47 protein-coding genes and 1 tRNA gene (2 of these 48 only partly in view) are annotated in these 57,671 nt (G+C 67.9%); 29 read left to right on the top strand and 19 right to left on the bottom strand.

Annotated elements, in window-relative coordinates; all coding sequences use genetic code 11:
- Both QE360_RS08455 and QE360_RS08450 read left to right on the top strand, forming a co-directional pair.
- On the top strand, positions 1-37 hold the 3' end of the coding sequence (locus QE360_RS08455) for an SDR family oxidoreductase (RefSeq protein WP_309700765.1). 737 nt of this gene lie to the left of the window's left edge; 37 of the gene's 774 nt are visible here — the last part of the coding sequence; its start codon lies beyond the left edge, outside the window; its stop codon occupies positions 35-37.
- 68 nt (positions 38-105) lie between these two features.
- On the top strand, positions 106-1,092 hold the full coding sequence (locus QE360_RS08450) for an amidohydrolase family protein (protein ID WP_309700763.1): 987 nt from the start codon (positions 106-108) through the stop codon (positions 1,090-1,092).
- A 48-nt stretch (positions 1,093-1,140) separates the two neighbouring features.
- On the opposite strand, the gene QE360_RS08445 is transcribed toward QE360_RS08450, so the two are convergent.
- Complete coding sequence (locus QE360_RS08445; protein WP_309700761.1) at positions 1,141-3,510, bottom strand: membrane-bound PQQ-dependent dehydrogenase, glucose/quinate/shikimate family; 2,370 nt, start codon at positions 3,508-3,510, stop codon at positions 1,141-1,143.
- A gap of 182 nt (positions 3,511-3,692) precedes the next feature.
- Here QE360_RS08445 and QE360_RS08440 point away from each other — a divergent pair, with 182 nt between their 5' ends.
- Positions 3,693-3,938, top strand: a complete 246-nt coding sequence (locus QE360_RS08440; RefSeq protein ID WP_309700758.1) for a hypothetical protein — start codon at positions 3,693-3,695, stop codon at positions 3,936-3,938.
- A gap of 117 nt (positions 3,939-4,055) precedes the next feature.
- The gene (locus QE360_RS08435) at positions 4,056-6,017 is read left to right on the top strand and encodes an EAL domain-containing protein (protein ID WP_309700756.1); all 1,962 of its coding nucleotides are present in this window, start codon (positions 4,056-4,058) and stop codon (positions 6,015-6,017) included.
- Here the strand turns inward: QE360_RS08435 and QE360_RS08430 are convergent, their stop codons facing one another.
- A complete protein-coding gene (locus tag QE360_RS08430; protein ID WP_309700754.1) occupies positions 6,018-6,929 on the bottom strand; it encodes a crotonase/enoyl-CoA hydratase family protein in 912 nt (303 codons plus the stop codon).
- A gap of 192 nt (positions 6,930-7,121) precedes the next feature.
- Here QE360_RS08430 and QE360_RS08425 point away from each other — a divergent pair, with 192 nt between their 5' ends.
- Positions 7,122-7,493, top strand: coding sequence for a hypothetical protein (locus QE360_RS08425; RefSeq protein WP_309700752.1), 372 nt, complete (start codon positions 7,122-7,124; stop codon positions 7,491-7,493).
- 21 nt (positions 7,494-7,514) lie between these two features.
- Here the strand turns inward: QE360_RS08425 and QE360_RS08420 are convergent, their stop codons facing one another.
- The 5 genes from QE360_RS08420 to QE360_RS08400 are packed head-to-tail and all read right to left on the bottom strand — an operon-like array spanning position 7,515 to position 11,942.
- Positions 7,515-7,835, bottom strand: a complete 321-nt coding sequence (locus tag QE360_RS08420; protein ID WP_307100931.1) for a hypothetical protein — start codon at positions 7,833-7,835, stop codon at positions 7,515-7,517.
- A gap of 10 nt (positions 7,836-7,845) precedes the next feature.
- Positions 7,846-9,351, bottom strand: coding sequence for a DUF2779 domain-containing protein (locus QE360_RS08415; protein ID WP_309700750.1), 1,506 nt, complete (start codon positions 9,349-9,351; stop codon positions 7,846-7,848).
- A 4-nt stretch (positions 9,352-9,355) separates the two neighbouring features.
- Positions 9,356-9,724: a hypothetical protein gene (locus tag QE360_RS08410; RefSeq protein ID WP_309700748.1), complete on the bottom strand. Its 369-nt coding sequence runs from the start codon at positions 9,722-9,724 to the stop codon at positions 9,356-9,358.
- Positions 9,725-9,753: 29 nt separating this feature from the next.
- Positions 9,754-10,350 carry a response regulator gene (locus tag QE360_RS08405; RefSeq protein ID WP_309700746.1) on the bottom strand — a complete coding sequence of 199 codons (597 nt, stop codon included), beginning with the start codon at positions 10,348-10,350 and terminating at the stop codon, positions 9,754-9,756.
- Positions 10,347-11,942, bottom strand: a complete 1,596-nt coding sequence (locus tag QE360_RS08400) for a sensor histidine kinase (RefSeq protein ID WP_309700744.1) — start codon at positions 11,940-11,942, stop codon at positions 10,347-10,349. The genes QE360_RS08405 and QE360_RS08400 overlap by 4 nt, the downstream gene beginning before the upstream one ends.
- A 110-nt stretch (positions 11,943-12,052) precedes the next feature.
- On the opposite strand from QE360_RS08400, the gene QE360_RS08395 reads away from it, so the two are divergent.
- The 5 genes from QE360_RS08395 (at position 12,053) to QE360_RS08375 (ending at position 20,402) form a co-directional block, all read left to right on the top strand.
- The gene (locus QE360_RS08395) at positions 12,053-13,249 is read left to right on the top strand and encodes a hypothetical protein (RefSeq protein WP_309700741.1); all 1,197 of its coding nucleotides are present in this window, start codon (positions 12,053-12,055) and stop codon (positions 13,247-13,249) included.
- Positions 13,246-13,557: a hypothetical protein gene (locus QE360_RS08390; RefSeq protein WP_309700739.1), complete on the top strand. Its 312-nt coding sequence runs from the start codon at positions 13,246-13,248 to the stop codon at positions 13,555-13,557. The genes QE360_RS08395 and QE360_RS08390 overlap by 4 nt, the downstream gene beginning before the upstream one ends.
- 576 nt (positions 13,558-14,133) lie before the next feature.
- Positions 14,134-16,917, top strand: a complete 2,784-nt coding sequence (locus QE360_RS08385) for a TonB-dependent receptor (RefSeq protein ID WP_309700737.1) — start codon at positions 14,134-14,136, stop codon at positions 16,915-16,917.
- Positions 16,918-16,998: 81 nt separating this feature from the next.
- Complete coding sequence (locus QE360_RS08380; protein WP_309704110.1) at positions 16,999-19,284, top strand: alpha-N-acetylglucosaminidase; 2,286 nt, start codon at positions 16,999-17,001, stop codon at positions 19,282-19,284.
- A gap of 5 nt (positions 19,285-19,289) precedes the next feature.
- Positions 19,290-20,402: a heparan-alpha-glucosaminide N-acetyltransferase domain-containing protein gene (locus QE360_RS08375; RefSeq protein ID WP_309704108.1), complete on the top strand. Its 1,113-nt coding sequence runs from the start codon at positions 19,290-19,292 to the stop codon at positions 20,400-20,402.
- A 91-nt stretch (positions 20,403-20,493) separates the two neighbouring features.
- On the opposite strand, the gene galA is transcribed toward QE360_RS08375, so the two are convergent.
- The 4 genes from galA to QE360_RS08355 form a co-directional block, all read right to left on the bottom strand.
- Positions 20,494-23,469, bottom strand: a complete 2,976-nt coding sequence (gene galA / locus QE360_RS08370) for a beta-galactosidase GalA (protein WP_309700735.1) — start codon at positions 23,467-23,469, stop codon at positions 20,494-20,496.
- Entirely contained in the window at positions 23,456-23,656 is a 201-nt protein-coding gene (locus tag QE360_RS08365; RefSeq protein WP_309700733.1) for a hypothetical protein, read from the bottom strand. The genes galA and QE360_RS08365 overlap by 14 nt, the downstream gene beginning before the upstream one ends.
- Positions 23,657-23,763: 107 nt before the next feature.
- A complete protein-coding gene (locus QE360_RS08360; RefSeq protein ID WP_309700731.1) occupies positions 23,764-24,357 on the bottom strand; it encodes a hypothetical protein in 594 nt (197 codons plus the stop codon).
- Positions 24,358-24,368: 11 nt separating this feature from the next.
- On the bottom strand, positions 24,369-25,544 hold the full coding sequence (locus QE360_RS08355) for a zinc-dependent alcohol dehydrogenase (protein ID WP_307100948.1): 1,176 nt from the start codon (positions 25,542-25,544) through the stop codon (positions 24,369-24,371).
- A 135-nt stretch (positions 25,545-25,679) separates the two neighbouring features.
- Between QE360_RS08355 and QE360_RS08350 the strand changes: the two genes are divergently transcribed.
- On the top strand, positions 25,680-27,167 hold the full coding sequence (locus QE360_RS08350) for a PAS domain-containing protein (RefSeq protein ID WP_309700730.1): 1,488 nt from the start codon (positions 25,680-25,682) through the stop codon (positions 27,165-27,167).
- Here QE360_RS08350 and QE360_RS08345 read toward each other — a convergent pair.
- Together QE360_RS08345 and QE360_RS08340 are read right to left on the bottom strand one after the other, a co-directional pair.
- Positions 27,164-29,590, bottom strand: a complete 2,427-nt coding sequence (locus QE360_RS08345; RefSeq protein WP_309700728.1) for an ABC transporter permease — start codon at positions 29,588-29,590, stop codon at positions 27,164-27,166. The genes QE360_RS08350 and QE360_RS08345 overlap by 4 nt on opposite strands.
- Positions 29,591-29,605: 15 nt before the next feature.
- A complete protein-coding gene (locus QE360_RS08340; RefSeq protein WP_309700725.1) occupies positions 29,606-30,283 on the bottom strand; it encodes an ABC transporter ATP-binding protein in 678 nt (225 codons plus the stop codon).
- A gap of 416 nt (positions 30,284-30,699) precedes the next feature.
- Here QE360_RS08340 and nhaA point away from each other — a divergent pair, with 416 nt between their 5' ends.
- Both nhaA and QE360_RS08330 read left to right on the top strand, forming a co-directional pair.
- Positions 30,700-31,890: a Na+/H+ antiporter NhaA gene (gene nhaA, locus QE360_RS08335; protein ID WP_309700724.1), complete on the top strand. Its 1,191-nt coding sequence runs from the start codon at positions 30,700-30,702 to the stop codon at positions 31,888-31,890.
- A 56-nt stretch (positions 31,891-31,946) separates the two neighbouring features.
- Positions 31,947-32,147, top strand: coding sequence for a DUF3606 domain-containing protein (locus QE360_RS08330; RefSeq protein WP_307100957.1), 201 nt, complete (start codon positions 31,947-31,949; stop codon positions 32,145-32,147).
- Positions 32,148-32,173: 26 nt separating this feature from the next.
- Here QE360_RS08330 and QE360_RS08325 read toward each other — a convergent pair whose 3' ends face one another.
- The 3 genes from QE360_RS08325 to QE360_RS08315 form a co-directional block, all read right to left on the bottom strand.
- The gene (locus QE360_RS08325; protein WP_309700721.1) at positions 32,174-33,919 is read right to left on the bottom strand and encodes a methyl-accepting chemotaxis protein; all 1,746 of its coding nucleotides are present in this window, start codon (positions 33,917-33,919) and stop codon (positions 32,174-32,176) included.
- 441 nt (positions 33,920-34,360) lie between these two features.
- Positions 34,361-36,991 (bottom strand): TonB-dependent receptor, encoded by a 2,631-nt coding sequence (locus QE360_RS08320; RefSeq protein ID WP_309700719.1) that lies wholly within the window; start codon positions 36,989-36,991, stop codon positions 34,361-34,363.
- A gap of 770 nt (positions 36,992-37,761) precedes the next feature.
- A tRNA-Ser gene (locus QE360_RS08315) sits at positions 37,762-37,852 on the bottom strand.
- A 96-nt stretch (positions 37,853-37,948) separates the two neighbouring features.
- Between QE360_RS08315 and QE360_RS08310 the strand changes: the two genes are divergently transcribed.
- A complete protein-coding gene (locus QE360_RS08310; protein ID WP_309700716.1) occupies positions 37,949-38,818 on the top strand; it encodes a peptidylprolyl isomerase in 870 nt (289 codons plus the stop codon).
- 216 nt (positions 38,819-39,034) lie between these two features.
- On the opposite strand, the gene acs is transcribed toward QE360_RS08310, so the two are convergent.
- On the bottom strand, positions 39,035-40,987 hold the full coding sequence (gene acs, locus QE360_RS08305; RefSeq protein ID WP_309700714.1) for an acetate--CoA ligase: 1,953 nt from the start codon (positions 40,985-40,987) through the stop codon (positions 39,035-39,037).
- Between the two features lie 290 nt (positions 40,988-41,277).
- Between acs and QE360_RS08300 the strand changes: the two genes are divergently transcribed.
- Complete coding sequence (locus QE360_RS08300; protein WP_309700712.1) at positions 41,278-43,806, top strand: PAS domain-containing protein; 2,529 nt, start codon at positions 41,278-41,280, stop codon at positions 43,804-43,806.
- A gap of 58 nt (positions 43,807-43,864) precedes the next feature.
- On the opposite strand, the gene QE360_RS08295 is transcribed toward QE360_RS08300, so the two are convergent.
- A complete protein-coding gene (locus QE360_RS08295) occupies positions 43,865-44,035 on the bottom strand; it encodes a metallothionein (protein ID WP_307100993.1) in 171 nt (56 codons plus the stop codon).
- Positions 44,036-44,041: 6 nt separating this feature from the next.
- Positions 44,042-44,344, bottom strand: a complete 303-nt coding sequence (locus QE360_RS08290; protein ID WP_307100995.1) for a helix-turn-helix transcriptional regulator — start codon at positions 44,342-44,344, stop codon at positions 44,042-44,044.
- 226 nt (positions 44,345-44,570) lie between these two features.
- Here QE360_RS08290 and QE360_RS08285 point away from each other — a divergent pair, with 226 nt between their 5' ends.
- The 14 genes from QE360_RS08285 to QE360_RS08220 all read left to right on the top strand — a co-directional run.
- On the top strand, positions 44,571-46,223 hold the full coding sequence (locus tag QE360_RS08285) for an MFS transporter (protein ID WP_309700709.1): 1,653 nt from the start codon (positions 44,571-44,573) through the stop codon (positions 46,221-46,223).
- On the top strand, positions 46,220-47,398 hold the full coding sequence (locus tag QE360_RS08280) for an HlyD family secretion protein (RefSeq protein WP_309700707.1): 1,179 nt from the start codon (positions 46,220-46,222) through the stop codon (positions 47,396-47,398). The genes QE360_RS08285 and QE360_RS08280 overlap by 4 nt, the downstream gene beginning before the upstream one ends.
- Positions 47,395-48,780: an efflux transporter outer membrane subunit gene (locus QE360_RS08275; protein WP_309700705.1), complete on the top strand. Its 1,386-nt coding sequence runs from the start codon at positions 47,395-47,397 to the stop codon at positions 48,778-48,780. Before QE360_RS08280 ends, QE360_RS08275 begins: the two co-directional genes overlap by 4 nt.
- 117 nt (positions 48,781-48,897) lie before the next feature.
- A complete protein-coding gene (locus QE360_RS08270; protein WP_309697684.1) occupies positions 48,898-49,323 on the top strand; it encodes an organic hydroperoxide resistance protein in 426 nt (141 codons plus the stop codon).
- Positions 49,324-49,421: 98 nt separating this feature from the next.
- Entirely contained in the window at positions 49,422-49,934 is a 513-nt protein-coding gene (gloA, locus tag QE360_RS08265) for a lactoylglutathione lyase (RefSeq protein WP_309700703.1), read from the top strand.
- 159 nt (positions 49,935-50,093) lie between these two features.
- Complete coding sequence (locus QE360_RS08260; protein ID WP_309700701.1) at positions 50,094-51,554, top strand: methyl-accepting chemotaxis protein; 1,461 nt, start codon at positions 50,094-50,096, stop codon at positions 51,552-51,554.
- An 89-nt stretch (positions 51,555-51,643) separates the two neighbouring features.
- Positions 51,644-51,913: a lipid asymmetry maintenance protein MlaB gene (locus tag QE360_RS08255; protein WP_307101010.1), complete on the top strand. Its 270-nt coding sequence runs from the start codon at positions 51,644-51,646 to the stop codon at positions 51,911-51,913.
- 13 nt (positions 51,914-51,926) lie between these two features.
- Positions 51,927-54,122, top strand: a complete 2,196-nt coding sequence (locus tag QE360_RS08250) for a chemotaxis protein CheA (RefSeq protein WP_309700699.1) — start codon at positions 51,927-51,929, stop codon at positions 54,120-54,122.
- Positions 54,119-54,976, top strand: a complete 858-nt coding sequence (locus QE360_RS08245) for a CheR family methyltransferase (protein ID WP_309700697.1) — start codon at positions 54,119-54,121, stop codon at positions 54,974-54,976. Before QE360_RS08250 ends, QE360_RS08245 begins: the two co-directional genes overlap by 4 nt.
- Positions 54,976-55,992 carry a chemotaxis response regulator protein-glutamate methylesterase gene (locus QE360_RS08240; RefSeq protein WP_307101016.1) on the top strand — a complete coding sequence of 339 codons (1,017 nt, stop codon included), beginning with the start codon at positions 54,976-54,978 and terminating at the stop codon, positions 55,990-55,992. The genes QE360_RS08245 and QE360_RS08240 overlap by 1 nt, the downstream gene beginning before the upstream one ends.
- A gap of 8 nt (positions 55,993-56,000) precedes the next feature.
- Positions 56,001-56,591, top strand: a complete 591-nt coding sequence (locus QE360_RS08235) for a chemotaxis protein CheD (RefSeq protein WP_309700695.1) — start codon at positions 56,001-56,003, stop codon at positions 56,589-56,591.
- Between the two features lie 32 nt (positions 56,592-56,623).
- Positions 56,624-57,001, top strand: coding sequence for a response regulator (locus QE360_RS08230; protein WP_056436364.1), 378 nt, complete (start codon positions 56,624-56,626; stop codon positions 56,999-57,001).
- A 25-nt stretch (positions 57,002-57,026) separates the two neighbouring features.
- On the top strand, positions 57,027-57,470 hold the full coding sequence (locus QE360_RS08225; RefSeq protein ID WP_307101021.1) for a chemotaxis protein CheW: 444 nt from the start codon (positions 57,027-57,029) through the stop codon (positions 57,468-57,470).
- Between the two features lie 50 nt (positions 57,471-57,520).
- Positions 57,521-57,671, top strand: the 5' end (the start) of a protein-coding gene (locus QE360_RS08220; RefSeq protein ID WP_309700692.1) for a chemotaxis protein CheB. The gene runs 863 nt beyond the window's last position; only the first 151 of its 1,014 coding nucleotides appear in the window; it begins with the start codon at positions 57,521-57,523; its stop codon lies beyond the right edge, outside the window.

Below are 57,671 nucleotides of genomic sequence, written 5' to 3'. Positions count from 1 at the left end.
ACGCGCCGCCGCCCAGCGCAAGGCGGGCGATGCCTGACCCGTGCCGCCGCGCTTCCCGTGCGCCGGGCGCAGGGCTATAAATGCCTTCTTCGTAAGGACCTGCCGATGCGTCTGATTGCGATCGAGGAACATATCCTGCCGCAGGAGGTGCGCGACGCGTGGCAGGCGGCCCCGCCGCCGCACGACCCCGTCTCAGCCTTTGCCGATGGCGGCGAGAATGGGCGGCGGCTGGCCGATCTGGGCGAAGCCCGGATCGCGCTGATGGACGAGCAGGGCGTCGACGTGCAGGTCCTGTCGCTCACCACGCCGGGGCTCCACAATCTGGCGCCCGGCGTTGCGGTCGACATGGCGCGGCGGGTCAACGACCGGATCGCCGAGGCGTGCACGCGGCATCCCGACCGCTTCCAGGGGCTGGCCGCGCTACCGACGCCCGACGCGGAGGCCGCGCCGCGCGAGCTGGAGCGCGCGGTGCGCGAGCTGGGGCTGAAGGGCGCGCTGTTGTGCGGGCGGACGCGCGAGCGCCATCTGGATCATCCCGACTTCCGCCCGCTGCTGGCCCGCGCGGCGGCGCTCGGCGTGCCGCTGTTCATCCATCCGCAGACGCCGCTGGCCGAGGTGCGCCGGGCCAATTATTCGGGGATCGGCGAGACGGCGGACCTCGCGCTCGCCGCCTTCGGGCTGGGCTGGCATTACGAGGCCGGGCTGCAATGGATCAGGCTGGCGGCGGCCGGCGTCTTCGATGCGCTGCCCGACCTCCAGATCATCCTGGGCCATTGGGGCGAGGTGGTGCTGTTCTATCTGGAGCGGACCGCCGCCGTCTTCGAACGCGCGCTGACCCTGCAACGCCCGTTGGCGGACTATGCCCGGCGCAATCTCTACGTCACCGGCAGCGGCATGTGGAGCGAGGCCTATCTGCAACGCTGCCTCGAGATCGTCGGGCCGGAGCGGCTGCTCTTCTCGACCGACTTCCCCTATCAATACCGGCCCGGCGGAGCCCCGCGCCGGTTCCTCGATACCGTCCCGCTCGACGAGGCGGCACGGCGGGGACTGGCGCATGGCAATTGGGAAAGGCTGACGGGCGCGGTCGGATAGAGCGGCCCGCCCGGCGGCGGCAGGCGATCCTGCCGCCGCCTCGCTTCCTCAACTCGCCTTGGGCAGCGCATAGGCCAGCGTATAGTCGCCATAGCGCGTCCCCAGCGCGCCATGGCCACCGGCGGTGATGACGACGTACTGGCGGCCGTCGCGCCCGCGATAGGTCATCGGCGTCGCCTGCGCCCCGGCGGGCAGCCGCGCCCGCCACACCACCTTGCCGGTGTTCAGGTCATAGGCGCGCAGATACTGGTCGGTCGTCGCGCCGATGAACGCCAGCCCGCCCGCGGTGATGATCGAGCCGCCCAGATTGGGCACCCCGGTCTTCAACGGCACGCCCAGATGCGATCCGAACAGCCCGGTATCCTGTGCGGTGCCCAGCACCTTCTTCCACAGGATGCGCCGGGTGCCGAGATCGACCGCAGTCAGATGACCCCAGGGCGGCGCGACGCAGGGCGCGCCGAAGATTCCCACCCACGCCTTCACCACCGCGACATAGGGGGTGTTGTACTGGGTCTGGAGCTGCGCCTGCTTGGCGTTCTCGCCGCCCTGTTTCTGCTTCATCAGCGATGCGACGCGCGGGTCGTCGCGGCGCATCAGCCACAGCTTGAACGGCATCTCCATCGTGTTGACCGTCATGATGCCCCGCACCGGATCGACGGCGGCCCCGCCCCAGTCGGTGACGCCGTCAAAGGCGGGATGGCCGATGATCGGCCGCAGGCCCATCGGCTGATAGATGCCCGTGCCCTGCGCGCGGCGGATGTCGATGCGGCAGAAGAGCTGGTCGATCGGCGTCGCGCCCCAGGTCGCGACCTCGGTCGGCGCGGGCGGGGTGAAGCTGGGCATCCCGGTCGAGAAGGGCTGGGTCGGCGACACGCGCACGCCTGGCGTCGCGCCGTCGGTGCGCACCGGCTTTTCGGTGATCGCCGCGATCGGGGCGCCGGTCAGCCGGTTGAGGAAATAGACCTGCCCCATCTTGGTCGTCTGGATCAGCGCCGGGATCACCCGGCCGTCGGGCGCGCGATAGTCGAACAGCGAGGGACCGATCGGCAGGTCCATGTCCCACATGTCGCGGTGGACCAGCTGCCGCGTCCAGCGCAGCTTGCCGGTGGCGATGTCGAGCGCGACGATCGACGAGCCGAATCGGTCGTCGAACGGACGGCGATAGCCGATCCAGTAATCGGGCGAAGCATTGCCCGTCCCCAGATAGACGATGCCGTTCGCCGCATCGGCGGTGATCGCCCCCCACACATTGGGGGTGCCGCGCGTATAGGTCTGGCCTTCGGGCAGCGGCGCGATCGCATCCTGCGACCGGCCCACGTCCCAGGCCCAGACCGGCGCGCCCGATACCGGATCATAGGCGCGCACCACGCCCGAGGGGATGTCGCGATTGACGTTGTCGATGATCCGCTCGCCGATGATCAGCCGGCCATTGACCACGACCGGCGGCGTCGTGCCGATCTGGTCGGACGGTCGCGACGTGCCCATATTGGTGCGCAGGTCGATCGCGCCGTTGTTGGCAAAGCCGGTGCAGGGCCGCCCCGTATCCGCATCGAGCGCGACGAGCCGCGCGTTGAAGGTCGGCGCGAAGATGCGATGCGGGCACGGCGTCCCCGCAGGCGCCTCGAAATAGGTGACGCCGCGGCACACCAGATAGTTGTTGCCCTGGATCGGCGCGTCCTCGTGCCAGCTCCATTTCGTCTTGCCGGTCGTCGCGTCGATCGCCTGGACGAAGGAATGCGGCGTACAGGTATAGAGCGTGTCGCCGATATGGATCGGCGTCGCTTCCGAATGATATTCGCGCTTGTGCGTCTGGCTCTCCGCCGCCATCGGCAGGTCGCCGGTCCGCTGGGTCCAGGCGAGTTCGAGCCGCCCGACATTCTGCGGCGTGATGTCCGCCAGCGCCGAGTAACGCCGCCCCGACAGGGTGCCGCCATAATCGCGCCAGTCGCCATCCGCTTCCCCGGTCGGCGCGGCGGGCAGCGCGACGCCGGTCGGGGCCTGCTGCGCCTCGACGCCCTGCCCTCGCAGCCCCCAGGCGCCGATCCCCAGCGCGACCAGCCCCGCCGCCAGCGCGGGCACCGCCCGCGCGCGCGACCGCCAGGATCGGCCATGCAGCCCCGTCAGCAACACGAGGCCGAGCAGCACGGTCGGCGCGACCAGCCGCGGGACGAGCTGGAGCCCGTCCAGCCCCACCTCCCAGAGCGACCAGATCAGCGTCCCGACCCAGATGGCGACGAACAGCCAGCGCCCCAGCGGGCTCCCCCGTCCGAGCAGCGCCCCGCTCGCGACCATCGCGACACCGACGACCAGATAATAGGGCGATCCGCCCAGCGATGCGAGCACGCCCCCGGCCACCGCAAAGAAGCCGCCCAGGATCGCCACGCACCATGCGAGGACCAGCCGGTATATCCGCGCCATCGTCTTGCCCCTTGTTTCTGTAAGCGCCTCAACGCGCCAAGGGTCTTGAAGTCCCAAGATAAATTGATTTTCATCAAAGGCGCGGCGGCGTCGATGCGATACGCGTCACGAAATGTCCGATGGCCGACCGATCATGGTACCGATCCCAATCTGCCGCATTGGGGCCTTTTCGGAGAGCCAGCATGATCGACCCCAGCACAAGCCGGATCGGCATCCGCCGCACAGGCGAGATGGCGGCGGTCTTCATGATCGGCGACGGAATGCTGGGCCTGTTGCAGCCGACACGGCATGTCGCGCTGTGGCGGTCGCGGGTCTGCGCGGTGGACGGGATGGTCCGCCCCTTCGCCGGGCACCCGATGCGGCGACGCGCCTATGGCCTGCTCCAGATCGCGGCGGGTCTGGCCCTGGCCGCCCGGCTGAAGCGATAGGGACCACGGCGTTCCGGCGAACCGGGCGCCCCGTCGCCCGCATCCGCAGATACAGGGGAGGAGCAAGCCCTATCGACACCCGGAAAAGATGCGTTAGTCACCGGTCAGGAGATTGATATGAAACGCATAATCCTCCGGATGAAGCGATTGCGGCAGGCCGATCACCAAATCTCGTCGCAGGTTCGCGCCGTGTTGGTGGACTCGCTCTATGCGTCTCCCCGCTCCTTGGTCATCGGGGCGCTGACCAGCAGCGCGATCGCGGCGGTGGTCGCCTGGTATAGCGACGATCATTGGCTGATCGCCTGTGCGATCGGCATCGGCCTGGTCGGGCTGGGCCGGATCATCGACACGCTGTCGATGCGCGGATCGATCACGGTGCGCGAGCAGGAACGCGGCTATCGCCTGGGGGCCCTGAGCTATTCCGCGCTGCTGGGTCTGTTCGGGCTGCTGACGCTGACCCGGACCGAGGACGGCGTCCTCCATCTCCTGTCCGTCACGACCGCGATCGGCTATGCGGCGGGGATTGCGGGGCGCAATGCCGGGCGGCCGCTGATCGCGCTATCACAACTCTGCTGCGCCTCGCTGCCGCTGGCGCTGGGGCTGCTGATCCCGCTGCATCCGCTCAAGGCGCTGATGGCGGCGGTCATCCTGCTCTTCGTCATCGCGATGCTGGACATCACCCAGCAGACCTATGCCGTGATCCTGCGCGCCACCGTCGCCTCCGAGGAAAAGGCCGCGCTGGCCGAACATCATGCGCGCATGGCGCGGCGCGACGATCTGACCGGCGTGGCCAACCGCACCGCCTTTCGCGAGCATTTCGAGGAGCGGCTCGGCGGGCTGTCCGCATCGGGCGGCAAGCTGGCGCTGCTCTGGCTCGACCTCGACCGGTTCAAGGAGGTGAATGATTCCTTCGGCCATCTGGCGGGCAACGAGTTGCTGGTCGCGGTCGCGCGGCGGCTGGATGCGCGGTTCGGCGACAGCGGCATCGTCGCGCGGCTGGGCGGCGACGAATTCGCGGTGCTGTGCCATATCGCCCAGACCGAGACGGCCGAGAGCATCGGCACGACGATTCTCGATCTGGTGCGACAGCCGGTGCCGTTCGGCGGGCACAGGCTGCGCAGTTCCGCCTCGATCGGCGCGGCCGTCGCGCCCGACGATGGCTGCGACGCGGACACCCTGCTGAAGAATGCCGATCTGGCGCTGTACCGCGCCAAGGAAAGCGGGCGCGGGCGCTTCCACCTCTATGAGCCGCTGATGGACGAGAAGATCGAACGCCGTCGCCAGCTCGACGCGGCGATGGAGGGCGCGCTGGAGCGGGGCGAGTTCCACCTGCTCTTCCAGCCGATCTACGGGCTGGCGCAGGGCGGCATCACCTCCTGCGAGGCGCTGTTGCGGTGGAACAGCCCGGAATTCGGCCCGATCTCGCCGGGCGAGTTCATCCCGATCGCCGAGGAGAACGGCCTGATCGTCGCGATCGGCGACCGGGTCCTGCACCAGGCCTGTCGCACCGCCAGCGCATGGCCCCCCGAGGTCACGGTCGCGGTCAACCTGTCGCCCGTGCAGCTGCGCACGCCCGACCTGACCGCCACGGTCCTGAGCGCGCTCCGCACCAGCGGCCTGCCCCCGAAGCGATTGACGCTGGAGGTGACCGAGACGGTCCTGCTCGACGATGTCGAACGCTCGCTTGCGGCGCTGACCGAACTCAACCGGATCGACGTGTGCACCACACTGGACGATTTCGGGACGGGCTATTCCTCGCTCAGCTACCTCACCCAGTTTCCGTTCCAGACGCTGAAGATCGACCGGTCCTTCGTCGTCGACCTGGAGCATAATCCCGCCTCGATCGCGATCATCCAGACGATCGTCGATCTCGCCGCCAAGCTGGGGATGCGGACCGTGGTCGAGGGGGTGGAGACGCCTGCCCAGCTCGACCAGTTGCGCCGGACGCGGTGCGATGCGGTGCAAGGTTTCCTGCTGGCCCGGCCGATGACCGCCGAGCAGATGGCCGGGCTGTTCACCGACCACGCGGTCGCCGCGCCAGACCCCGGGCAGGAGCATCCCCTGCCCGAGGCCGGTTGATCAGCGCGCCGCCTTGTCCCGCAGGCGGGTCTGCGCGGCGACCAGCCGCTCCATCCGTTTCAAATCGCCCTCGGTCAGCCGGAGTGCGGCATCCGCCCACAGGTCGACCACCGCCTCCAGCTCTTCGAGCGGCAACGGATTGACCGCGCGCGACGCCTCATAGATGGCGCAATGCGCGCTGTGCCGCCTCTGGTTCTGGCGGATATAGTCGGCGACCATCCGCCGCCCCTCGCCCGGCGCCGCCAGGCCATGGACCAGCCCCATCTCGTACAGCTCCTCGGCGCTATAGGTCCGGCCGCTGAGGATCATCTGCTCCGCCCGTGCTGCGCCCAGCCGCCGCGACAGGAAGCAATGCGCCCCCATGCCGGGGAACAGGCCGAACATGGTCTCGGGCAATCCGAAACTCGCGCCGCGCTCGGCGATGACGACGTGGAAGGACAGGAGCGCCTCGAACCCGCCGCCCAGCGCATCGCCCTCGGCCAGCGCGATGGTGACGATCGGGCGGTCCAGCCCGCGCATGTTGCGGTAGAGGATCTGCACGCAGCGATGGCCGTAGCGGACCAGCGCGGCATGGTCGCGGGTGCGGATGGCGTGCGCGAACAGGTGCAGGTCGCCGCCCAGCGAGAAGACGCCGGGGAAGCGCGAACCGAGCACCAGATAGCGGATCGGCATCGCCCCCGTATCGACGAGTTGGGTGATGTCGTCCTGCCACCGGACGAAATCCTGCAGCAGATCGGGGTTGAAGCTGGGCCGGGTCCGCGCCCGCATATCGGTCCACAGGGTCTGTGTGTCCGGGTCATAGTCGGTGTCGAGTTGCTCGAAGCGAAGCATGGCGCTGGCCGTCGGCACCGCGGCCGTGGCGGTTGGCCGATCGCGGCGGTCGGCGGCCAGTTTGATGTCGTAAGCGGTCATGGATCATACTCTCTGTCGTGCAGCCCATTGCTGCACGACGGAGATAAGCCCGGCGGGCCAGCCGCTACCCTTGGCAAAATGCCGCGACGGCAAAGACTTAACACAGCATATTTTCGCGCCGCCCGGATAGCGGCGGACCGCCCAGGGGCCGAGCCATGTTGATCCCGCCCATGGCTTGTGTCAGGCAAAGCCATGCAACCCCATATCCGCGCGATCGTCGCCGCCTCGGTCCATGCCTTCGTCACCGGCCGCAAGGTGGCCGGGCTCTACGACCAGTCCACGGCCCGGCATCTTCGGATCGCGGCGGAGGCGCGGGGGCCGCATCTCCAGGGCTATGACGGAGAGCGCAACGCGAAGTTCGGCGGCACCCTGCCCGAACTGCTCGACACCGGCGCCGACGCCGCGATCCATATGGAGGTCGAGGACGACGCGGCGCGGGGCTATGACAGGAGCAGCTCCAGCCACTTCACCGCCAAGGTGGCCGACCAGATGGTGCAGCTATACGATCACGCCGACGGGGCGTGGTTCACCTTCGAGATGCAGAGCGCCCCGCCCAGCCCGTGACGGGCTCGCCCCGCCGCCGGATCAATTGCCGTCGGAGTCGACGACGACCACCACCGGCCGACCGCGCGACGTCGGTTCCCAGCCCGCGGACAGGGCCGCGCGGACGCAGCGCGTGATTGTCGCATCGTCGAGTTGAAGGCGGCCGCGCGGCAACCCCTTCAACAGCCGCTTGGGCGGCGGGAATTCGACCAGGGCTTCGCGCTTGGCGTCGTGCTGGAGAAGCCCGATCGTCATGCCCTTCCACCCCTCGTCATCCGACTGATGGGGTTCGCTGTGCAGGTGCCAGTCATATCGGGCGCCATCGACTTCGACCGTACCGGCATTGTTTCGGGATTTCGACATGGCGCGCGCCCTAGCATGCCGACCCGGGCTTCGCCCAGACCGCCGCCCCGCCGGTCGGGATCGCGGGGTCGATCAGGCGGCGATGGATCACCCGCATCGCCTCCACATCCCGCCCGCAATAGAGCCGCAGGGCCTGGTCGAGCGCCATGCGGCGACCCGGCGAGCAGTCGGGCGCGCTGGCCTCCAGATAGGCTTCGACCGCATCGCCGCCCTGCTTCACCGCCAGCCCGGCATAGTCGAGATGCGGCGCGATCGTCGGCAGCACCGCCTTGATCGACCAGCTGCCGCGCTGGTCGCGGTGATACCAGTGATCGCGCGCGACGGGCAGCAGGTCGACGATCCGGTCCGCCAGGCTGGTCAGCGGCGCCGCCAGATCGGTAAAGCACAGCGCGAGCCGTTCGATCACCCCACGCTCGAAACTGGCATGCCACGCGATCACCGCGCCGGTGGCGGGCAGCGCGGCCAGCGCCTCGGCACAGGCACGACGAGGATCAAGGCCGTCGAGCGACAGGAATTCGCGGCGGGCGATGCGGCCATCGGCCTCCTCGATATCGGCGACGAACTGGAACGGCACCTGTTCATAGGGGCGGCTGCCCGGCCAGACCGGCAGCGCGCGCGACACGGTTTCGAAATCAAGCCAGATGCGGGGATAGGCCCAGTCGCGGGTCGCCGCCGCCGCGCCCGCCGGATCATGCTCGACGGCGCCCGTCATCGTCGCCCGCTGAATCCGGCGGTCGGTATCGGATCGGAGTTCGTCCACCGGCACGCGGGTCAGATCGTCGACGCCGCGTGCCGCGAACCGCTTTCCCGCGCCACGCGGCAGGATCGACACCGGCCATTCGGGACCGGGCGGCAGGCCGGCACCGCAATGCGCGTGGAAGCCGCACGGATGCGGCGCCCGACATTGGTCACCCGGCAATGTCTGCGGTTCGTCGCCCGCCAGTACGTCCCGCGCGCCGCTTAGGGTCGCGGATCGCTCGGCGACGACCCCGGCGATCCGATCGGTCACATCGGCTTCCGCGAAGACGCCCGAAAGGTCGCCGCCCGGCGGCAGGTCGAATTCCCGGTCGAGGTGACGGACCGCCGCCGAGGCGATCGTCAGCCCGCTCCCCTCGGCCGCCCAGCACTGGGTCGCGACGGTGCCCAGATGCTCGGGCTTGGCCTTGGTCGCGCTGCGCACGTCGATCAGGCGCCAGCGGTCGTCGCTCGCGGGCATGGCGATGGCGATCGTCGCGCAAAGCCCATCGCGCTCGAACGCGGCGTTCAGGACGGGGCGCCGCGCGGCCAGGGCGGCGCGTGTCGCGGCGACCGCGGCGGGCCAGCCCCGACCATGGTCGATCGCCGTCGCGCCGGGACATTGCCGCTGCGCCTCGGCCTTGACCACCTGCGCGGCGGCGCGGCGGGCATCGGCCTCGGCATTCTCCTCGACCGACGCCGCATCGGGGCGGAACCGCATCAGCCACAACAGGCGCGGGCAACGTTCGAAGGCGGCCAGCCGGGCGGGCGTCATCGCCATGCGATCACGAGGCAAAGTCGCAGCCCTCCACGCCCCATCCGGTCCAGCGGCGGAGCATGTCGCGGGCGTCATCCGACGCCTCGTCATCCTCCATGGCATCGAGCAGCGCGGCATGGCGATCGATCCTGGCCAGCCAGTCGGCGCGGACGGCCTTTATGTCGCGGGGCAGAAGATAACGTTGCCACAACCGGGCCACGCGCCGCTCGGCGAACAGACGCGCCAGCACCGCGCGGGTCCGCAGCAGCGGAAGGTCGCCATGATCGCGCCGCAGGACGGCGAACATCTGCGAGGGATAGAGTTCGCGCTCTCGGTCGAGCATCGCCAGGATCACGGCATCCATCCGCGCCTCCTCGGGACTGGGCAGGGTCGGCATCGTTCCTCCTGGATCTTGCGGGACAGGCATTAGCGGGCGAGCGCGATCAGCTGGGCCAGGCCGTTGGCTCCCGTCTTGGCCATGATCGCGGCGCGGTGATCCTCGACCGTCTTGATGCTGAGCCCCAGGAGGTGCGCCACCACCTTGCTGCTATGGCCCAGCACCACCAGGTCGAAGACCTGCCGTTCGCGCGCGGTCAGCGCGGCGGTGCGCGCGCGAACGGCGCGCTGATGCCGCGACCAGGCGACCCCCTCGGCCACCGCCGCGATCAGGCGACGTTCGTCGAACGGCTTTTCGAGATAGTCGAGCCCGCCATAGCGCCGCACCGAGTCGACCGCATTGGCGGTGGTCGGCCATGCCGTCATGAACACGATGGCGACCGCCGGATCGATCTCGCGCACCCGGTCGGCGAAACCGAAACCGTCGAGATCGCCCATCATGATGTCGGTCACGACACAGTGCGCGGGCGCATCGGCATAGGCCGACAAGAGGATGGCGGGGTCGAGAAACGGTTCGGCGGCATGGCCATGGCGGACCAGCAGCCGCGCAACCGCCGCCCCCAGATCGCGGTCGTCATCGACGATATAGACGATCGAGCGCGCGGTGTCCGGGCCCCCCTCGCTCATTGCCCCGCCCCCGCGAGCGGCAGGGTGAGCGTGGCGCAGACATCCCCTGCCGCATTGGCTTGCCGGGTCAGCGTCCCGCCATGCGCCTCGACGATGGCGCGCGCCACCAGCCCGCCGACCCCCATGCCCGGCCGCATCGCCTGGTCCGGTGCGCAGCGGTTGCGGATGCCGATCTGGACCATGTCCCCCTCTCGAGCCGCCGCGATCCCGACCGAACCATCGCAGGCCTGCAAGGCGTTGCGAACGAGGTTTACCATGGCCTGCGACAATTCGATCTCCTGCCCCAGCACGAACAGGTTCGAATCGATCGGATCGATGGTCAGCACGGTCCGCGCCGCCTTCGCCTCCGGCCCGACCAGCGCGGCGACCATATCGATCAGTGCCGCGACCGGCAGCGCGCTGGGTTCGTCGACCGCGCGCCCGCCAAAGCGGCGCAGGCGGCGCACCAGCTGCGACAGGGTCGCCGCCTTGCGGTCGATCAGCGCGGCGGCCTCGGCGATTTCGGGATCGGCATCTGCCGCGATCACCCGCAAATGGCTCGCCTCGATGGCGATCGTGGACAGGGGCTGGCTGATCTCGTGGATGACCGCGACCGACATGGCGCGCAACGTCTTCAGCCGCTCGGCCTGGAACAGCATCCGGTCGCGCCGGGCCAGATCGACCTGCGCCTTGGCCTGTGCGTCGGAAAAGCTGCCCGCGAGATAGCCGACCACGACCACCGACGCCAAGCTCATGTGCAGCGCGAGCCGCTCGGCCAGCGGCAGCGGGCCGGTGGTGAACGGCAGGGTGATCGCCGCGACGACGAGCACCGCGCACCAGCCCGCCGTCCGGCCGAAGCGCAGCCCGATCCAGGCCACCGCCAGCAGCCCCGGCGTCACCGGCGTGCCCAGCCCGACCGCCGCCAGCAGCACCGCCAGCGCCATGGCGGTGCCGAGCACCAGCGCCGCCTCGCCCAGCGCCAGCATCCGCCCCCGATCGATCCGCGCCACCCCTCGCCATCCGGGCGCGCCCTGCACCGCCCAGAGCAGCGGCGGCGCCACCAGCATGACGCCCAGCAGGTCGCCAACCATGAAATTGGTCAGCGACGCGACGAGGCGCGACGCGCCCTCCGCCCCGGTCAGTTCGGGATGCCACAAAGCCCAGGGCAACGACGCGAGCGACACCGCGACCGGGGCCGCGACCGATCCGATGGCGAGCGGCATCGGCGCGACGCCGAGGGTCGATCGCAGATGCGGCGCCAGTCGCCGGACCGCCCACACCACCGCGCCATAGGTCAGCGGCGGTCGCGCGACGCCGATCATCGCCATGATCCAGCCCGGCGCGCCCGGCACGATCACGCCGTTGGCCGTCTGAACGACCAGCTCGGCCATGGCGATCGCGGGGGTCAGGCGCGGCCCCCGGCTCCATAGCAACGCGATCCGAAGGCCCGCGGCCGGATAGAGCAGCGAGTAAAAGCCCTGCCCACCCCACATCGCGGCGACATGGTGCGACACCAGGAACGCGACCGCATAGCCCGCGATCCAGGGCAGGTCGGCGCGGCGGGGGCGCACCGAACGGAGCAGGGACGACAGGAAAGCGCGGACCGGAATCATCGCCGACTCCTTAGCCGGATCGGTTCGCCAGCGGCTATCGGGGTATTTCCCGGATAGGCCGTGCCCGCCACTTGCGCCGATGACCGCGCGGTCACTGGCAAGGAACCGCAATGCCCATCTATCGCGCATCACAGCTCATGAAATTGCGAACCGTCACGCCGCCGGACGGCAAGCCGGACTGGGCGAACCAGATCGCCGACGTGGCGGTCGATCGCATCCCGGACGATCTGTGCGGGCCGGGGCTCTATGCCCTGTTCCTCGACGGGGCGCTCTTCTACATCGGGCTGCACGTCGGCGAACAGGCGGGCGCGGACTATTCCGTCCTTCATCGCTGGGTGCTGCACGTCGTCGGGCAGACGATGCGATCGCCGCGCATCAGCTTCAGCCGCGCCTCGCTGCGCCGCCTGCTCGACGCGCAGGCGGGCGATCCGGTCACCGAGGCGCTGGCCGCCTGTCTGCCAGACGGGCGCGCGACCGACCTTGCCGCGCTGCCCGCGCATCCTTTGCTCAGCGGAGCCCATTGCACCGCGCAAAAGGCCGTCTTCGCCGCGCGCCACTGGGACGTGTTCGGGCCGGGCCATGAGGACGACATGCTCGACCGCATCACCTGTCTGTTCCAGCCCGTCGCAGCAGGATGGCCCGAGCGGCTGGCTGGCGCGGAGGGACGCGAGCGGGGTGCATGGGCGCGCGAACAATGGCTGCGCCCCGCCGAGACGCTGTTGGTGAACAGCTTCCAGCCGATCTGCAATGCGGCCATCGCGCTCGGCACACAGCGCGACCCTATCGGCGAGGCCGAGGTCGAAGCGGCGATGGCGGCGGCGTTGCCGCAGGAGCTTGCCGCCTTCCAGCGCGTCGAATCCGAACCGCGCAACGCACAGCATGCCCCTGCCCCCGCCGGCGTCGTCGAAGCCTATCTCGATACGTCCGATGCCGAGACGCTTGAAATCGCAGAAGAGGAAGGACTGAGTTTGAGCGAGCTTACATTCCGCAACGGGTTGAGCCCGGCGGGGAGCCAATTCATCAATACGTTGATCGATGCCTCCCCGGCCGGTCTGGAACTCTATTTCACCGAGATTCCGGATCTGCGCATGCGCATCAAGGGGCAACGGACCATCGCGGTCCGCCTGACGACCGCAGGTGAGCGTCTGCGCTGCTATACCCGCGTCGATCCCGAAAAATGCCGGAAGCTGGGCTTCGAAGACGTCGCGGTCCTTGCGAACGACCCCATGTCGACCAGCTTTTATATCGATCCCGCAAAGATCGATCCCGGCATCCTCCTCGTCCTGGTCGGGGCCAGCCTGAAGTGACCTGGGACCCGCCCGGTAATTTCGTCAGCAGCGATCCCGGGCGGGAAGTACGCGGTATCTGGCGCCAGCCCGATGGCAGCGTCATCATCTGGGAGCAGGAGGTCGAACCGCGCCGATGGTGGAACCGGGTGACGCGGCCGCTCGGCATGCTGCTGATCCTCGCGGCGATCGCATGGCCGCTGGTCCTGCTGGCGCATGGCTGGCCGCGCCTGGGCCTAGGCTTTGGGGTCGCCGACCTCTGCCTCGTCTCGACGGGGCGCGATCTGATGCGCTGGGGCGCGAAGCGATGGCGTGGGGAAGGCGACTGATCCGGTCGCCTTCCCTTCCCCATGGTCGGACAGGCCAATTGGCCAAGCCAGCAATGGCAGTACCAATCTAGACTCGATAGGCCGCCAGGCTCGCTCCGACACCCCGCGTGCTTTTCGGGACAGGCGACGAACGACGGCGACGCCGTCCACCCAGGGATCATGACGAAAAATTCATGACCCCATCCCTCTGTAATATAGCCCCAATCCCCGGTCGGCCATGCCTCATGCCGATTTTGGGGCGAAACCTGTTGTCACCATGTTGACAGGCATGACCATTCCATGTCACCGATAAGACCATAAGATTACAAGAACGTGATGCAGGAAGACATTTTCGGTCCAATGCCGCGATTCGCCGTACACGGCCCATAGGCCGGACGACGGACGCGACGATGGACACCGGACAGGCTTCGCGTCCCAGCGCAGCAGATGAGACCGTCGATCCCGGTTCGTGAACGCTTCTCGCGTTCCGGTCGATGACGCCTCCTGCCTCCCGCCGATTGCCGATGCCCTTTCCGGCACAGTCTCGGGGAAGCCCGGCACGACGAGCGCGCGTCGGGATCAGAGGAGGGAAAATGCATGATTACGTCACCGCGTAACGGCGTGTCGCGTCCGGGCCGCAAACGCCTGCTCCAGACGACGGCGTTCACCGCCGCCGGGCTGGCCTCGGCGATGATCGCCGCGCCCGCCCTGGCGCAGACGAGCGGCCCCGCCGCCGCCAATGCCAGCATCTCGACCGCCGCCGGGGCAGGACAGACCGCCGCCCAGGCCGATACCGCCGGGGATGGCGGGCAGGACGAGATCACCGTCACCGGCTATCGCCAGAGCATCGCCTCCGCGCTGGCCGCCAAGCGCAACGACATCCGCATCACCGACGGCATCTCGTCGGAGGATATCGGCAAGTTCCCCGCCCAGAACATCACCGAGGCGATCCAGCGTATCGCGGGCGTCCAGATGTCCAACATCAACGGTCGTGGCTCGACGATCAGCATCCGTGGCCTGGGTCCGCAATATGCGCGCACCACGATCAACGGCCAGACCTTCGCCAGCGCCGACTTCAAGGACGGCTTCCGCTACGACATCATCCAGACCGACCTGGCCAGCGCGATCCAGGTCATCAAGTCGCCGACCGCCGACATGGACACGGGCGGCCTGGCGGGCACGGTCAACATCGATACGGTCAAGCCGCTCGCCTATAAGGGCCCCAGCTTCATCGCAGGCGTGAAGGGCTATTATTCCGACTATCGCGGCGACGTCACGCCCAAGGTCAACGCCGCCTATATCAAGCGGTTCGCCAATGACACGATCGGCGTCATGCTGGACGTCGGCTATCAGAAGCTGAAGGATCGCGGCGACTATCTGTTCATCAAGAACTGGTATCAGCCCGGCGCCGTGGCGGGCGCGTCGGACGTGCAGGTGCCGGGCAATCTGCGCTATCGCCGGATCGAGCGCGACACCGAGCAGTTGATGGGCAGCGGCGCGATCCAGTGGAAGCCGCAGGACAATTTCGAGGTGCTGCTCCAGGGCGAATATTCGCGCGACCATACCCGTTACGACACCCGCCAGATGGTCTTCGGCCGCTGGGCCGCCTCGGCGGTGACGGTCAACAGCTCGGCCAACGGCGTCGCGAACAACATCTCGATCGGCAGTTTCAACGTCGACAACAACGACCAGCCCGAACTGCGCAAGCTCCAGACCCAGGCCTATACCGGCACGGTCAGTTGGAGCCCGACCGACACCACCCATATCCGCGCGATCGGCCATTATACCCAGGGCGATGCCAAGCTGTACGAATGGGCGACCATCGACGAGGTGCGCTTCGCGAATGGCGGCACGCTCGACATCTCCGATCCGTTCAACGTCAAGTGGAACACCGCCAGCCTGACCGACGGCTCGATCTACAACATGGGCAACCGCACCTGGTACGCCTTTGTCGACGGCGCGACGCATATCCAGTCGGCGCGCGACCGCGCGGTGCAGACCGACCTGACCCAGGATCTCGACTGGCACGGGATCAAGGCGCTGGTCGTCGGTGCGAAATATCATCACGAGAGCTTCAACACCAAGGCCTATCGCCACGACCGCGACGCCGATGTCAGCGATCCGGTGACCTATCCCGAATATGCCTGGATTCCCGACCTGTCGAAGACGGGCGTGCTGGTGAACGACTTCCTGGGCGGGTCGATGGCGATCCCGCACAGCTTCCTGTCGGTCAATGCGCCGCTGTGGCAGCAAATCCTGCGCGACAAGGGCATCACCGTGCCCGACACGCCCGACTGGCCCAACACCTACAAGGTCGACCGCTATATCCCGGCACTCTATGCCATGGCCAATATCGACGGCACGCTGTTCGACCTGCCGGTGCGCGGCAATGTCGGCGTGCGGTACGAACATACCCACCAGAACGTCACCAGCAGCCTGACCAACGGCACCGGCAGCGACGCCACGCTGCTCGGCCAGCAGCATGTCGTGCAGGATTATGGCAATGTCCTGCCCAGCGCCAGCTTCGCGCTGGACGTGACGCCGCACCTGGTCGCGCGCATCGCGGCGGCCAAGGTGCTGGTCCGCCCGCTGCTCAACAGCCAGACGCAGATGGCCGACACCATCACCCGCGTGACCACCAGCCTGCGCCCCAGCGTATCGGTGGCGCAGGGCGAGAGCCGGTTGAAACCGCTGACCGCCAACCAGCTGGACCTCAGCCTGGAATATTATCACGGCAAGGGCAATTCGATCACGCTCGCCGGCTTCTACAAGGCGGTGAAGAACGGCACCTTCACCCAATTCTACTGCCCGTCCTCCTATGACGGCGTGGCGCTGAACGGCGTGGTCAGCGATTGCCAGTCGGCCGACCTCAAGACCGACTATAGCTTCAGCCGGGTGCTGAACGACGACCGGGTCATCCATATCAAGGGCCTGGAACTGGGCGCGTCGCAGAATTTCGATGCGATCCTTCCCGTGAAGGGATTCGGCGCGGTCGGCAACGTGACGGTGGTCGACACCGATGCCAGCGCGATCGGCACCGGGTTCAACCTGCGCGACCTGTCGAAGCTGACCTGGAACCTGACGCCCTATTGGGAGGACGAGATGTTCAGCGTGCGGCTGTCGGTCAACCACCGCAGCTCCTATGTGCAGGATGCGGCGTCGAGCTTCTTCGTCAATAGCGGCCTGACCCATGTCGTGCGCCCGCGCACCCAGATGGACCTGGCGCTGGGCTTCAATCCGACCAGCTATCTCAGCTTCACGGGCGGCATCATCAATCTGAACAACACCCATGAAGACGCCTATCAGACGAATGCGAACACCTTCCAGCTCGCGAGCCGGACGGGGCGCACCTTCTATCTGTCGGCATCGACGAGGTTCTGATCTCCCCCCTGAAGGGCGGACGGCCGCACGGGTCGATCCGCCCTTCCCTTTCCGCCCTTTGCCGGGAACAAGACCTTCGTGATGACTTTCCCCAAGACGCTCGGCCTGATCGGCACCCTGTTGCTCACCGCCTCGATGGCCCATGCGCAGGACGATGGCGGGCAGGCCGCGCGCGACGCGCTCCGGCGGCTCGGCGTGCCCGAGCGTCAGCTTTCGGTGGCGATCCAGCCTTCGCCCGATCCCCGCTACCGCGTCCGGATCGATCACGACCGGCTGCGGGTCGAGGCGTCCTCGCCGGTCGCGGCGGTGCGCGGCGCGGCGGCGGCCCTGACCGCACAAGGACGGCTGTCGGTCAGTTGGGAGGGCAATCGCGTCGGCCCGATGACCCGCCTGACCCCCGGTGACAGCGGCTGGGTCGCCTCTCCCTTCGGCTTTCGCGCCTATCTGAACACCTGCACCTATGGCTACACCACCCCCTGGTGGGGCTGGCCGCGATGGGAGCGCGAGATCGACGCGATGGCGGTCCACGGCGTCGACATGCCGCTCGCCATGGAGGGGCAGGATTATGTCTGGCGCCAGCTCTGGCGCGAACAGGGGCTGAGCGAGGCGCAACTGGCGCAGCATTTCTCCGGCCCGGCCTTCCTGCCGTGGCAGCGCATGGGCAATATCGAGGGCTATCGCGCGCCGCTGCCGACCGGGTGGATCGACAAGCAGCGCGATCTGCAAAAGCGCATCCTGGCGCGGATGCGCGAACTGGGCATGACGCCGATCCTGCCCGCCTTCGCCGGTTACGTGCCCAAGGCCTTTGCCGAGGCGCATCCCAAGGCGCGTATCTACAAGATGCGGTCCTGGGAAGGATTCGAGGGCACCTATTGGCTCGACCCGTCCGACCCGCTGTTCGCGCCGCTCGCCAAGCGGTTCCTGGACCTCTACACCGCCGAATATGGGCCGGGGCAATATTACCTCGCCGATGCCTTTAACGAGATGGTGCCGCCGATCGCCGAGGACGGCAGCGACACCGCCCACGCCTCTTATGGCGATGCGACCGCCAACACGCCCGCGCTCGACGCCGCGACCCGCGCGGCGGCGCTGCCCCGCGAGGTCCGCGACGCGCGGCTGGCCGCCTATGGCCAGCGGCTCTACGCCGCGATCGCGGCGGCGCGGCCCGATGCGACCTGGGTGATGCAGGGCTGGCTGTTCGGCGCGGACAAGAAATTCTGGACGCCCGATGCCATCGCCGCCTTCCTCCGCGACGTGCCGGACCGGAAGATGCTGATCCTCGACATCGGCAATGACCGCTATCCCGGTATCTGGAAGACGACGGGCGGGTTCGACGGCAAGAGCTGGGTCTATGGCTATGTCCATAATTATGGCGGCAGCAACCCGGTCTATGGCGCGCCCGATTTCTACCGCCGCGACGTGGCCGCGCTGTTCGCCGACGGCGCGCGCGGGAATGTCCGCGGGTTCGGCCTGTTTCCGGAGGGGCTGCACAGCAACAGCCTGGTCTATGACTATGCCTATGACGTGGCTTGGCCGGGCGGCGGCGACATGGCGATGGCGCCGTGGCTGAGCCGCTATACCGCCGCGCGTTACGGCCGGAGCGACCCGGCAATGGTCGCGGCGTGGCAGGAGGTGGTCGCGGGCGCCTATGACGTGCGCTACTGGACCCCGCGCTGGTGGAACGAGCGCGCGGGCGCCTATCTGTTCTTCAAGCGCCCGGCGGCCGATGCGCCGACCTATCCCGCCGAGCCCGGCGACCGCGCGAAGCTGCGCGCCGGGATCGCGGCGATGCTCAAGCTCGCCCCCGCTTATGGCAAGAGCCCGCTCTATCGCTACGATCTGGTCGATCTGACCCGCCATGCCGCCAGCCTGTCGCTGGACGACACGGTGAAGGCCGCCGTCGCCGCCTATCAGCGGGGCGATGTCGCCGCCGGAGACCGGGAAACGGCGCGGATGAAGGCGCTGGCGCTCGCCATCAATCACCTGATCGGCGGGCAGCAGGAAAGCCTGGCCAGCTGGATCGCCGATGCGCGCGGCTATGGCGACACGCCCGCCGAGAAGACCGCCTATGCGCAGAATGCCAAGGCGCAGGTAACGATCTGGGGCGGGCGCGGGCATCTGGGCGACTATGCGTCCAAGGCCTGGGCGGGCATGTATGCCGATTATTACCTGCCGCGCTGGACCGCCTACCTGACCGAAGCGCGGGCCGCCGCGCTAGCCAGGCGGCCGGTCGACGATGCGGCCTTCACCGCGAAGCTGCTCGACTGGGAAAGGGCCTGGGTCGCCGATCCCCGCCCCTATAAGGCCAGCGCCCCCGCCGACCCGGTGGCCGAGGCCCGCGCGCTGATGACGGAGACGGCCCGGTGACGACGATGCCCAAGCCCGAGCGCTTCGCCTCGCTCGACATGTTCCGGGGCGCGACCATCTTCCTGATGATCGTGGTCAACACGGCGGGCGCGGGCGGGGCCTTCACCCAGTTGCAGCATGCGCCGTGGTTCGGCTTCACGCTGGCCGACCTGATCTATCCCAGCTTCCTGTTCGCGGTCGGCAATGCGATGAGCTTCGCGCTGACCCGGCCGATGCCCGAGCCCGTCTTCCTGCGCCGCATATTCAAGCGGGCCGCGCTGATCTTCCTGCTCGGCGTGCTGATGTACTGGTTCCCCTTCGTCACGCACCAGGCGGACGGCCGCTGGGTCGCCAAGCCCTTCGCCGACACGCGGCTGACCGGCGTGCTGCAACGCATCGCGCTCTGCTATCTGCTGGGGGCGCTCCTCGCGCGCTATCTGCGGCCCAGCCATCTGGCGATGGTCGCGGTCGGGCTGGTCGTCGCGCACTGGGCGATCCTGACGGGCCTGAGCCCGGCGGGCGAGGCGTTCGGGCGGTACAAGAATGCGGGGACGTCGTTCGACCTGTGGCTGATCGGGCCGGAGCATCTGTACAAGAAGGACCATGGCTTCGATCCCGAGGGGCTGCTCGGCACGCTGCCCGCGACCGCCAATGTGATCGCGGGCTATCTGACCGGCCTGGCCATCCGGCGCTGGGGCAAGCATGCCGCCACGGTCGGACGGCTGGCGGCGATCGGGGCGGGGCTGGTCGTCGTTGCGCTATTGCTGTCGCCCATCCTGCCGATCGGCAAGAAGCTGTGGACCGGATCGTTCTTCGCGCTGACCGTCGGGCTCGACCTGATCCTGCTGGGCGCGGTCCTCTGGCTGGTCGAGGTTCGCGGGGTGACGCTCGGGCGGTCCTTCCTCCAGATGCTGGGGCGCAATCCGCTGGCCATCTATCTGTTTTCCGAACTGTTGGTCGTCGTGCTGGAGCTGGTCCATGTCGACGGCGTCGGGCTCTATACCTGGATCGGGCTGAACGGGTTCCAGCCGATCGCGCCGGGACCGGTCGGCTCGCTGCTCTGCGCGCTGGCCTATACGCTGGTGTGCTGCGGCTTCGGTTGGATGCTGGATCGCAAGGGGATCATCCTGAAGGTCTGACCCATACGCTTCGACTTCGCTCAGCGTGAACGGAGGTCGGGACCAATATCCCCCACCCGTTCAGCCTGAGCGAAGTCGAAGGCCAAGGGAATCACCTCTCCCGCACCGAAATCGTCCGCCCCAGGCCCGAAGCCTTGCCGGGCTCCGCCTCGACGACCAGCACCACCTGCCGCTCCCCCGGCCCGGCCGGGAACGGCACCACCAGCGGGGCGCCCGCAAAGTCCGTCTTCCCGGCCCGCTTCACGCCGTCCACCCAGGCCTCGGCCCGCCCGACGACCTCGGCGAAGACCACCGCCCCGCCCTGCTCTGCCACCCGGTGGCGCGGCGTGAAGCTCGTGCGATAGGTCGACCAGACCCCCTCGCCCGGTCCCTCCAGCCGTCCGGGACGCGCATAGACCAGGCTGTTCATGTCGTTGCCCGCATAGCGGCGCAGCGGATCGGGCCGGGTCGCGGTGAAATCGCTCCGCTTCCAGTCGGTCAGCATCGCGACCGGCCGCGTCGCGGGCAGCGCGGGCAGAGGCCGGGCCGCGATCACCCGCACCGATGCCCGCGCCGGCTTCAGGCCCGGTGCGCGCGCCTCCAAGGTCAGCGTGCCCGCCCCCGCCTCGGCCCGGACCAGCGCCTGGGCGAGGCCATGGAACAGGCGGCGCGCGGGCAGAACCTCCGAGTCATGGTCGTTGGGGTCGCCATTGCCCACCCCGATCACCGCGCCCTTCGTCACGCGGAAGGCGACCTGCGCCGCCGCATCCGGCACGACCCGCCCCTGCGCATCGACCGCCATCACGGTGAAGGGCTGCAGGTCGCTACCCGTCCCCAGCATCCCGCTTCGATCGGCGACCAGCCGCAGCGCGACCGGCGCCCCCGCCGTCTCGACAAAGGTCCGCGACACCGTCCGTCCGGCGCGATAGCCGATCGCCTCCAGCCGTCCGGGGCGATAGGGCACCTGCCATTCGGGCATCGCCAGCCGGTCGACCGTCTTCGTCCCCAGGCTCCGGCCGTTCAGGCGCAGTTCCACCGTCTCGGCATTGGTCAGCGCGATCACCCGGATCGCCTCCCCCTCGCGCCCCGGCCAGGTCCAGTGCGGCGCGATGGCGAGGGCCGGGGCATCGTCCACCCATTGCGCCCGGCGCAGGTGAAAGGCCATCTTGGCGAAACCGCACAGGTCCATGATACCGAACACGCTGCTGGTCGTCGGCCATTCGAACGGCGTCGGCTCGCCATGATAGTCGAAGCCGGTCCAGACGAACGTCCCCGCAACGAACGGCCGCGTGTCGATCATCCGCCAGCTTTCATGATGGGTCAGGCCCCATTCGGCGGCGTCGGTGTCATAGGAACTGACCTCATGCCGCGCCATGTCGGTCTTCCACACGCCCCGCGTCATGAAGGCGCTGGTATCCTCCGAACTGGTCATCGGCTTGGCCGGATGCGCGGCGTGGAATTTGTCGTAGCGGCGATGCTGGTAGTTGAAGCCCATGACGTCGACCGCGTCGGAGACGTTGAGCGGGGAGAACATCCCGTCGTTCATCGCCGCCGTGACGGGGCGCGCGGTGTCGAGTTCCTTCACCGCCTCGGCCATGCGGCGGACCATCTCGTAACCCTGTTCGGTGCCCTGCATCGGTTCTTCGTTGAAGACGGACCACAGGAAGACGCTCGGCCGGTTGCGGTCGCGGCGGACCAGCCATTGCAACTGGCGCAGATAGTCCGGACTGGGGTTGAAGTTGCGGTTCTCGTCCATGACCAGCATCCCCAGCCGGTCGCACGCATCGAGCAATTCGGGTGCGGGCGCATGATGCGAACAGCGCAGCGCGTTGCACCCCATCGCCTTCAGCCGCCGGATACGCCATTCCCACATCGCATCGGGCATGGCGACGCCGACCCCGGCATGATCCTGATGGACGCACACGCCCTTGATCTTGGTCGCCACGCCGTTGAGATAAAAGCCGGTGGCGGCGTCGAAGCGGATCTCGCGAAAGCCGATCCGGGTGGCGCGGGCGTCGATGGCCGTGCCGTCGCGCAGCAGCCGTGTCTCCACCCGATAGAGCGTCGGATGGTCCACCGACCAACGCTGTGGATCGGCGACCGGGATGGTCATGCTCGCTTCGGCGGCCTTCAGGGGATCGACGCTTACGTCCGTCTCGGCACGGCCGATGGTCCGGCCTGCCGGATCGATCAGCACCGCCTCCGCCCGGACGGTTGCCGCCGTCTTCTGGATATTGGAGACGGTCAGCGCGACCGGCACCGTCCAGCCGCCATCCCCCTTGCGCGGATCGGCATGAAGCCCATCGGTGACGATGCTGACCCCGTCGCGCACCGCCAGCCAGTTGTGGCGATAGAGCCCGGCGCCCTCATACCACCATCCCTCCATCGTCTCGGCATCGACGCGGACGGCCAGCGTGTTCAGTTCCTCGCCGAACCGGGCATAGGGGGTGATGTCGATCAGGATCGCGGTGTAGCCGCTGAAGCTGTGCGCGACGAGGACGCCGTTGAACCAGACCTTGGCATGGGTCGCCGCCGCGCCGAGCTGCACCTCCAGATAGCGGCCGCGCCATTCGACGGGCAGCTTGAGCGTGCGCCGATACCATCCGATGCCGCGCCGCCGATAGCCCTGCGCGACATTGGCGTTCGGGTCGACCACCTCCTCCATCGCCCAGTCATGCGGCAGTTCGACCGTACGCCAGTCGCTATCGTCATAGCCAACCGCCGCCGCGCCCTGCGCGATTCCGGCCTTGGCATTCTGATAGCTTTCCTCATGCCCCAGGATCGGCGGCACGACGATGTCGCCCTTGTGGAACAGCCAGCCATCATCGAGGCGGAGGAGGCTGGGATCGGCGACGAAGGGCGGCTCGGGCATCGCATCGAACGGCGCGGGCGCATCGCCGCTGTCGAGTTCGAGCGGACGGCCCGCCGCAAGGCCAGGGGCACCGAGCGCCGGGGCGGTGAGCCCCGTTGTCAGTCCGCTGGCCAGGAGAGTGCGGCGGGTCACGGTCATCGGGCGGTCTCCGGCAAGGAAGGTCTTGGGCGGGAAGGTGGCGCGGGCCATGCCGGGCGCGGCATCATCCAGCGGCACGGCGTGCGTCCTGTCGGACGGGCGAATCAAAAAAGGCGGCGCCCCGCAGGCACGCCGCCATGTCGTTGAGGATCGCGAAAAGCCAGAGGGCGAAGGCGTCGCGCATGGTCGAGGCGCGGGTCGGTGAGGCCATGCCCGCGGTCGAGGCAAGGCCCGCACCCATGACGCCGATCCCAGCCCGCTTCATCCCCCGCACCCCATGTCGAGGGATCAGTCTACCCCGATGAAGCGGGCTGTAAAGACGATTTGTCTGACCAATTCAGCACCGCCATGGTGCCGCTTTGGTTTTAGGGGTCAGGCCCGGGACGGCAGCAACGGCACCGCATCGGCCACGCTGCCTTCGGCGCGATAGTCGGGGGGAATGTCGAAGTCCTTGCGGGCCAGCCCGCGCGAGGCTTCCCGCCCCTTGGGCAGTCCCGACCGGTCGGAATAGTCCCGACCGGCGCCGGGTTCGCGCCGATGGGCGGCCTTCACGCCCTTCAACGCCGCGATGTCGAGCAGCGTGATCCCCGCGACCAGCGCGGTCGCGATCGCGGCGTTGCGCCATTTGGGGTTGTCGCGGTGCAGCCCGGTCGCCAGCGTGCCCAGATCGAGCGCGTCGCCCGCGATCCGCGCGGCCAGCCCGACCGGCTTGTCGATCGACAGCGTCGGGACGGCGCTGGCCAGTTCGCGGGCACCATAGGCACGGATCAGCCCTTCCTTGTCCTCGAGCCCCAGCGTGCGGGCCAGGCGGCCGGGGGCGACCAGTTCGGCGATGCCCAGCCCGACCGAGAACCAGCCAAGCGCGCGCGCCAGCCGGTCGGCACCCGACAGCGAACTCGGCCCTTTATGCTCGACGCGCGGGTCGCCCTCCGAACGGGCGATGCCGGTGATGTTGGTGAGTGGCATGACGCCCTCCTTCAGGGTTGGAGCATGACCTTGACGCACCCGTCCGCCTTGTCGCGGAAGGTGGCGTACATTTCGGGTCCCTTGGACAGATCGACCTTGTGGGTGATGACGAAGGAGGGGTCGATCTGCCCGTCCTCGATCCGGCGGAGCAGATCGCCCGTCCAGCGCGGGACATGCGCCTGCGCCATGCGAAAGGTCAGCCCCTTGTTCATCGCCTGACCCATCGGGATCTTGTCGACCAGCCCCAGATAGACACCGATGATCGAGATGACGCCGCCGGGGCGACAGACATAGATCATCTCGCGCAGCACATGCGGGCGGTCATTCTCCGCCATCAGCATCTGCTTGGCGCGGTCGAGCACGGTGTCGGGCTGGGCGAAATGGACATGGCTCTCGGTGCCGACCGCGTCGATGCACTTTTCGGGCCCCTTGCCGTCGGTGAGTTCGTTCAGCCGCTCGACGACGCTTTCCTGCTCGAAGTCGATCGTGATCGCGCCCGCCGCCGCCGCCATCGACAGGCGTTCGGGCAGCCGGTCGATCGCGACCACCTGTTCGGCGCCCAGCAGGATCGCCGCGCGGATCGCCATCTGGCCGACCGGGCCACAGCCCCAGATGGCGACCGTGTCGCCGGGCTGGATGTCCGCCTGGACCGCCGCCTGCCAGCCGGTCGGCAGGATATCGGACAGGAACAGCAGCTTCTCGTCGTCGATGCCGTCCGGCACCTTGATGTGCGTGGTGTCGGCAAAGGGCACGCGCAGATATTCGGCCTGCCCGCCGGGATAGCCGCCGGTCAGGTGGGTATAGCCGAACAGACCCGCCGTCGCATGGCCGAACGCCTTGTCGCCCAGTTCCTTCTTGCGGTTGGTCCGCTCGCACACCGAGAAGTTGCCGCGACGGCACTGGTCGCACTCGCCGCACTGGATGGTGAAGGGGATGACGACGCGGTCGCCCTTCTTCAACGTCCCCCCGGCGGCGCTGCCGACTTCGACGACTTCGCCCATCGTCTCGTGCCCCATGATGTCGCCGGGCAGCATCGCGGGCACCAGATTGTGAAAGAGATGCAGGTCCGACCCGCAGATCGCACAACTCGTAACCTTGATTATGGCGTCGCGCGGATGTTCGATCGCAGGGTCGGACACCGTGTCGTACCGGATGTCCTCCTTGCCGTGCCAGACCAGGGCCTTCATGCCGCTCTCCTCGATTGCGTGGGGCAGAGTTATGGACGGCAAGGCGCCAGGCCCATCCGGGCGATCCCTAGGGAACCTTACCCGGTCGCGGACGCTTGCCGGTGGGACCGGCAAAGCCTGAGGAGAGCCGGCCCGATGGACGAAGTTTCGCACGACACGTCCATCCGGAACGCAGTGTTCCGCCGGGGGTCCGAGGCGGCGTGGCGCAGGGGCGAGGCGCGCCTGCGCGCCGCGACCGAGCTGGTCGGCATCGGCATCTATGCCTGGGACCCGCGCACCGGCGCGCTCGAATGGGACGCACGGCTCTGCGCGATGTGGGGCATCCCGCCGGGCACCGCGATCGACGAGGAACTGTTCGAAGCGGGCATCCATCCCGACGACCGGGAACGGGTCCGCGCGGCGATCGCGGCCTGTGTCGATCCGTCAGGCGATGGACGCTACCGGATCGAATATCGCGTCATCGGCCGCGACGACGGCATCGTCCGCCACATCGCGACATCGGGCCGGACGACATTCGCCCATGGCCATCCGATCGCCTTCATCGGCGCGGCGATCGACATGACCGAGCAGCGCCATGCCGAAGCCGCGATCCGCGCCAGCGAGGCGCAGTTCAGCAGCTTTGCCGCGCATAGCAGCAACCTCCTCTGGATCGCCGATCCGCGGACCGGGGACATACTCTATCGAAGCGCCGCCTTCGACCGCATCTGGGGCATCCCACGCGACGGCGCCTCGCCTTCGATCGCGTGCTGGCTGGACGATGTCCATCCCGACGACCGGCGCCAGGTCGAACATGCCCTGGCCAGCGTCATGGCCGGGGACGTCACCCAATATGCGTATCGCATCGTCCGCCCCGGCGACGGGGCCGTCCGCCGCCTGCGCGACACCAGCTTTCCCATTCCCGATGCGCAGGGCGCGATCACCCGCATCGGCGGCATCGCGGAGGATCTGACTCAGGAGGATAGCGGCCAGGTCTATATCGTCAGCCCCAGGACGACCGAGGCCCGGCGCCTCGCGGCGCTGGTGCGGGCGATGGGGTATCGCGCGCGCCTGTTCGAGAGCGCGACGGCGTTCCTCGACATCGCCGCCGTCCTGGCGCCCGGCTGCGTGCTGGTCGACCTGCGCCATGCCAAGCCCGAAGGGTTGTCGGTCGCCCGCGAGCTCAAGGCCCGGTCGATCGCCTTGCCGAGCATCGTGTTGGACGGGGCGGGCACGAACCTGATGTCCGCCGTCGCCGCGATGAAGGCGGGGGCGACCGACTATATCGTCGCGCAGGACGACGCGGCGCTGCACCCCGGCCTGTCGAACGCGATCGCCGACTGCCTGGCGGCGGTCCGCCCCGTCTCCCGCGACGAGACCGCCAGCGCGCGCATCGCCCGGCTGACCCCGCGCGAGCGCGAGGTGCTGCTGGGGCTGGTCGGGGGCAATACCAACAAGCTGCTCGGCAAGAAACTGGGCATCAGCCCGCGCACCGTCGAGCTGCACCGCGCCCAGGTCATGAACCGGCTGGACGCAGGCAATCTGGCCGAACTCATCCAGATCGCGCTGGCGGCGGGGGTCGCTCCGCCCGGCGAGGGCCATGCGACCCGCAGGCCGATCCCGCCCCCGCCAGGGTCGGACGCCTAGTCATGACGAAGCGCCCAGGCCGGTTCCATTCGGCTGGCGCGAACGGCCTGCCCCGCCACGGTCAACACCGCGATGCCGAGCGCCAGCGCGGTCGCGCCGAGGAAATGAAGCGGTGACAGCGCGATCCGGTCGTCAAATCCCGCCAGCCATGTCCGCATCGCCACGAACGCCAGCGGCCATGCGACCAGATTGGCCAGCAGCACCGGCCGCAGGAACTGCCCGACCAGCAGCCGCATGATGTCGACCGAGGATGCGCCCAGCGTCTTCCTGATGCCGATCTCCTTCACCCGGCGCTGCGTGTTGAACGAGGCGAGTCCCCACAGGCCGACGCAGCCGATCAGGACCGCCAGGCCCGCGCCGATGCCGAACAGACGCGTGGCGCGATCGTCGTCGTCATAGAAATTCTGGAGCAGCCGGTCGCCGGTATCCGCGCGGAAGGGCGCTTCGGGGGCGATCCGGATCCAGGCCGCACGGACGGCCTCCTTCACCGCGCGCGGGTCGCCTGTGAAACGCATCGTCGCGACGGGATAGGGCACGATACCCTGGGCATAGGTGTAATAGACCGGCGTTGCGGGCAGGCGCGGCGGGAAGAAGCGCAAATCCTCGACGACACCGACGATGGTCATCGGCCGGAGCTCCACCACCCTCTTGCCGATCGCCTCGGCGGGCGTGCGGAACCCCAGCGCGGCGGCGGCCGTGCGCGAGATCACGATGTTGCCGGGCACGCCTTTTTCGCTGTTCTGCCGGTCGTCCATCCGGTGCGCGTCGTCCAGCAATCGTCCGGCGATCGGCCGGCCCCCGAACAGCCGGAAGAAGTCGGACCCGACATGGATGTGGCGGACCGCCGGTCCCGGAGCGGGGCGACCGGGCAGCAGGAGATTGTCGCCATTGTTGTTGCCGACATTGCCGACCCCGGTGTCCGACGTCGTCACCATCGACACCCCCGGCACGGTCCGGAACGCCGCGATCAACGCCGGCTGTTTGGCCTGGTCCACATAGCCGAGCCAGGGCGCGACGAGCAGCCCCTCGCGCCGAAAGCCCAGATCGGCGTTACGGACATGGCGGGTCTGCGCCACGAGGACCGCCGTGCCGATCAGGAAGGCGATCACCACCGCGAACTGCGCCATCACCAGCGCCTCGCGCACCCTCGCCCCCGCACGCCCGCCGCCCGGCGTACGCGCCGAGGCCAGCACCGCCGCCGCGGGAAAGCGCGATAGCAACATCGCCGGGTAGCAGCCGGCCAGAACCCCGATGCCGATCGCCAGCACCAGCAGCACCGGGACGATCACGGCATAGGGCATGGTCAGCGACAGTCCACCGGCGGCATTGATCATCGGCAGGCCGATCTCCGCCAGCATCAGCCCCAACAGCGCCGCCAGCGCGGCGGCAAGCACCGCCTCGCCCATGAACTGGCGGATCAGCATGCCACGGCTCGCGCCCAGCACCTTGCGCATCGCCACTTCGCGGGCGCGCAGGCCCGCCCGTGCGCTTGCCAGATTCACGTAGTTGACGATCGCGATGAAGAGGGTCAGCACCCCGACCAGCCCCAGCGTGGCGATGGTCATCTTCCGGGTCGCGCTCGCCTGGCCGGCGGGTTGCAGATGCGCCTTGACCAACGGGAGAAGCGGCAGCGCCATCCGCGTCGCCGCATCCTTCCCCAGATCGCGGGCACCGCGGCGGGCCACGAACCCCGGCATCTTCCGCTCGAAGGCCCTTGCCGCATCCTCGTCGGGGAAACGCAGATAGGTCTTGAGCGAGGTGCTGCCCCAATGGTCCCACCAGTCGCCCAGATCGGTGGTGGGCAGGCGGGCGAGGATGGAGAATTTGAAGTCGCTGGTCCTCGGCAGATCCTCGAACACGCCCGTCACACGGTAAGGGGCCACTTTGTCGAGGGAGAGCGTCATCGTCTGCCCGATCGGATCGGCATCGCCGAAATATTTCCTGGCCGCCGATCGACTGAGGATGACGCTGGTCGGATCGGCCAGCGCCGACGCCTTGTCACCCGCCACCCATGGCAGGTCGAACACGTGCAGGAAGCTCGCATCCACCTGGCCGATATCGTCGAAGGTCGCGACACCGTTGCGCACGACGCTTCCGCCGTCCTTGCCGTCCATGTCGGCGCCGCCCATGAACCGCGTGCCGACGATGCCGGGCAGATCCTGGCGCAGCGCGTCGAGCAGGCCACCCATGGTGTACGGATAGGTGCCGGTGAACGGACCGTCCGCGCGTTTCCACTCGGTCTGGACGAGATAGACCTGGTCATGGTGCGGCAGCCACCGCTCGAAGCTGGTCTCGAACCGCACATAGAGCGCCAGGACGAAAAAGACCGCGATCCCGACCGCCAGCCCACCGATATTGAGCGCGGCATAGAGCGGGTGGCGCGTGAGCGAGCGGTAGAGCGAGGTGAGCGCAAGGCCGTTCATCGGGTCTGCTCCTTTTCAGATCGCGCGCATGGCGCTGGCGACGATACGGCCGTCGAGCATGTCGATGCGGCGCTTGGCGAGGTCGGCATGGCTGGGCGAGTGGGTGACCATCACGATGGTCGCGCCCGCATCATTGAGGCCGGTCAGGATGCTCATCACCTGCTCGCCATTGGCGGTGTCGAGATTGCCGGTCGGCTCGTCCGCCAGGATCAGCTTGGGATCGCCCACGATGGCGCGGGCGATGGCGGCGCGCTGCTGCTGGCCGCCCGACAACTGGTGGGGGAAGTGGCGCGCACGGTGGGCGATGCCGACCTTGTCCATCGCCGCCGCCACCCGGCCGCGACGATCCCCCGCATCGCTGCGATAGGCGAGGCCCAGCGCGACATTCTCCTCGATGGTCAGTTCGTCGATCAGGTTGAAGCTCTGGAAGACGAAGCCCAGCGTCTCGGCGCGGAACTTCGCCAGTTCCTTTTCGTCCATCGCCGCCAGGTCGCGGTCGCCGAACAGATATCGCCCGCCCGTCGGCCGGTCGACCGTGCCCAACGTGTTGAGCAAGGTCGACTTGCCGCAGCCCGAGGGCCCCATGATGGCCAGGAACTCGCCCGCCGCCACATGCAGGTCGATATCGTGCAACGCGGTCGTCTCCACCTCGTCGGAGACGTAGCGGCGCTGGATGTTCTGAAGACGGATCACGGATAGTGTCCCTGTCACCGGATGTTGAGGATGTCGCCGCTCGCAAGCGACGGCGGGCTGGTGACGATGCGCGCGCTGGCGGTGTGCGGTGCTTCACGCGGGTGGGCGGTTCATCGTCATGGACCGAGCGTCGCTGTCCAAGGCGGAAAAGGCCAATGCCTTGTGATGGGGCGTTTTTCGGGGCGGCGGCCACGCCATGGCGAACCGGCCTTGAACATTATGACCGGAACCGGACAGTCGCATGCCGTGTCAACCGGCCCGAAGCCTCCCGGCGACAAGCCCATACACACATGCGTTGCCCCGCCCGTCCGCCAATGCAATAGGGACCTCGGGTGTCTGCGGTCGGTGCGCCGTCCCGGACAGGGTGTCGCGTTGGTCGGGCCGCCAGCGAGGCCAACCCGCGTCAGGAACACGACATGACGAACCCCGACCGCCTCCGCCCGAACATCATCCGGCGCTTCCTGGGCTCCCCATCCTCCGCCGGCCTCGTCCTGATCGCGGCGGCCATCGGGGCGCTTGCCCTCGCCAATTCGCCGATCGGACCGGGCTATGCGACGATGCTGCATGCCCGGCTTGGCCCGCTCTCGCTGGAGCAATGGATCAACGATGGCCTGATGACCCTGTTCTTCCTGCTCGTCGGGCTGGAGATCAAGGGCGAGATGCTGGAGGGCGAGCTTTCGACATGGCCGCGGCGCATCCTGCCCGGAATTGCGGCGGCGGGCGGGATGATCGTTCCCGCGCTGATCTATCTTGCCTTCAATCGCGGCCCGACCGCCGCCGGATGGGCGATACCCATGGCGACCGACATCGCCTTTGCGCTGGGCGTCACCGCTTTGCTGGGTCGGCGGGTGCCCGCCTCGCTGCGCATCTTCCTGGCGGCGCTGGCGATCATCGACGATCTGGGCGCGGTGCTGATCATCGCCCTGTTCTACACGACCCACCTGTCCCTGCCCGACATCGCCGGAGCGGGCGTCGCGCTGGTCGTGTTGATCGGCCTCAACCGGCTCGGCGTCCGGCGCCTTTCGCCCTATATGCTGGTCGGGCTGGTCCTTTGGGGGCTGATGCTGCGTTCGGGCATCCATGCGACGCTGGCCGGGGTGATGCTGGCCTTCACCATTCCGATGGACCGTACGCCCGACCGATCCGACGGGCATGGGAACGGGGACGGCACCAGTCCGCTCCGCACGCTCGAACACCGGCTGGATCGGCCGGTCGCCTTTCTCATCGTGCCGATCTTCGCGCTGGCGAATGCGGCGGTCCAGGTGCTGGGCTTGCCGCCCGGCGCGCTGGCCGCGCCGGTCACGCTCGGCGTCGCGGCGGGGCTGTTGATCGGCAAGATCATGGGCGTCTTCGGCTTTGCGACCATCGCGGTCCGGCTCGGGCTGGCGGCCATGCCCGCGGGTGCGGGCAGGCTCCAGATGGTGGGCATGGCCTGTCTGTGCGGGATCGGGTTCACGATGAGCATCTTCATCACGCTGCTCGCCTTCCCGGACAGCCCTTTGCTCCAGGCGGAGGCGAAGATCGGCGTGCTGGCGGGATCGCTGGCGGCCGGGATGTTGGGTTATGCGATCCTGCGCCGGGCCGGTCGCAGCCCCGCCATCGGCTGATCCCCGGGAGCGATCGCGGCGCCGATACGTTGCGCTCCTGACCATAGGAGAGCATCATGCCCGACGATAAAACCAAGCAAGGTCAACAGGATCGCAGCCGCGTTGCCGGCGGCGAGACCTATGAAGTCGCCTATTTCGCCTCGAAGCACGGTCTGACGCAGGAACAGGCCCGCGACCTGATCGCCCGCATCGGCAATGACCGCGCCAAGCTGGATGCCGCCGCCGAGGCGATGAAGGGCCGGAAGGACGCCCGGTAGAGGACCGCCCCCAGGGCGATCCGCTCCTATCCGACAGCCGCGCGCCGATAGCGATGATCGTCGAGGCTGGCGACCGGGTTGGGGCTGCGCCCCATCGTCCGCGCGATCGAAAAGCGCGCCATCTGGCGGGACAGCTCGTCGGCCTCGCCCGCCAGGCTCCGCGCCGCCGCCGTCGCCTCTTCGACCATGGCGGCGTTCTGCTGCGTCACCATGTCCATCTGGCCGACCGCCAGATTGACCTGCTGCAGCCCGGTGCTCTGATTTTCCGCTGAAACGGCGATATCGTTGATCAGCTGATTGATCTCCGCGATGCGCGTCACGATCCGGCCGAGCGCCTTGCCGGTCTCGTTGACCAGCGCCACGCCCGCCTCGACCTGCTCGGCGGAGACCGAGATGCGGGCCTTCACGTCCTTGGCGGCATCGGCGGACCGCTGGGCCAGCGCGCGGACCTCGGACGCGACGACGGCAAAGCCCTTGCCCGCATCCCCGGCGCGCGCGGCCTCGACCCCGGCGTTCAGCGCCAGCAAATTGGTCTGGAAGGCGATGCCGTCGATCACCGAGATGATGTCGGAGATTTCGGTCGAGGCCCGCTCGATCCCGTTCATGGCGGTCACCGCATCCTCCATGATCCGGCCCGAATGCTGCACCTCGTCCTTGGCCTGGCCCACCATCTGCCGGGCCAGTCCCGCCTGTTCGGCGGTCTTGCGGACGGTCACGGTGATCTCGTCCATCGCGGCGGCGGTTTCCTCCAGGCTGGCGGCCTGTTGTTCGGTGCGCTGCGACAGATCGTCCGAGGCCTGGCGAATGTCCGATGCGCCGTTGATGATGCCGCCGGTCGAGACCGAAACCTGCGCCATCGCACTCTGAAGCGCATCCGCGGCGCGATTGAAGTCGCGCTTGATCGTGGCGAACGGCCCCTGGAGATCGCTGTCCAGGCGGGACAGCAGATCGCCTTCCGCCAGTCGGGACAAAGCGGCGCCCACGCTGTCGACGATCAGGATGGTCTGCGCCGTCTTGGCCTCGTCAGCGGCCAGCAGTTGCCCGCGCAGATTGTTGAGCGCCTCCGCCAGCCGCCCGACTTCGTCGCGGCGATCCTCGGCGATCGTCGTCACCGCCATATCCCCGCTCGCCAGCGCAGTCAGGCCGGTGGTGACCGCGTTCACCGGACGGGCGATCTGCCGGACCAGCAGGACCAGGATGGCGATCGCCAGCATGAGGCTGAGCAGCATCCCGCCGAAGATGGCCTTGGAAATCGTGCCGAACGCCGCCTCCTGCGACGCCTGTCGCTGGGCCAGCAGCAGGTTTTCCGCGCCTATCACCGCGCCGGCCTGGGCCCGCAGCTGATCCATCAGCGCCTTGCCCTTGCCCCCCGCCGCGCTCGCGCGGGCCTCGGCCTGCGTTGCGGCGGCGTTCATCAGCGCGATATTGGGTTCGGCCACCGAACCGCGCCAACGCTGCGCCAGCGCGCCGATCTTGGTCAGGCGGCCCTGCTGTTCGGGATTGTCGGCGGTCAGTCGCCGCGCCTCGGCCATCGCCCGAGCGAAGTCGGCCGCCCCATGGACATAGGGGGCCAGGAAATGTCGATCCGCCGTCAGCAGATAGCCGCGAAGCCCCGTCTCCTGATTGACCATCGCCTCGACAAGTTTGTTCGAGGCGATGATGACCTTATACGTATGCTCGTTGATGCTCGTCGTCTCGCGCACTTGGTTTTTCTTGGCGTAGATGACGAGGTTCGTCGTTACCGTCAGCGCCAGAATAATGCCCAGACACAAGGTAAGTTTTCTTACCATCGAAAGGTTATCAAAAAAGCGCATATACTCAGTTCCGGTAATGGGTCGCCTCATGCACAGGCCTGGCAATCGGCGATAATCTCACTGGGACTTGGCCTGTTCCGGCCACAGGCATTGCGAATATCGCCCGATATCCGCGCCTATAGCCATCCAGCCCTCACACCCGAGCGCCAATAAATCCGGCCCCTTAACAAATCATAACTCCTCCCGCAGGTGCGGAGAGAAAAAGCCGCCCATATTTTTTGAATTGATTCTCGATTTTCCGGGAACCAATTTCGATTTTAAGCATTTCCCGCGACCTCCATTCAACATTTGCGCTGTTTTAGACAGTATCGCGGATGCTATGCTTTGCATGACGCAAGGACGTCGCGACCGATATTAAGGCGAGCCGCGCCGCAGACGGCCCGCCTTCCCTGGATACGCTCAGAACCTCGACGAAACGGACAAGTAAAAGGAACGACCGTAGAAGCTCGTTTCCTGCCAGATCGCCGGATTGTTGTTGTAATAGGCCTGTTCGCGGCTGTTGTTCAGGTTGATGATGCCCGCCGCGAAGCTGAGCGTCTCATTCGGCGTATAGCCTGCGCTCAAGTCGAACTGGGCTCGCCCGCGCACCGTATGCCCCTCGGTCGCGAAGAAGCTGTCGGCGCCGTTCTGGACATAGGAACTGCGATAATTGGCCGATAGGCGCAGGCTGAAATGCCGGTTTTCCCAATAGGGCGTGACGTTGACCGTATCCTTGGACAGGTTCCGCACGGTGAAGCCCGTTCCGATCGCGACGCGGGTCGGGATCACGCGGGTATAATTGGCCATGAAGCCGAACCCGTCGACCGGCAGGATGGGATCGAGCGACTGATTCCAGCTGACCTCCACGCCGCGAATGCGGATGATGCGCGGGTCGTTCGACGTCTGGGTGACGTTGTAGATATTGCCCGAGCCGTCGACGCAATCGCCGCTGCTCGCCCGGTTGAGCGCCGTGCCGCGGAATGATGCGGGGCAGACCAGCGACGAGAAGGTGCCGTTCTTCACCCATTTGTAGAAGCCGTTGACCGACAGCGCACTGGCCGCGCCGTAATACCATTCGGCGCCCAGATCGATCTGATCGGCGGTCAGCGGCTTCAGCCCCGCCTGGCCCAGATCGACGGTGACGGTGTTGGTGCCCGCCGGGAAGGTGTTGGCCACCGATGACGTCGTCTGCGCCATCGAGGTGTTGGCGTCCAGGATCGGACGGACCAAGACCTTGGCGGCGGCGAAGCGGAGTTGCAGCTTGGCGGTCGGCTCCAGCACGAGGTTCAGGCTGGGCAGGACATTCTGATAGTCCTGGCGCGCCGCATAGTCGCCGATCTTGGTGGTGACATTGGTGTAGGAGCCGGTGCGCGGTGCGGTGACATTGCCCTTCACCACCTGCAACGTATGCTCGTAGCGCACCCCCAGATTACCGCGCAGCGGCATGGCGAAGACCATGGTGTCGATATTCGCCATCGCATAGGCCGCCGGGATATAGCGGTCGACGGTATAGCTGGATTCCGGCGCGGGCAGGTCGGGGACGCTGATCCCGGCACCGGCCAGGGCCTGTCGATAGGCACCGATGTCAGGCGCGATCCAGGCGGTCGGAATACCGCTTACGCCTTTCAGGAAGCCGCCCACCACATAGCTGCTGGTCGACAGGGCGGGAAAGACGGTCGCGGTCGCCGAGGGACGGTTGGCGAGCGAGGCCAGATCGTGGCGACCGACATCGCGCACGAAGCTCTCATGCCGATATTTCGCGCCGACCGCGAATTGCGAAATCGGCCCCAGCGAGACATCCTTGGTGATGTCGCCCTGACCCGATATTTCCTTGCCCGTGGTGTTGCGCGTCGCCCCGACCGGAAACTCGTTCCGGACCAGGCTCGACCGGGTGTAGAGCGACGGATCGTCCAGATTGGCCGCGACGTTGAACTTGACGTTGTACGGGTCGCTGATGTCGAGCGTCGCCGACGGGATGGTGATGCCCAGGATCGCGGCATCCTCGCGCGAATAGGCATGCCCCCGCGTATAGTTGCCGACGGCACGCGCGGTCCAGCCATCCTCGCCCTTCCACCGGGCGCTGAGCGTATAGCCCTGGCTCGACAGTTTGCGCGTTTCCTCCTGCCGGTTGTTCTCCATGGTGAAATTGGTCGCGGTGGTCACCATGGACGCGGTGTTGGCGACGCTGACCGGGGTCAGCCGCGCGGTGTTGAACAGGAACACCTGCTGGTTGACGTCGTAACGCGTGTCGTCGCGCGCATAGATAGCGGTGGCGTCGACCTGCCACTGGTCGTTCGGCCGCCATTGCACGCCGCCGCTGCCCATGATCTGGTCGATCGAACGGTCGATCCGGCGATAGCGCGGACGACGCGGCACGGCGATCGTCACGCCGCCCACGTTCTGCGTCGCCCAGCGGTCCTGAAAGAGATAGTCGGCGCGATCCTTCAGCTTCTGATAGCCAAGGTTCAGATAGACGCCCAGCGTCCCGCCGAGAAACTGGTCGACATAGCTGACCCCGAATTTCGGGGTGACGGCACGGCCCGCATAGCCCGAATTCTGCGCCTTGGCCGACACCACGATCTTGCGGGTCGCATAGTCGAGCGGCCTGACCGTATTGATGTTGACGGTGCCCGACAGTCCTCCGCTATCCATGTCGGCGGTCGGCGACTTGATGACCTGCACCGCGTTGGCGAGTTCGGTCTGGATGATGTCGTAGCGAAAGCCGTCGGTGAAATCGGCGCTTTTGAAGGTCTGGCCGTTGATCGTCGTCAGCGCATATTGCGGGCCCAGCCCCCGGATGCTGATCGTGGCGCCCCGCCCGTTGATATTCTGCATCTGCACGCCCGAGATGCGCTGGATCGACTCGGTGATGTTCTGCGCGGGGAATTTGCCGATATCCTCCGCGGAGATGCCGTCGCTGACCCGGATATCCTTGCGCTTGGTGGCAAGGGCGGATGCGATGCTCCGGCGATAGCCCGTGACGACGACATCGCCTTGCGCCGCATCGGCCGCGCCTTCCGACCCCGCCTGGGCCGGACCGGCAGACGCCATGGTCTGCGCCATGACAGGCATGGCCCCGGCACCCATCACCAGCCAGGTTGCCGTATGAAACAATGCCACCCGTCGCAAACGTCGTTCGTCGATACGCCGAAACCGAGTCATGATCTTCCCCCTCGCCGCCCGGCTGCGACAAGATGCAGCCGGCTTTGCCCAAAAAACGGCAGGGTCTTCGTCGTCCGCAGCCAAGGACCAGCATCGGCCGTGACGGCCATGCCGCGCACGAGCATCTTCACCCGATCCTATGCTGCGCTGAATTGCGAAGCCCCTGTATCGACGATCGACACGCCCCCAGCCGGATTTGCCCGGTCTGTTCGGCATGAACGATCAATCGAATATGTCTTCCTGCGGAGGGATGTTGTTATCTTATAGTTCCAATGCTGACCCATATTGGTTATGTCTGTCAACGCAAAACATGGGCTGCAGGCTGGGATATGCTCTCGTCCGAAAGGTCGAATATTAGCTCACGGTATCAATAACTTGATCCGTCTTGCGGCGTCTTTCCACCGCACCTGGCCGATATTTGCGAGTGACCTTCAAAACAAAGCTACCGTGCTGCCGGTTCATGGTCAGGACCAATGGATGGATCGGTCGTCCGGTGCGGAAACCAGCGAGGCGATTGGCGGGGGAAGATCGAGCAGCTCGCACAAGAGGCGGCATGATCGCCTGACTGCGATCACTAACCTGCCGCTAGGCACGGCCATGCCCCGAATGACCCGGCGACACAAACTGTCTCGGATTTTCGGAGCTTTGCTGGAAGGTAATGGCGGAGCGGGAGGGATTCGAACCCTCGATACGGTTTTGCCGTATACTCACTTTCCAGGCGAGCGCCTTCGACCACTCGGCCACCGCTCCGCATGAGTTCATGCCTGGAACACGCGCCCCTAATGCGCTTCGCGGCGGCGCGCAAGCGATTGCGTGGGGCGGCGGGCTCGTGCAGTCTTTGCGGCGATGACGATCGTACTCTTTCTGGCCGCGCTGCTGGCGCAGGCTTCGCCCTCTCCCGCTCCCCCCGCGACGCAGGCCAGCGATCCGCTGCCCGGTGACTGGATCGCCGTGCCCGATGACGAGCTGCTGATCTTCACCCTGTCGAACGGGCGGACGGTGACGGTGCGGCTGGCCGCCGGGCAGGCGCCGGTGCATGTCGCCAATATCCGCGCGCTGGCGCGGGCGCATTGGTGGGATGCGGGGACCAGCGTCTATCGCGTGCAGGAAAACTATGTCGCGCAGTGGGGCGATGCGACCGAGAAGAAGCCGCTGCCCCCCGGCATCGTCGCCAATCCCCCGGCCGAATATGTCCGCGCGGGCAACAGCGCGGTCGCGCGGCTGAGCCGGCCCGATCCCTATGCCGCCTGGGCGGGCTATAGCCGCGACGGCTGGCCGCTGGCGGGGGATGCGGCGTCGGAGTGGATCCCGCATTGCTATGGCATGGTCGGCGTCGCGCGCGATCTGGCGCCCAGCACCGGGACCGGGGCCGAGCTCTACACGATCATCGGCCACTCGCCGCGCGGGCTGGACCGCAATATCGCGATGGCCGGGCGGGTGATCGACGGGATGGAGGCGCTGTCCACCCTACCGCGCGGGACGGGCGATCTGGGCTTCTACAAGGACGAGGCCCAGCGCCTGCCGATCCTGTCGGCCCGGCTGGCGAGCGAACTGCCCGCCGCCCAGCGGCCGCATTACCAGTATCGCGAGACGGCTTCGCCTCGCTTTGCCGCCTGGATCAAGGGGCGGGAGAATCGGAAGAACGACTTCTTCACCGTGCCCGCGGGGGGCGTGGATATCTGCGCGGCCTTGCCGCCGGTTCGGAAGGCGCCTTGATCGGTTTCGGTTTCGGTTTCGGTTTCGGTTGAGGGTTGAGGGTTGAGGGTTGAGGGTTGAGGGTTGGGCGTGGCCTTCGACTTCGCTCAGGCTGAACGGGGGAAGGGAATTTGGATCGTCCCCGACAGCCGTTCAGCCTGAGCGCCGTCGAAGGCCACGCTGCAAAGCGCCACGGGCAAAACTGGGCCGCTTACCGGGAAGCGGCCCCATCCGGCATCACGCCGCCTTCTTCCCCGGCTCGATCCGGTGGGCGACGAGGTGGTCCACCACCGCGGGATCGGCCAGCGTAGAAGTGTCGCCAAGCGCATCGACCTGGTTCTCGGCGATCTTGCGCAGGATGCGGCGCATGATCTTGCCCGAACGGGTCTTGGGCAGAGCGGGCGCGAATTGCAGCGCGTCGGGGGTGGCGATCGGGCCGATCTCGCGGCGGACCCACTGGACCAGCTCGGCACGCAGCGCCTCGTCCTCCTCGACGCCCGCGTTCAGCGTGACGAAGGCGTAGATGCCCTGCCCCTTCACGTCGTGCGGCATGCCCACCACCGCCGCCTCGGCGACCTTGGCGTGCGCGACCAGCGCGGACTCGACCTCGGCCGTGCCCATGCGGTGGCCCGAGACGTTGATGACGTCATCGACCCGGCCGGTGATCCAGTAATAGCCGTCCTCGTCGCGGCGGCATCCGTCGCCGGTGAAATATTTGCCGGGATAGGTGGTGAAATAGGTCTGGAAGAAACGATCGTGATCGCCCCAGACGGTGCGCATCTGGCCGGGCCAGCTGTCGGCGATGACCAGATTGCCCTCGACCGCGCCGTCCAGCACCTTGCCCTCGGCATCGACGATCTGCGGCAGGATACCGGGCAGCGGCAGGGTGGCCGAGCCGGGCTTGAGCGCCACGGCCCCGGGGATCGGCGCGATCATATGGCCGCCGGTCTCGGTCTGCCACCAGGTGTCGACGATCGGGCAGCGCCCTTCGCCCACGACATGATAATACCATTCCCAGGCTTCCGGATTGATCGGCTCGCCGACCGAGCCCAGCACGCGCAAGGACGAGCGGTCGGTCTTCTTCACCCAGCCATCGCCCTCGCGCATCAGCGCGCGCAGCGCGGTCGGCGCGGCATAGAAGGTCGCGACCTGGTATTTGTCGACGATCTGCCAGAAGCGGCTGAAATCGGGGTAATTGGGCACGCCCTCATACATCAGGGTCGTCGCACCGTTGGCGAGCGCGCCATAGACGACATAGCTGTGCCCGGTGACCCAGCCGACATCGGCCGCGCACCAGAAGACCTCGCCCTCGCGATAATCGAACACATGCTGATGGGTATAGGAGGCCCAGAGCAGATAGCCGCCGCTGCTGTGCAGCACGCCCTTGGGCTTGCCGGTCGAACCGCTGGTGTAGAGGATGAACAACGGGTCCTCGGCTCCCATCGCCTCGGGCGGGCAGTCGGTCGCGGCGGCCTCGACCAGATCGCCGTACCAGAGGTCGCGGCCGTCCTTCATCGTCACATCGGTACCGCTGTGGCGGACGATGACGACATGGTCGACCGCGACGCCGTCATGATCGAGCGCGGCGTCGACATTGGCCTTGAGCGGCACCGACTTGCCCCCGCGACAGCCGCCGTCCGCGGTGATGACGATGCGCGAGTCGCAATCGACGATCCGGTTGGCGAGGCTTTCGGGCGAGAAACCGCCGAACACGATCGAGTGGATCGCCCCGATCCGCGCACAGGCGAGCATGGCGAACGCCGCCTCGGGAATCATCGGCAGATAGATGGTGACCCGGTCGCCCCTGGCCACGCCCAGATCCTTCAGCGCATTGGCGAGGCGGCAGACCTGTTCATGGAGTTCGCGATAGGTGATGCGGCGATCGGTGCCGGGCGTGTCGCCTTCCCATAGGATCGCGACCTGATCGGCGCGGGTGGCGAGGTGGCGGTCGATGCAATTGGCCGCGACGTTCAGCTGGCCGTCGGCGAACCAGTTGATGCGGAAATCGGCCTCGTCGAAACTGGTGTCCTTCACCGTCGCGAACGGCACGATCCAGTCGAGCCGCCTGGCCTGTTCGCCCCAATAGCCGTCGGGATCGCGCCGCGCCGCGTCATAGGCGGCGCGATAGGCGTCGGCATCCATCGACGCGCTGTCGGCCCATTCCGGCACCGGATGAAGATGTGCGGTCATGCCTGTCTCTCCTATTTTGACCGACCTTTAGCAGTCGAACATGGCAGATGCCTATCGGGTCCATGACAAAGTGTGGCACGGGGGCGACGCGACCCCGGAGCGCCCCCGGCTTTCGCGGCCAAGCGTAATCGGCGCCGCGACCGAAAAACAAGGGGGTCGGAAAATGCTTTGCGAAGTCCCCGGATAAATTACATCCACACAGGGCAAGATATCGGCAATCCCTCTGTTCCTCGTGCAAAAGCAACGCTACAGCGGCTATTGCATTGTCTATGGAGGGAGGTGGACAGAGCATGGTCGCGACTGCCTATCACCCCATCGACATTCCCGCTGGATTCGCCGCTGTTCTGGCGCGGAATGGCGAGATGGGGCGGCTGATCGCGACATTCGACTGGGCCGCCACCCCGTTGGGGCCGATCGCCGCATGGCCGCAAAGCCGCCGGACCGCGATCGGCATCATGCTGGCCTCCACCATCCCGATGGCGACGATCTGGGGGCCGGAGGCGATCCTGCTCTACAATGCCGGCTATGCCGAAATGGCGGGCGACCGGCATCCGGCGATCCTGGGCAGCCCGCTGATCCAGGCCTGGCCCGAGTCGTCGTCCTTCCATGCGGAGGTCGTCGCGGCGGGCCTGAGCGGCCGGGCGCTGGCCTTTCGCGACCAGGCGATGCTGCTGGGTCATCGGGACGCGCCCGAACAGCATTGGCTGGACCTCGACTATATCCCGATCCCCGACGAGGACGGGGCCCCTGCGGGCATCATGGCGACCCTGATCGACAGCAGCACGCGGATGCGCGACCGCCAGGAGCGCGAGGCCGCCAGCGCCGCCGCGCGCGAGAGCGAGGGGCGGTTCCGCAACGTGGCGGATCATGCCCCGATCATCATGTGGCTGACCGATGCCGAGGGTCATTGCATCTATGTCAACCGTGCCTGGACCGCCCAGACGGGTCTGGCGGTCGAGCAGGGCCTGGACTTTCAGTGGCTGAAGGCGCTGCATCCCGACGACCGCGCGGCGGTGGAGGGGGCGTTCCGCAACGCGACGCGGGATCGGACCGCGTTCAGCCTGGAATTCCGCCTGCTCCGCGCCGATGGCGAACATCGCTGGGCGATGGTCACCGCCATTCCCCGGATCGACGACGACGGCACCTATATGGGCATGGTCGGATCGGTGTTCGACACCGACGAACGCCGCCGCGCGGAGGCGACGCTGCGCGACGTCAACGCCGTGCTGGAACGCCGCGTGGTCGAGGCGCTGGCCGAGCGCAAGCTGTTCGCCGACATCATCGATTCGACTGGCACGATGGTCCAGGTGCTGGGGTTCGACCACCGCTATCTGGCGATCAACCGCGCCGCCGCCGAGGATCTGGAGCGCATCTTCGGCACCCGCCCGCAGATCGGCCAGAACAAGAGCGATGCGATGGCCGCGCGTCCCGAAATCCTGTCGATCATGCGCGACTATTGGACCCGCGCGCTGGCGGGCGAGGATTTCTCGGTCATCCAGGCGCTGGAGGACATGGCCGGCGAGCGGCGGCATTACGAGCTGCGCTTCAGCCCGCTGATCGCGGCCGACGGCACGCCGATCGGAGCCTATCAGTTCGCCACCGACGTATCCGAGCGGCTGGCCGCGCAGGAAAGGCTGGCCGATATGGAGGCGCAGCTGCGCCAGAGCCAGAAGATGGAGGCGGTCGGCCAGCTGACCGGCGGCATCGCGCACGACTTCAACAACCTGCTGCAGGTGGTGGTCGGCAATCTGGAGATGCTCGACCGCTTCCTGCCGATCGACGAGCATCCCCGCGCCAGGCGGGCGGCAACCAATGCGATGACCGGCGCGAAGCGGGCCGCGACGCTGACCCAGCGGTTGCTTGCCTTTTCGCGGCGGCAACCGCTGGCGCCGCAATCGGTCGACGCGGTCCGGCTGGTCGACGGGCTGTCCGACCTGCTGACCCGGACGCTGGGCGAACAGGTGTCGCTGGTGATCGAGGCCGCGCCCGACCTCTGGCCCGCCGAGGCCGACACCAACCAGCTGGAAAGCGCGATCCTGAACCTGGCGGTCAATGCGCGCGACGCGATGCCGCATGGCGGCACCCTGTCGATCACGCTGCGCAACGCCACGCTGGACGGGATGACGTCGATGGTCGCGGGGCCGGTCCCCTATCCCACCGATCCGGGCGATTATGTCGCGATCGACGTCAGCGACACCGGCATCGGCATGGACCGCGCGACGCTGGGCCGCGTGTTCGAGCCGTTCTTCACCACCAAGGAGGTGGGCAAGGGCACCGGGCTGGGCCTGTCGATGGTCTATGGCTTCGCCAAACAGTCGGGCGGTCAGGTGCAGATCGAATCACGACCCGGCCAGGGCACCTGCGTCTCGCTGTTCCTGCCGCGTTTCTGTGGCGATGTGGCGTCGGTCGATGCGCCGCCCGCCCCCGCCATCCGCCCCGACCGGGGGTCCGAGACGATCCTGGTGGTCGAGGACGATCCCGATGTCCGCGCCTATTCGACCGAGGCGTTGCGCGAACTGGGCTATGACGTGTTGGAGGCGGAGGATGGCGGCTCCGCGCTGGCGCTGCTCGACGCGCCGGAGGCGTCGCGGATCGCGCTGCTGTTTTCCGATGTGGTGCTGCCCGGCGGGATGACGGGCGCCGACCTGGCGTCGGCGGCGCGCTCGCTCCACCCCGATCTGAAGGTGCTGTTCACCACCGGCTATGCCCGCGACGTGATCGTCCATGGCGGGCGGCTGGACGCGGGTGTCGCGCTGATCACCAAGCCGTTCGACTTCGCCGATCTGGCGGCGCGCATCCGGGCGATGCTGGACGGGTAGGCGAAGGCCGCGAGGGGGGAGATGGAGCCGGATGCACGATCACCCGGCTCCGATCCGGTCAGCCGTGGCAGGCGCAACCGGCATGGTCGCAGCCGGTACCGCCCGAATGATGCTGCGCGCAGGCATCGCTGCAGAAGGTGCGGCCTTCGGCCTCGACGGCCTTGCCGACGCTGACGATGCAGACGCAGTCGGTGCAGGCGCACTTCACTTGTTCGACGGTAACGGTCATTTCGACTTACTCCTCAAGGGCGTGATCGGGTTCGAGTACATGGTCCATCATGTTGGTCAGCATGGTGCGGATATGGCAGTCGGGCAGTTCGTAGAACACGTTCCGGCCCTGACGGCTCTGCTTGAGCAACCGTCCGGCCCGCAGCAGCCGCAGATGCTGCGAGACCAGGCTCTGGCTGATCCCCACTTCCTCGGTCAGATCGCCGACCGTACGCGGACCGTCCAGGCATCCCACCACCAGCCGAAGCCGGTTGGGTTCGCCCAGCAGGCGGAACACGTCGGCGAGCAAAACGCCTTCATCCGGTGTCATGCAAACATCAACATATGAACACATCCTAATATATATACATCAATACTGATGTCAAGCGTGCGGCTTGGCAAGCATTTCCCATGGAACACAGGCTGTTCGTAAATCCGGGTGCGGGTCCGCCCCGGCATGGACGCTTGGCCGGGCGCGGTTTTCGTTCTGCACCCGATTCGATACGTTGCGCGTTGGGGGGCCGGGTCCGAAAGATCGGGGGCGCGAAAGGACGGGGATGGCATCACGGTTTCGGCAATTCTGGAGCGAGGAGGAATGGTCCTTCGCGCCCCATGAACGGCCGACCATTCCCGGATCGCCCGGCAATTTCAGCCACCCCAACCGGCGCCGCATCGCCTATGGCCTGATCGCGGTGCTGATCGGACTGACCGGCGGGCTGGGCAATGCGCTTGTGTCGGTCAACACCCTGCAATTGCAGGGCGCATTGGGGCTGGACCCGACCGAGATCGCGTGGCTGCCCATCGTCTATGTGATGACCAACGCGTCGATCAACCTTTTGCTCATCAAGTTCCGCCAGCAATTCGGCCTGCGTCCCTTCGCGCTGCTGTTCGCGGGGCTCTATACCATCCTGGCCTTCGGGCATCTGTTCGTGCGCGACTTTTCGACCGCGATCGCGGTGCGCGCGGCCAGCGGCATGGCGGCGGCGGCGCTGTCGTCGCTGGGCCTCTATTACATGATGCAGGCACTGCCCGCGAAATGGCGGTTGAAGGCGATTGTGCTGGGCATCGGCGTGCCGCAATGCGCGACGCCGCTGGCGCGGCTCTTCTCGCCCGAGCTGCTCGCCATGTCGCAGTGGCGGACGCTCTATCTCTTCGAGTTCGGGCTGGCGGCGGTCAGCCTGGCGGCGATCATCGGCTTGCGCCTGCCGCCCACCCAAAGGGTCAAGGCGTTCGAGCCGCTCGATTTCCTGACCTTCGCGCTCTATGCGCCCGCCATCGGGCTGTTCTGCGCGGTGCTGGGCCAGGGGCGGCTGGTCTGGTGGACGCAGGCGGCCTGGATCGGCTGGGCGCTGGCCTTCGCCATCCCGCTGCTCGCCGCCGCGCTGTGGATCGAGCATCACCGCACCAATCCGCTGCTCAACACGCGCTGGCTGGGATCGATGGACATCATCCGCTTCGCCATCGTCACGCTGATGGCGCGGATCGTCCTGTCCGAACAGAATTACGGCGCGGTCGGGCTGCTGACCACGCTGGGCCAGAATAACGACCAGTTCCGGACGCTGTTCACCATCGTCTTTGTCGCCTCGGTCGCGGGCGTGGTGGCGAGCGCGGTGACGCTGGACGTGACGCGGCTGACCCATCCGATCATGTTCGCGATCGGACTGGTCGCCATCGCCGCCTTTGCCGACAGCTTCTCGACCAATCTGACCCGCGCGCCCGAGCTCTACGCGACGCAGGCGCTGATCGCCTTTTCGACGACCTTCTTCCTCGGCCCGTCGCTGCTCTTCGGCATGACCCGCGCGCTGCAACAGGGGGCGGGCCATGTCATCAGCTTCATCGCGCTGTTCGGGATGCTCAATTCGGTCGGCAGCCTGGGCGGCACCGCGCTGCTCGGGACCTATCAGACCATCCGCGAAAAGGCGCACAGCGCCGCCATCGTCCAGAATATCGACCCCACCGACCCGCAGGTGACGCAGCGTATCGCGGCGGGCGGCGCGCGTGTGTCGGGGGTGGTCGGCGACCCGACGCTCGCCCGTGCCGAGGGCGCCGCGCTGCTGTCGCAGGCGGCCACGCGCGAGGCCAATATCCGTGCCTATAACGACGTCTTCCGGCTGGTCGCCGCGCTGGCGGCCGCCGTCACCCTCTTCCTCGCGCTGCTGACCTGGCGGCGCGCCCGCCGCGCCCGCGTCGCGGCCAGGGGACAGCCATGACCGACACCCGCTCGCCCGTATCGCCCACCCCCATGACCGAGCAGGCCGCTGCCGAGGCCGGGGTGCCGCCCCCCGCCCCGGCGCCCGTGTCCCCGCCCGCTCCGCCCCCCTCGTCCGCCTGGCGGCCGCCTTCGGGCGGATGGCGTTCGCGCGCGCTGATCGCGCTGCTGGTCATCGGCGGCGTCGCGGCGGTGCTGGCGGCGTGGCGGCTGCCGCCCTTCGCGACCGACACCCAGGCGACCGACAATGCCTATGTCCGCGGCCGCACCACCGTGATCGCGCCGCAGGTCAGTGGCTATGTCACCGCCGTGCTGGTCAAGGATTTCGAGACGGTGCGCGCGGGCCAGCCGCTGGTGCGGATCGACGACCGCATCTATCGCCAGCGGGTCGACCAGGCGCGGGCGCAGGTCGCGGCGCAGGCGGCGACGCTGGCCAATAGCCGCCAGGCCCAGGCGTCGCGGGTCGCCAGCCTGTCGGCGCAGGACGCCGCCGTCGCCAATGCCGAGGCGCAGCTGATGCGCGCGCAGGCGGACATGGCGCGGGTCAACGATCTCGTCACCGACGGATCGGTCTCCTTGCGCGAACGCGACCAGACGCTGGCGGCGCTGCGGCAGGCCCAGGCCGGGTTGCGCCAGGCGCAGGCGGCGCGCGCCATCGCGCAACAGGATGTGCGCACCGTCGTGGTCGGGCGCGGCGGGCAGCAGGCAGGCGTCTCGGGCGCCGAGGCCGCGCTCCGGCTGGCGCAGATCGACCTTGCCAACACCGTCATCCGCGCGCCCGAGAATGGCCGCCTGTCCGAAGTCGGCGTCCGGCTGGGCCAATATGTGACGGCGGGGTCGCAGCTGATGTTCCTGGTGCCCCCCGAAACCTGGGTCATCGCCAACTTCAAGGAAGGCCAGACCGCGCGCATGGCGGTCGGACAGCCCGCCAGCTTCACCGTGGACGGGCTGAACAATGCGCGGCTGACCGGCCATGTCGAGCGCATCTCGCCCGCCGCCGGTTCCGAATTCGCGGTCCTGAAGTCGGACAATGCCACCGGCAACTTCACCAAGGTGCCGCAGCGTATCGCGGTGCGCATCCGCGTCGATCCGGGCCAGCCGCTCAGCCAGCGCCTCCGCCCCGGCATGTCGGTACAGGCGCGGGTCGACACGTCGGGCGGGCCGGTGGTGCGATGAGGGCCGCGCTGCCCCTCGCCGCCACGTTGATGCTGACCGCCTGTATCGGCCCGCGTCCCGAGGCCCCGGCGACCAGCGCGGTGGTGCCGCCGCCCGCCTGGCGCACCGCGCTCGGCCCCGGCAGCCCGATCGCGGCGGACTGGTGGCAGGCGTTCGGCGACCCGCAGCTGACCGCGCTCGTCGCCCGCGCGCTGGCCGACAGCCCCGATCTGGGCAGCGCCGCCGCGCGGGTCGAGGAGGCGCGCGCGCAGGAACGACTGGCGCGCGCGCAGTTGTCGCCCAACGTCACGGCGGGCCTCCCGCTGAGCGAGGGACGCAGCGTCACCGCCTTCGGCACCGGGCTCGACCAGTTCGGCGCGCAGCCGCTGGTCCAGGCCAGCTATGACTTCGACCTGTTCGGCCGGTTGCGGAGCGCCCGCGCCGCCGCACGCGCGCAGTTGCTGGCGACCGAGGCGGCACGCGACACGGTGCGGCTGGCGCTCGCCGCCGGGGTGGCCAGCGGCTATGTCTCCTTACGCGCGCTCGACCACCGGCTGCACATCGCCGAGGAGACGCTGGACGCGCGGACCGAGGCGCTGCGCATCGCGCGGCGGCGGGCGACGACCGGCTATACCTCCAACCTCGAACTACGGCAGGCCGAGGGCGAGTTTCGCTCGACCCAACAGTTGGTCGCCGCCGCGCGGCTGGCCGTCACGCGTCAGGAAAATGCGCTGAGCGTGCTGGTCGGCGGTACGCCGGGGCCGATCCCGCGCGGGCTGGCGATCGACCGGCTGGTCCGCCCCGCCATTCCCGACGGGCTGCCCGCCGACCTGCTGCGCCGCCGCCCCGACCTGTTCCAGGCCGAGCAGGCGCTGGTCGCCGCCGACCGCTCGCTCGACAGTGCGCGCGCGGCGATGCTGCCCAGCCTGGGGCTGACGGGCACGGCGGGGGTGGTGCTGTCCAGCGCGCTGGCCGATCCGGTGACGATCTTCTCGATCGGGGGCAGCGTGCTCGCCCCGATCTTCGACGCAGGCCGACTGCGCGCCCAGGCGGATGCCAGCGCCGCGCGGCGCGACCAGGCCGCCTTCGCCTATCGCCGCACCGCGCTGACCGCGTTTCGCGAGGTGGACGACAGCCTCGCCTCGGTCCGCCGATCCGGCGAGCAGGCGGCGGCGCTCGCCGGACAGCGGGCCGCGCTGGCGGACGCGCTTCGCATCGCCTCCAACCGCTACCGCGCGGGCTATTCCTCCTATCTGGAACAGCTGGATGCACAGCGCGGGCTGCTGAACGCCGAACTGGCGCTGGCCGAGGCGCAGGCCAGCCAGCTGACCGCCTATATTACGTTGTATCAGGCGATGGGCGGCGGCTGGTCGGACGCGGCGATCCGTGCGACCCGGCAATAGGGGCCGGGGCCTGTGCGCGGTTGCCGCCATCGGTTTCGCGGGTCATGATCGGTCATGGAACGCAGGTCGGCGTGGCGCGCTAATGCCGCGAACCGATGGACCAATGGGAGATCCGATATGGGCGTGAATGTGATCTACAAGACCAGGGCGACGGCCACCGGCGGCCGCGACGGCGCGGCGCGGTCGGAGGACGGATCGGTCGACGTCAAGCTGGTGGTCCCCAAGGAAATGGGCGGTCCGGGCGGCGATGGCGCCAATCCGGAAAAGCTGTTCGCCGCCGGATACTCGGCCTGTTTCCTGGGCGCGATGAAGGCGGTTTCGGGCAAGGAAGGCGTCAAGGTGCCGCAGGATGCCACCGTCACCGCCGAGGTCGGCTTCGGCCCGCGCGAGGAAGGCGGCTACGGCATCACCGTCGACCTGCTCGTCAACCTGCCCGGCGTCGAGCCCGCCGATGGCGAGCGGCTGATGCACGCCGCGCATCAGGTCTGCCCCTATTCCAACGCGACCCGCGGCAATGTGGATGTCGGCCTGACCCTCGCCTGAGCCCGTTCGCCATCTCTATCCCAAGGCCCTTCGCCCCGGTGGCGGGGGCCTTGGTCGTTTCGCCCTTCCCTCTCGGCCCCTTTCGACAAGGACCAACCATGCCACGCCCCGCCGGCACCGAATCCTTCACGCTCAACCAGACGATGCTGCGCATCCGCGATCCCAAGCCCTCGCTCGCCTTCTACCGGGACGTGCTGGGCATGACCCTGTTGCAGCAGCTCGATTTCGAGGAGATGCGCTTCTCGCTCTATTTCCTGGCCTATCTGGCCGATGGCGAAACCGTCCCCGAGGACCCCGCCGAGCGCGCGCGTTTCATCTTCAACCGCGAGACGACGCTCGAGCTGACGCATAATTGGGGAACCGAGTCGGACGCGGCGTTCCAGGGCTATCATGACGGCAATGCCGAACCGCGCGGCTTCGGCCATATCGGGATCAGCGTTGCCGATGTCGCCCAGGCCTGTGCACGATTCGAGTCGCTGGGCGTAACGTTCAAGAAGCGTCCCCAGGACGGCAAGATGAAGGATATCGCCTTCATCACCGATCCCGATGGCTATTGGATCGAAATCCTTTCTGCATCCGGAATGACGGGAACTCTTGATCCTAATCAATAATAGCGCGGATTGCTCCGGCTTTACTGACCATATCGAAACGGGATTTTTACCGGTCCTGTCCAATATGGCCATATAGGCCGGAGGAGCCGGGACAGGGCCCCTATCCTCCGTACCCCAGGCGCAGCTCCCTGCGCATGAGTTTTTGGAGGGTGTACCCCGATGTTGTCCTGGTTTGAAAAGACGGCGCCGATCCGTCTGAAGTTCGACGTGCTGACCATTGTCTATGGCGGGCTTGGTGCCGTCGGGCTGGGCGCGACCATCGCGGCGAATGGCGGCTTTTCGCTCACGCTGCCCGTCATCGCCGCGACTTTGGCGCTGGCCGCATCGATCCTGGTGATGCGGATCAGCCGCAAGCTGATCTGCGACCCCTATGTCGGCTCGGTCGTCGCCATGGAGGCGCTGGCTGCGGGCGATGTCCATCGCGAGATCCGGTACACCGATTACCGCGACTGCATCGGGCGGATTGCCAAGGCCATGCAGGTCTTCCAGCGCAATGCCGCCAATGTCCAGCAGGCCGCCGAGGCGCAGCAGATCGTCGTCGGCGCGCTGGGCAAGGGGCTGGGCGAGCTGGCCGAGGGCAATCTGACCGTGGCGATCCAGGCGCCCTTCCCCGCCGATTACGAACGGCTGCGCAGCGACTTCAACCGCGCGGTCGAGGCGCTGTCGCGCGCGATGAGCGCGGTGACGGTGGCCACCCATGGCATCAATTCGGGCGCCAGCGACATCCGCCAGGCCTCCGACGACCTGTCGCAGCGCACCGAGCAGCAGGCCGCAAGCCTGGAGGAAACCGCCGCCGCGATGGACGAGATCAACTCGACCGTCCGCCAGACCGCGGAGGGCGCCACCCGTGCCAACCGCGCCGTCGCCGATGCCCGCGTCGAGGCCGAACAATCGGGGGCCGTCGTCCGCCGCGCGGTCGAGGCCATGGCCGGGATCGAACGCGCGTCGAGCGAAATCTCCGAAATCATCAGCGTCATCGACGGCATCGCCTTCCAGACCAACCTGCTGGCGCTGAACGCCGGGGTCGAGGCCGCGCGGGCCGGGGACGCGGGCAAGGGCTTCGCGGTCGTCGCATCGGAAGTCCGCGCGCTGGCGCAGCGTTCGGCCGACGCGGCCAAGGACGTGAAGTCGCGCATCCTCGCCAGCTCCGAACAGGTCGAGGCGGGCGTCAGCCTGGTCAGCGAGACCGGCAAGGCGCTGGAGCGGATCATCGGCCAGATCGCCGAGATCAGCACGCTGGTCGAGAATATCGCCGGGTCGGCGGAAAAACAGGCCAACGGGCTGCAGGAGGTCAACATCGCCGTGTCCGCGATGGACGGCGTGACCCAGCAGAATGCCGCGATGGTCGAACAGGCGACCGCCGCCGCCCGCTCGCTGGCGGTCGAGGCCGACAGCCTGGCCCGCGAGATCGCGCGCTTCCGGGTCAATGCCCATTCGGGCGAAGGCTTTGCCGCCCCGGCGCCCGCGCCCCGGCCGCAGCCGCAACCCCAGCCGGTCCACCAGATGCAGGAACGCGCCGCCGCCGCCGGACGCCGCATCGTCCAGACGGCGCGCACGTCCGCCCCGTCCACCGGCAATGCCGCGCTGGCGGTCAACGAGGACGACTGGACCGAGTTCTGACCGGCGCGCGCCTGAATATGGCGCAACCCACGCTTTTTTAACGACCTCTGATCCATTCTGTCATCGAACCCCGCGTCTGGAGTCTTCCCGTGACCGCTCTGTCCCTCGCCCCCGTGCTCGACACCACCGCCGCCGCCCCGTTGCGCCAGGCGCTGCTCGATCTGATCGCATCGGGCGATGCCATCGCGCTCGACGGCGCGCAGGTGACCCAGGCGGGGCAGGCCTGTCTCCAGGTGCTGGCCAGCGCGCAGGCGATGGCGGCCTCGATCCGGACCGACTTCGAACTCCAGAACCCCTCCGAAGCGCTGGCTTCGATGATCGCACTGGCGGGGCTCGACACCCTCGTCGCCGCTGCCTGAAAGGCCCGACTCGATGAATCTCGATGAGATCCAGCAGATCTTCTTCCAGGAATGCGAAGAAGGCCTCGGCGCGCTGGAAACCGCCTTTGCCGATCTGAAGCGCGGCCGTCACGACGACGAGACGATCAACACCGTCTTTCGCGCGGTCCACTCGATCAAGGGCGGCGCGGGCGCCTTCGGGCATGAACGCCTCCAGCATTTCTCGCACCATTACGAGACGGTGCTCGACCTGATCCGCAACGGCACCCTGCCGCTGGGCGAGTCGCTGATCGACCTGATCGTCGCCGCGTTCGACACGCTGGCCGACCATGTCGCCGCCGCGCGCGGCGAGGGCGGCGTCCCCGCCGACGAGGCGATGCTGGAACGGCTGGACGCCGCCGCAAAGGGCGAGATCGCCAGCAGCGCGGCCGAGCCGGTGATCGAGCCGGCCGCCGCCCCCGAGTCGCCCGCCGCCGCCGCCGCGCTGGACGATTTCGACGCGCTGTTCGCGATGCTGGAGGAGCCCGTCGCCCCGGTCGAGGCGGCCGCCCCCGAGTGGATCGTCACCGTCTATCCCGGCCCGCGCGCCTTCGATCACGGGGCCGAGCCGATGCTCGCGCTGCGCGAACTGGCGCGCATGGGCGGCCGCACCCTGTCCGCCGACCTGTCCGAGCTGCCGCTGCTCGACGGAATGGATGCCGAGCGCGCCTATATCGGCGTCACCATGGCGCTGCCCGGCGCGATCGACGAGGACGACATCCGCGCGGTGTTCGACTTCGCCGATCCGCAATGCCGCCTGACCGTCACCCGCAGCGACGCCGTATCCACCGAACCCGAAGCGGTCGCCGAACCCGTGGCCGAGCCCGAACCGCTCCCCATCGCCCCGGTCGAGGCAGCCGCCCCCGCAAAGCCGGTCGTGATCGAACCCGCCGCGCCGGTGGTGGTCGCCGCCCCCGCCGCCCCGCCGCCGCCCGAGGCCGCCCCCGTCGTGTCGGTGACCGAGGCCGCCAACAGCCCGCGCGTCGCCGCCGCCGCCGCACAGACGATCCGCGTCGATCTCGACAAGCTGGACCGGCTGGTCAATCTGGTCGGCGAGCTGGTCATTACCCAGGCGATGCTGGCGCAGCGCCTGTCCGAGAACGACATGGGTTCGATCTCCGAGCTGTCCGACCTCGACCACCTGACGCGCGAGCTTCAGGACTCGACCATGGCGATCCGCGCGCAGCCGATGAAGACGGTGTTCAGCCGCGTGCCGCGCATCATCCGCGAACTCGAAGTCGAAACCGGCAAGCGCGTCCGCCTGGAGGTGGAGGGCGAGATGACCGAGGTCGACAAGACCGTGGTCGAGCGCATCGGCGAGCCGCTGACCCATCTGATCCGCAACGCCGTCGACCATGGCCTGGAAACCCCGGCGGACCGCAAGGCGCTGGGCAAGGACAGCGAGGGCGTGGTCACGCTGTCGGCCGCGCACCAGTCGGGCCGGATCGTCATCACGGTGGCCGATGACGGGCGCGGCATCGACCGCGCGCGGGTCAAGGCCAAGGCGATCGAGCGCGGCATCATCGCCCCCGACGCGCAGCTGTCCGAGGAAGAGATCGACAATCTGATCTTCGCCCCCGGCTTCTCGACCGCCGCCGTCGTCTCCAACATTTCCGGGCGCGGCGTCGGCATGGACGTGGTGCGCAAGAACATCCAGGCGCTGGGCGGGCGCATCGGCATCCAGTCCGAACTGGGCAAGGGGTCGAGCTTCTCGCTCAGCCTGCCGCTGACGCTGGCGGTGCTGGACGGCATGATCGTCACCGTCGGCGACCAGACCTTCGTCATCCCGCTGACCCATATCGTCGAGAGCCTGCGTCCCGGTGTGGACGAGGTGCATTTCGTCGGCGGCCAGTCGCCGCTGCTCGACGTGCGCGGCACCTATGTCCCGGTCCACCGCGTCGGCGAACAGCTGGGCGTGGGCGGCGCGACGCGGCAGCCCGAGGATGCGGTGCTGATCGTGGTCGAAAGCGACCAGGGCCAGGCCGTGCTGATGGTCGATTCGATCCAGGACCAGCGCCAGGTCGTCGTGAAGAGCCTGGAGGCCAATTACCGCGCCATCCATGGCCTGGCGGGCGCCACCATCCTGGGCGACGGCCGGGTCGCGCTGATCCTCGACGTCGATGCGCTGATCGGCCGCTGGCGGCGCGACGGGCGCAGCTCGGGCGCCTTCATCGAAGACCTGGCCGCGTGAACGCCTTCGCCGCCCTTCCCGAACGCGAGATGGAGTTCGCCTTCTCGGCGGCCGACCATCGCGCGATCGCGGACCTGATCTATGCCGAATCGGGCATCCTGCTGCCCGATACCAAGGCCAAGCTGATCTATGGGCGGCTCGCGCGGCGGTTGCGCGCCTGCGGGCTGTCGACCTTCCCCGATTATCTGGCGCTGGTTGCCAGCGATGCCGGGGAACGGGCCCGCGCGGTCGATGCGCTGACCACCAACCACACCTCCTTCTTCCGCGAAAATCATCATTTCGAGCATTTCCGGGAATCGCTCTGGCCGGGCTTTGCCGACCGGCTGGCCTCGGGCGGGCGCGTGCGCGTCTGGTCGGCGGCCTGTTCCAGCGGCGAGGAACCCTATTCGCTGATGATGACGATCCTGGGCACCGACACCCGCGCCGCCGACAAGCTGGCGCGGCAGGATTTCCGGGTGCTGGCGACCGACCTGTCGCCCAGCGTCATCGCGACCGCGCGCGCGGGCCGCTATCCGCTCGACACGACGCGCGCCATGCCCGCCGCTATGCGATCGGCCTGGTGCCGCCGGGTGGGCGAGATGGACGAATTGTCGCCCGCACTGCGCGAACCGATCGCGTTCCGCGAGCTCAACCTGCTCCGCAAATGGCCGATGCGGCGGCCATTCGATGTGATCTTCTGCCGCAACGTCATGATTTATTTCGACGAACCGACCAAGGCCCAACTGCTTGCCCGCTTTGCCGACCAGCTGGTCGACGGCGGCATCCTCTACATTGGTCACGCCGAACGCATCCCGCCGGAAGTAGCGGCGCGCTTTCACTGCATCGGTCGCACCGCTTTCCAGAAAGTATCCTGATGGCCGTACGTACATTGATTGTCGACGACTCCCCCACCATGCGCGCCTTGATCGCGGGGATGCTCAGCCGCGACCCCGATATCGAAGTGGTCGGCGCGGCCAACGGACCGCACCAGGCGCGCGAGATGATCAAGGCGCTGGACCCGGACGTCATCACGCTGGACGTCGAGATGCCCGACATGAACGGGCTCGACTTCCTCGAGCGGGTCATGCGGCTGCGTCCGATGCCGGTGGTCATGCTCTCGACGCTGACCCAGGCGGGCGCGGACACCACGATCCGCGCGCTGGAACTGGGCGCGGTCGAATGCTGCGCCAAGCCCGCGACCAACTGCGTCGATCCGCGCATCGCCGAAAGCGTCAAGGCCGCCGCGAGCAGCCGCCGCATCCGCGTGCGCGACATGACGCCCGCCGCACCGGTGCCGATGGCCGATTTCAAGCCGATCCCCGGCTCGCTGATCGCGATCGGCGCGTCGACCGGCGGGGTCGAGGCGCTGATCCAGGTGCTGAGCGGCTTTCCCGCCAACTGCCCGCCGACCGTCATCGTGCAGCATATGCCCGCGACCTTCACGACCAGCTTCGCCGCCCGGCTCGACCGGCTGTCCAAGCCGACCGTGGCCGAGGCGCGCCATGGCCAGCCGCTGCTGCCCGGCCATGTCTATCTCGCGCCCGGCGGCACCCATCACATGGAGGTCGGCGGCACCGAGGGCCAGTATCGCGCCCGCCTGATCCCCGACGATCCGACCAGCGGCCACCGCCCCTCGGTCGACCGCCTGTTCCACAGCGTCGCCAAGAATGTCGGCACCAAGGCGGTCGGCGCGATCCTGACCGGCATGGGCCGCGACGGCGCCGACGGCCTGCTCGCGATGCGCGGCAAGGGCTGTTTCACCGTCGGCCAGGACCGTGACAGCTGCGTCGTCTATGGCATGCCCGGCGTCGCGCAGGAGGTGGGTGCGGTGACCAAGCAATTGACGCTGACGCGTATCGCACCCGCGCTGATCGACCGGTGCCGGGCGTGATCGTCGCCATGGCCCAGTCCTTTCCGCCGCCGCCGCCGTTCACCCGGCTGGCGCATCGCGACGGTCTTCGCCGGATCAACGTGATCCAGGGAGAGACCCGCGTCAGCCAGGACAAGGAGGTCGTGCTGACCACCGTGCTGGGCAGCTGCATCTCGGCCTGCCTGTACGATCCGGTCGCGGGGATCGGCGGTCTGAACCATTTTTTGCTCGCCGAACCGGGTGCCGCGGAAACCGATCCTAAATCCATGCAGCGCTATGGCGTCTATGCGATGGAAGTTCTGATCAACGCGATGATGGCGCTCGGCGCCCAGCGGCACAGCCTGAAGGCCCGGCTGTTCGGCGGGGCGATGATGCGCGACGGGTTCCGCGACATCGGCACCGCCAATGCGCAATTCGCCCGCCGTTTCCTGGCGGACGAGCGGATCGCGCTGGTCGGCGAGGATGTCGGCGGGATCAGCGCGCGTCGCGTCGAGTTCCGCCCCGCGCTGGGCCTGGCCCGGTGCCGCCATGTGACGGATACGGCGGTTCCGGCACCGCGCGCCGCACGCCCCGCTCCACCACCCCCACCCGCCGCGACCGGCGACGTGGAATTCTTCTGATGACTCTCGATACCTCCATGAAAGGCCCATTCGTGTCCCAACTCATCATGACCGTGGACGATTCGCCCAGCATGAGAATGCTTCTGCGCGCCGCGCTCACCGATATGGGATATCGGGTGCTCGAGGCCGAGGACGGCGTCCATGCGCTCGACACGCTGGACGGAGTCACCGCCGACACCGCGCCCGATCTGGTCATCACCGACATCAACATGCCCCGCATGGACGGTTTCGGCCTGATCGAGGCGCTGCGCCGCCAGCCCGGCCACCGCAACCTGCCGATCCTGGTGCTGACCACCGAAAGCTCCGACGAGAAGAAGGCCCGCGCGCGCGAGGCGGGGGCGACCGGCTGGATCGTCAAGCCCTTCAACCCCGAAAAGCTCGCCGCGGCCATCCGCCGCGTGCTGCACTGATCCCCTGATCCCGAGGAACCCGACCATGTCGCGTCAGCTCATCACCTTCCAGCTCGGCGACCAGATACTGGGCGTCGACATCATGGCCATCCGCGAGATCCGCGCCTGGTCGCCCGCGACCCCGCTGCCCAACGTGCCCGCGCATGTGCGCGGCGTGGTGAACCTGCGCGGCGTGGTCCTGCCGGTCCTCGACCTGCGGCACCGGCTGGGCTGGGGCGTGACCGATCCGAGCGCCCGGCACGTCATCATCGTGGTGCGGATCGGCGAGCAGCTTCAGGGCCTGATCGTCGATGCGGTCAACGACATCGTGACCATCCCGCCCGAGGCGATGCAGCCCCTGCCCGACATGGGCGAGGCGACGGCGGCGCATTATCTGGAAGGGCTGGCCACGATCGAACAGCGGCTGATCCTGATCCTGGCGCTCGACCGCCTGTCCGATAGCGTTTCGTTAACCGCCGAAGCCGCATAAATCCCTGGTTTCTGGATGATAGCGGCGGATCCGTTGGAAGGTATTGGGTAATGGCGGACGTTAAGGTTCTTGTCGTCGACGACTCGCTGACGATGCGGGTTCTGATCTCGGGCGCGCTGGAGCGGATCAAGGGCGTGACCGTGGTCGGTGCGGCCGACGGTGCGCAGGAAGCGCGCAAGATGGTCGACCAGTATCGACCCG

Origin of the sequence: Sphingomonas sp. SORGH_AS_0789 (assembly GCF_031453055.1) — a bacterium.
Classification (GTDB): domain Bacteria; phylum Pseudomonadota; class Alphaproteobacteria; order Sphingomonadales; family Sphingomonadaceae; genus Sphingomonas.
The sequence above is the reverse complement of the archived record's forward strand: the minus strand, read 5'-3'. Positions and strand labels throughout refer to the sequence as shown.

What these genes read in the sequence shown, in the direction of transcription:
- QE360_RS08450 (WP_309700763.1), top strand. Translation starts at nt 106, where the DNA reads ATGCGTCTGATTGCGATCGAGGAACATATCCTGCCGCAGGAGGTGCGC.
- QE360_RS08445 (WP_309700761.1), bottom strand. Translation starts at nt 3,510, where the DNA reads ATGGCGCGGATATACCGGCTGGTCCTCGCATGGTGCGTGGCGATCCTG.
- QE360_RS08440 (WP_309700758.1), top strand. Translation starts at nt 3,693, where the DNA reads ATGATCGACCCCAGCACAAGCCGGATCGGCATCCGCCGCACAGGCGAG.
- QE360_RS08435 (WP_309700756.1), top strand. Translation starts at nt 4,056, where the DNA reads ATGAAACGCATAATCCTCCGGATGAAGCGATTGCGGCAGGCCGATCAC.
- QE360_RS08430 (WP_309700754.1), bottom strand. Translation starts at nt 6,929, where the DNA reads ATGACCGCTTACGACATCAAACTGGCCGCCGACCGCCGCGATCGGCCA.
- QE360_RS08425 (WP_309700752.1), top strand. Translation starts at nt 7,122, where the DNA reads ATGCAACCCCATATCCGCGCGATCGTCGCCGCCTCGGTCCATGCCTTC.
- QE360_RS08420 (WP_307100931.1), bottom strand. Translation starts at nt 7,835, where the DNA reads ATGTCGAAATCCCGAAACAATGCCGGTACGGTCGAAGTCGATGGCGCC.
- QE360_RS08415 (WP_309700750.1), bottom strand. Translation starts at nt 9,351, where the DNA reads ATGGCGATGACGCCCGCCCGGCTGGCCGCCTTCGAACGTTGCCCGCGC.
- QE360_RS08410 (WP_309700748.1), bottom strand. Translation starts at nt 9,724, where the DNA reads ATGCCGACCCTGCCCAGTCCCGAGGAGGCGCGGATGGATGCCGTGATC.
- QE360_RS08405 (WP_309700746.1), bottom strand. Translation starts at nt 10,350, where the DNA reads ATGAGCGAGGGGGGCCCGGACACCGCGCGCTCGATCGTCTATATCGTC.
- QE360_RS08400 (WP_309700744.1), bottom strand. Translation starts at nt 11,942, where the DNA reads ATGATTCCGGTCCGCGCTTTCCTGTCGTCCCTGCTCCGTTCGGTGCGC.
- QE360_RS08395 (WP_309700741.1), top strand. Translation starts at nt 12,053, where the DNA reads ATGCCCATCTATCGCGCATCACAGCTCATGAAATTGCGAACCGTCACG.
- QE360_RS08385 (WP_309700737.1), top strand. Translation starts at nt 14,134, where the DNA reads ATGATTACGTCACCGCGTAACGGCGTGTCGCGTCCGGGCCGCAAACGC.
- QE360_RS08380 (WP_309704110.1), top strand. Translation starts at nt 16,999, where the DNA reads ATGACTTTCCCCAAGACGCTCGGCCTGATCGGCACCCTGTTGCTCACC.
- QE360_RS08375 (WP_309704108.1), top strand. Translation starts at nt 19,290, where the DNA reads ATGCCCAAGCCCGAGCGCTTCGCCTCGCTCGACATGTTCCGGGGCGCG.
- QE360_RS08365 (WP_309700733.1), bottom strand. Translation starts at nt 23,656, where the DNA reads ATGAAGCGGGCTGGGATCGGCGTCATGGGTGCGGGCCTTGCCTCGACC.
- QE360_RS08360 (WP_309700731.1), bottom strand. Translation starts at nt 24,357, where the DNA reads ATGCCACTCACCAACATCACCGGCATCGCCCGTTCGGAGGGCGACCCG.
- QE360_RS08355 (WP_307100948.1), bottom strand. Translation starts at nt 25,544, where the DNA reads ATGAAGGCCCTGGTCTGGCACGGCAAGGAGGACATCCGGTACGACACG.
- QE360_RS08350 (WP_309700730.1), top strand. Translation starts at nt 25,680, where the DNA reads ATGGACGAAGTTTCGCACGACACGTCCATCCGGAACGCAGTGTTCCGC.
- QE360_RS08345 (WP_309700728.1), bottom strand. Translation starts at nt 29,590, where the DNA reads ATGAACGGCCTTGCGCTCACCTCGCTCTACCGCTCGCTCACGCGCCAC.
- nhaA (WP_309700724.1), top strand. Translation starts at nt 30,700, where the DNA reads ATGACGAACCCCGACCGCCTCCGCCCGAACATCATCCGGCGCTTCCTG.
- QE360_RS08330 (WP_307100957.1), top strand. Translation starts at nt 31,947, where the DNA reads ATGCCCGACGATAAAACCAAGCAAGGTCAACAGGATCGCAGCCGCGTT.
- QE360_RS08320 (WP_309700719.1), bottom strand. Translation starts at nt 36,991, where the DNA reads ATGGCGTCTGCCGGTCCGGCCCAGGCGGGGTCGGAAGGCGCGGCCGAT.
- QE360_RS08310 (WP_309700716.1), top strand. Translation starts at nt 37,949, where the DNA reads ATGACGATCGTACTCTTTCTGGCCGCGCTGCTGGCGCAGGCTTCGCCC.
- acs (WP_309700714.1), bottom strand. Translation starts at nt 40,987, where the DNA reads ATGACCGCACATCTTCATCCGGTGCCGGAATGGGCCGACAGCGCGTCG.
- QE360_RS08300 (WP_309700712.1), top strand. Translation starts at nt 41,278, where the DNA reads ATGGTCGCGACTGCCTATCACCCCATCGACATTCCCGCTGGATTCGCC.
- QE360_RS08295 (WP_307100993.1), bottom strand. Translation starts at nt 44,035, where the DNA reads ATGACCGTTACCGTCGAACAAGTGAAGTGCGCCTGCACCGACTGCGTC.
- QE360_RS08290 (WP_307100995.1), bottom strand. Translation starts at nt 44,344, where the DNA reads ATGACACCGGATGAAGGCGTTTTGCTCGCCGACGTGTTCCGCCTGCTG.
- QE360_RS08285 (WP_309700709.1), top strand. Translation starts at nt 44,571, where the DNA reads ATGGCATCACGGTTTCGGCAATTCTGGAGCGAGGAGGAATGGTCCTTC.
- QE360_RS08280 (WP_309700707.1), top strand. Translation starts at nt 46,220, where the DNA reads ATGACCGACACCCGCTCGCCCGTATCGCCCACCCCCATGACCGAGCAG.
- QE360_RS08275 (WP_309700705.1), top strand. Translation starts at nt 47,395, where the DNA reads ATGAGGGCCGCGCTGCCCCTCGCCGCCACGTTGATGCTGACCGCCTGT.
- QE360_RS08270 (WP_309697684.1), top strand. Translation starts at nt 48,898, where the DNA reads ATGGGCGTGAATGTGATCTACAAGACCAGGGCGACGGCCACCGGCGGC.
- gloA (WP_309700703.1), top strand. Translation starts at nt 49,422, where the DNA reads ATGCCACGCCCCGCCGGCACCGAATCCTTCACGCTCAACCAGACGATG.
- QE360_RS08260 (WP_309700701.1), top strand. Translation starts at nt 50,094, where the DNA reads ATGTTGTCCTGGTTTGAAAAGACGGCGCCGATCCGTCTGAAGTTCGAC.
- QE360_RS08250 (WP_309700699.1), top strand. Translation starts at nt 51,927, where the DNA reads ATGAATCTCGATGAGATCCAGCAGATCTTCTTCCAGGAATGCGAAGAA.
- QE360_RS08240 (WP_307101016.1), top strand. Translation starts at nt 54,976, where the DNA reads ATGGCCGTACGTACATTGATTGTCGACGACTCCCCCACCATGCGCGCC.
- QE360_RS08235 (WP_309700695.1), top strand. Translation starts at nt 56,001, where the DNA reads ATGGCCCAGTCCTTTCCGCCGCCGCCGCCGTTCACCCGGCTGGCGCAT.
- QE360_RS08225 (WP_307101021.1), top strand. Translation starts at nt 57,027, where the DNA reads ATGTCGCGTCAGCTCATCACCTTCCAGCTCGGCGACCAGATACTGGGC.